Source organism: Photorhabdus temperata (assembly GCF_025384845.1).
In the GTDB taxonomy this organism is placed as follows: Bacteria; Pseudomonadota; Gammaproteobacteria; order Enterobacterales; family Enterobacteriaceae; genus Photorhabdus; species Photorhabdus temperata.
Genome location: NZ_JAJAFX010000024.1, coordinates 1 through 57,671, shown reverse-complemented (window position 1 = coordinate 57,671; position 57,671 = coordinate 1). Strand labels below are relative to the sequence as shown.

General features: G+C 42.4%; 48 protein-coding genes and 4 tRNA genes (1 of these 52 running past the window's edge). 34 read left to right on the top strand and 18 right to left on the bottom strand.

What is annotated here, in order from left to right; translation table 11 throughout:
* Positions 1-375, bottom strand: the start of a protein-coding gene (locus LGZ99_RS11205) for a LuxE/PaaK family acyltransferase (RefSeq protein WP_262979113.1). 804 nt of this gene lie to the left of the window's left edge; 375 of the gene's 1,179 nt are visible here — the first part of the coding sequence; it begins with the start codon at positions 373-375; its stop codon lies beyond the left edge, outside the window.
* Positions 376-768: 393 nt separating this feature from the next.
* Between LGZ99_RS11205 and LGZ99_RS11200 the strand changes: the two genes are divergently transcribed.
* Complete coding sequence (locus LGZ99_RS11200) at positions 769-1,854, top strand: flavin-containing monooxygenase (protein ID WP_262979112.1); 1,086 nt, start codon at positions 769-771, stop codon at positions 1,852-1,854.
* Positions 1,855-2,103: 249 nt separating this feature from the next.
* Here LGZ99_RS11200 and LGZ99_RS11195 read toward each other — a convergent pair whose 3' ends face one another.
* Both LGZ99_RS11195 and ilvY read right to left on the bottom strand, forming a co-directional pair.
* Positions 2,104-2,943 (bottom strand): AraC family transcriptional regulator, encoded by an 840-nt coding sequence (locus LGZ99_RS11195; RefSeq protein WP_023043613.1) that lies wholly within the window; start codon positions 2,941-2,943, stop codon positions 2,104-2,106.
* Positions 2,944-3,532: 589 nt separating this feature from the next.
* Positions 3,533-4,414: an HTH-type transcriptional activator IlvY gene (ilvY, locus tag LGZ99_RS11190; protein WP_036839323.1), complete on the bottom strand. Its 882-nt coding sequence runs from the start codon at positions 4,412-4,414 to the stop codon at positions 3,533-3,535.
* 190 nt (positions 4,415-4,604) lie between these two features.
* Here ilvY and ilvC point away from each other — a divergent pair, with 190 nt between their 5' ends.
* Positions 4,605-6,083 carry a ketol-acid reductoisomerase gene (ilvC, locus tag LGZ99_RS11185; RefSeq protein WP_262979111.1) on the top strand — a complete coding sequence of 493 codons (1,479 nt, stop codon included), beginning with the start codon at positions 4,605-4,607 and terminating at the stop codon, positions 6,081-6,083.
* Positions 6,084-6,303: 220 nt separating this feature from the next.
* Positions 6,304-8,331 carry a DNA helicase Rep gene (rep, locus tag LGZ99_RS11180; RefSeq protein ID WP_036839321.1) on the top strand — a complete coding sequence of 676 codons (2,028 nt, stop codon included), beginning with the start codon at positions 6,304-6,306 and terminating at the stop codon, positions 8,329-8,331.
* Positions 8,332-8,388: 57 nt separating this feature from the next.
* Here the strand turns inward: rep and gppA are convergent, their stop codons facing one another.
* Complete coding sequence (gene gppA / locus LGZ99_RS11175; protein ID WP_036839346.1) at positions 8,389-9,885, bottom strand: guanosine-5'-triphosphate,3'-diphosphate diphosphatase; 1,497 nt, start codon at positions 9,883-9,885, stop codon at positions 8,389-8,391.
* Positions 9,886-9,893: 8 nt separating this feature from the next.
* A complete protein-coding gene (gene rhlB / locus LGZ99_RS11170; RefSeq protein WP_036839320.1) occupies positions 9,894-11,180 on the bottom strand; it encodes an ATP-dependent RNA helicase RhlB in 1,287 nt (428 codons plus the stop codon).
* A gap of 118 nt (positions 11,181-11,298) precedes the next feature.
* Here rhlB and trxA point away from each other — a divergent pair, with 118 nt between their 5' ends.
* The 20 genes from trxA (at position 11,299) to LGZ99_RS11070 (ending at position 29,820) form a co-directional block, all read left to right on the top strand.
* Positions 11,299-11,625, top strand: coding sequence for a thioredoxin TrxA (gene trxA / locus LGZ99_RS11165; protein WP_011148734.1), 327 nt, complete (start codon positions 11,299-11,301; stop codon positions 11,623-11,625).
* Positions 11,626-12,097: 472 nt separating this feature from the next.
* Complete coding sequence (gene rho, locus LGZ99_RS11160) at positions 12,098-13,357, top strand: transcription termination factor Rho (RefSeq protein ID WP_023043607.1); 1,260 nt, start codon at positions 12,098-12,100, stop codon at positions 13,355-13,357.
* 284 nt (positions 13,358-13,641) lie between these two features.
* On the top strand, positions 13,642-14,712 hold the full coding sequence (gene wecA / locus LGZ99_RS11155; protein ID WP_390894010.1) for a UDP-N-acetylglucosamine--undecaprenyl-phosphate N-acetylglucosaminephosphotransferase: 1,071 nt from the start codon (positions 13,642-13,644) through the stop codon (positions 14,710-14,712).
* A 27-nt stretch (positions 14,713-14,739) separates the two neighbouring features.
* Positions 14,740-15,795 carry an ECA polysaccharide chain length modulation protein gene (gene wzzE / locus LGZ99_RS11150; RefSeq protein ID WP_036839316.1) on the top strand — a complete coding sequence of 352 codons (1,056 nt, stop codon included), beginning with the start codon at positions 14,740-14,742 and terminating at the stop codon, positions 15,793-15,795.
* 127 nt (positions 15,796-15,922) lie between these two features.
* Positions 15,923-17,044, top strand: coding sequence for a non-hydrolyzing UDP-N-acetylglucosamine 2-epimerase (wecB, locus tag LGZ99_RS11145; RefSeq protein WP_023043604.1), 1,122 nt, complete (start codon positions 15,923-15,925; stop codon positions 17,042-17,044).
* A 4-nt stretch (positions 17,045-17,048) separates the two neighbouring features.
* The gene (gene wecC / locus LGZ99_RS11140; protein ID WP_036839310.1) at positions 17,049-18,311 is read left to right on the top strand and encodes a UDP-N-acetyl-D-mannosamine dehydrogenase; all 1,263 of its coding nucleotides are present in this window, start codon (positions 17,049-17,051) and stop codon (positions 18,309-18,311) included.
* Positions 18,308-19,378, top strand: coding sequence for a dTDP-glucose 4,6-dehydratase (rffG, locus tag LGZ99_RS11135; protein ID WP_036839308.1), 1,071 nt, complete (start codon positions 18,308-18,310; stop codon positions 19,376-19,378). The genes wecC and rffG overlap by 4 nt, the downstream gene beginning before the upstream one ends.
* Before the next feature lie 17 nt (positions 19,379-19,395).
* Complete coding sequence (rfbA, locus tag LGZ99_RS11130) at positions 19,396-20,277, top strand: glucose-1-phosphate thymidylyltransferase RfbA (RefSeq protein ID WP_023043602.1); 882 nt, start codon at positions 19,396-19,398, stop codon at positions 20,275-20,277.
* The gene (rffC, locus tag LGZ99_RS11125; RefSeq protein WP_036839305.1) at positions 20,255-20,995 is read left to right on the top strand and encodes a dTDP-4-amino-4,6-dideoxy-D-galactose acyltransferase; all 741 of its coding nucleotides are present in this window, start codon (positions 20,255-20,257) and stop codon (positions 20,993-20,995) included. Before rfbA ends, rffC begins: the two co-directional genes overlap by 23 nt.
* Complete coding sequence (gene rffA / locus LGZ99_RS11120) at positions 20,982-22,112, top strand: dTDP-4-amino-4,6-dideoxygalactose transaminase (protein WP_262979110.1); 1,131 nt, start codon at positions 20,982-20,984, stop codon at positions 22,110-22,112. The genes rffC and rffA overlap by 14 nt, the downstream gene beginning before the upstream one ends.
* 1 nt (position 22,113) lies before the next feature.
* Complete coding sequence (gene wzxE / locus LGZ99_RS11115) at positions 22,114-23,364, top strand: lipid III flippase WzxE (protein WP_262979121.1); 1,251 nt, start codon at positions 22,114-22,116, stop codon at positions 23,362-23,364.
* Positions 23,361-24,446: a TDP-N-acetylfucosamine:lipid II N-acetylfucosaminyltransferase gene (locus LGZ99_RS11110; RefSeq protein ID WP_262979109.1), complete on the top strand. Its 1,086-nt coding sequence runs from the start codon at positions 23,361-23,363 to the stop codon at positions 24,444-24,446. The genes wzxE and LGZ99_RS11110 overlap by 4 nt, the downstream gene beginning before the upstream one ends.
* The gene (wzyE, locus tag LGZ99_RS11105; protein ID WP_262979108.1) at positions 24,443-25,822 is read left to right on the top strand and encodes an ECA oligosaccharide polymerase; all 1,380 of its coding nucleotides are present in this window, start codon (positions 24,443-24,445) and stop codon (positions 25,820-25,822) included. Before LGZ99_RS11110 ends, wzyE begins: the two co-directional genes overlap by 4 nt.
* A complete protein-coding gene (gene wecG / locus LGZ99_RS11100; protein WP_023043599.1) occupies positions 25,813-26,550 on the top strand; it encodes a lipopolysaccharide N-acetylmannosaminouronosyltransferase in 738 nt (245 codons plus the stop codon). Before wzyE ends, wecG begins: the two co-directional genes overlap by 10 nt.
* 241 nt (positions 26,551-26,791) lie before the next feature.
* Complete coding sequence (gene thrP, locus LGZ99_RS11095; RefSeq protein WP_036839288.1) at positions 26,792-28,168, top strand: bifunctional threonine/serine APC transporter ThrP; 1,377 nt, start codon at positions 26,792-26,794, stop codon at positions 28,166-28,168.
* Between the two features lie 155 nt (positions 28,169-28,323).
* Positions 28,324-28,400: transfer RNA gene (locus LGZ99_RS11090), tRNA-Arg, on the top strand.
* Positions 28,401-28,475: 75 nt separating this feature from the next.
* Positions 28,476-28,551 (top strand) — tRNA-His (locus LGZ99_RS11085).
* A 15-nt stretch (positions 28,552-28,566) separates the two neighbouring features.
* Positions 28,567-28,653: transfer RNA gene (locus LGZ99_RS11080), tRNA-Leu, on the top strand.
* A 17-nt stretch (positions 28,654-28,670) separates the two neighbouring features.
* Positions 28,671-28,747 (top strand) — tRNA-Pro (locus LGZ99_RS11075).
* A 770-nt stretch (positions 28,748-29,517) separates the two neighbouring features.
* Positions 29,518-29,820: a TM2 domain-containing protein gene (locus LGZ99_RS11070; RefSeq protein WP_021322807.1), complete on the top strand. Its 303-nt coding sequence runs from the start codon at positions 29,518-29,520 to the stop codon at positions 29,818-29,820.
* Positions 29,821-29,916: 96 nt separating this feature from the next.
* Here LGZ99_RS11070 and hemY read toward each other — a convergent pair whose 3' ends face one another.
* The 4 genes from hemY to hemC are packed head-to-tail and all read right to left on the bottom strand — an operon-like array spanning position 29,917 to position 33,964.
* On the bottom strand, positions 29,917-31,128 hold the full coding sequence (gene hemY, locus LGZ99_RS11065) for a protoheme IX biogenesis protein HemY (protein ID WP_021322806.1): 1,212 nt from the start codon (positions 31,126-31,128) through the stop codon (positions 29,917-29,919).
* Between the two features lie 3 nt (positions 31,129-31,131).
* On the bottom strand, positions 31,132-32,265 hold the full coding sequence (gene hemX / locus LGZ99_RS11060; protein ID WP_021322805.1) for a uroporphyrinogen-III C-methyltransferase: 1,134 nt from the start codon (positions 32,263-32,265) through the stop codon (positions 31,132-31,134).
* A 20-nt stretch (positions 32,266-32,285) separates the two neighbouring features.
* Positions 32,286-33,026 (bottom strand): uroporphyrinogen-III synthase, encoded by a 741-nt coding sequence (gene hemD / locus LGZ99_RS11055; protein ID WP_021322804.1) that lies wholly within the window; start codon positions 33,024-33,026, stop codon positions 32,286-32,288.
* Positions 33,023-33,964, bottom strand: coding sequence for a hydroxymethylbilane synthase (hemC, locus tag LGZ99_RS11050; protein ID WP_036839284.1), 942 nt, complete (start codon positions 33,962-33,964; stop codon positions 33,023-33,025). The genes hemD and hemC overlap by 4 nt, the downstream gene beginning before the upstream one ends.
* A gap of 592 nt (positions 33,965-34,556) precedes the next feature.
* Between hemC and LGZ99_RS11045 the strand changes: the two genes are divergently transcribed.
* Positions 34,557-37,133 (top strand): class I adenylate cyclase, encoded by a 2,577-nt coding sequence (locus tag LGZ99_RS11045; protein ID WP_031280614.1) that lies wholly within the window; start codon positions 34,557-34,559, stop codon positions 37,131-37,133.
* A 30-nt stretch (positions 37,134-37,163) separates the two neighbouring features.
* Here LGZ99_RS11045 and cyaY read toward each other — a convergent pair whose 3' ends face one another.
* Positions 37,164-37,481 carry an iron donor protein CyaY gene (cyaY, locus tag LGZ99_RS11040; protein ID WP_036839282.1) on the bottom strand — a complete coding sequence of 106 codons (318 nt, stop codon included), beginning with the start codon at positions 37,479-37,481 and terminating at the stop codon, positions 37,164-37,166.
* Between the two features lie 78 nt (positions 37,482-37,559).
* Here cyaY and lptM point away from each other — a divergent pair, with 78 nt between their 5' ends.
* The 7 genes from lptM (at position 37,560) to corA (ending at position 44,254) form a co-directional block, all read left to right on the top strand.
* Positions 37,560-37,745 (top strand): LPS translocon maturation chaperone LptM, encoded by a 186-nt coding sequence (gene lptM / locus LGZ99_RS11035; RefSeq protein WP_036839280.1) that lies wholly within the window; start codon positions 37,560-37,562, stop codon positions 37,743-37,745.
* Positions 37,746-37,792: 47 nt separating this feature from the next.
* Positions 37,793-38,617, top strand: coding sequence for a diaminopimelate epimerase (gene dapF / locus LGZ99_RS11030; protein WP_023043996.1), 825 nt, complete (start codon positions 37,793-37,795; stop codon positions 38,615-38,617).
* A 33-nt stretch (positions 38,618-38,650) separates the two neighbouring features.
* Positions 38,651-39,355 (top strand): DUF484 domain-containing protein, encoded by a 705-nt coding sequence (locus tag LGZ99_RS11025; protein ID WP_036839278.1) that lies wholly within the window; start codon positions 38,651-38,653, stop codon positions 39,353-39,355.
* Positions 39,352-40,263 (top strand): tyrosine recombinase XerC, encoded by a 912-nt coding sequence (gene xerC / locus LGZ99_RS11020; RefSeq protein WP_036839275.1) that lies wholly within the window; start codon positions 39,352-39,354, stop codon positions 40,261-40,263. The genes LGZ99_RS11025 and xerC overlap by 4 nt, the downstream gene beginning before the upstream one ends.
* Positions 40,263-40,979 carry a 5-amino-6-(5-phospho-D-ribitylamino)uracil phosphatase YigB gene (yigB, locus tag LGZ99_RS11015; protein WP_036839273.1) on the top strand — a complete coding sequence of 239 codons (717 nt, stop codon included), beginning with the start codon at positions 40,263-40,265 and terminating at the stop codon, positions 40,977-40,979. The genes xerC and yigB overlap by 1 nt, the downstream gene beginning before the upstream one ends.
* A gap of 66 nt (positions 40,980-41,045) precedes the next feature.
* Positions 41,046-43,208, top strand: a complete 2,163-nt coding sequence (gene uvrD, locus LGZ99_RS11010) for a DNA helicase II (RefSeq protein WP_449301368.1) — start codon at positions 41,046-41,048, stop codon at positions 43,206-43,208.
* A 95-nt stretch (positions 43,209-43,303) separates the two neighbouring features.
* Positions 43,304-44,254, top strand: coding sequence for a magnesium/cobalt transporter CorA (corA, locus tag LGZ99_RS11005; RefSeq protein ID WP_036839270.1), 951 nt, complete (start codon positions 43,304-43,306; stop codon positions 44,252-44,254).
* A gap of 428 nt (positions 44,255-44,682) precedes the next feature.
* Here corA and dinB read toward each other — a convergent pair whose 3' ends face one another.
* The 8 genes from dinB to LGZ99_RS10965 all read right to left on the bottom strand — a co-directional run bounded on the left by dinB (position 44,683) and on the right by LGZ99_RS10965 (position 53,458).
* A complete protein-coding gene (dinB, locus tag LGZ99_RS11000) occupies positions 44,683-45,738 on the bottom strand; it encodes a DNA polymerase IV (RefSeq protein ID WP_036839267.1) in 1,056 nt (351 codons plus the stop codon).
* 120 nt (positions 45,739-45,858) lie between these two features.
* On the bottom strand, positions 45,859-48,033 hold the full coding sequence (speC, locus tag LGZ99_RS10995) for an ornithine decarboxylase (protein ID WP_036839263.1): 2,175 nt from the start codon (positions 48,031-48,033) through the stop codon (positions 45,859-45,861).
* On the bottom strand, positions 48,017-49,234 hold the full coding sequence (locus LGZ99_RS10990) for an MFS transporter (RefSeq protein ID WP_051769480.1): 1,218 nt from the start codon (positions 49,232-49,234) through the stop codon (positions 48,017-48,019). Before LGZ99_RS10990 ends, speC begins: the two co-directional genes overlap by 17 nt.
* Positions 49,235-49,242: 8 nt before the next feature.
* On the bottom strand, positions 49,243-50,658 hold the full coding sequence (locus LGZ99_RS10985; protein WP_036839261.1) for a coproporphyrinogen-III oxidase family protein: 1,416 nt from the start codon (positions 50,656-50,658) through the stop codon (positions 49,243-49,245).
* 7 nt (positions 50,659-50,665) lie between these two features.
* Entirely contained in the window at positions 50,666-51,043 is a 378-nt protein-coding gene (speD, locus tag LGZ99_RS10980; RefSeq protein ID WP_036839259.1) for an adenosylmethionine decarboxylase, read from the bottom strand.
* 465 nt (positions 51,044-51,508) lie between these two features.
* Positions 51,509-51,961, bottom strand: coding sequence for a GNAT family N-acetyltransferase (locus tag LGZ99_RS10975; protein ID WP_036839253.1), 453 nt, complete (start codon positions 51,959-51,961; stop codon positions 51,509-51,511).
* A gap of 17 nt (positions 51,962-51,978) precedes the next feature.
* A complete protein-coding gene (rarD, locus tag LGZ99_RS10970; RefSeq protein WP_036839252.1) occupies positions 51,979-52,869 on the bottom strand; it encodes an EamA family transporter RarD in 891 nt (296 codons plus the stop codon).
* Between the two features lie 118 nt (positions 52,870-52,987).
* Entirely contained in the window at positions 52,988-53,458 is a 471-nt protein-coding gene (locus LGZ99_RS10965) for a thioesterase family protein (protein ID WP_036839251.1), read from the bottom strand.
* Positions 53,459-53,879: 421 nt separating this feature from the next.
* On the opposite strand from LGZ99_RS10965, the gene recQ reads away from it, so the two are divergent.
* Genes recQ through yigL form a run of 3 tightly spaced genes read left to right on the top strand, consistent with a single transcriptional unit; the run spans position 53,880 to position 57,542 of the window.
* The gene (gene recQ, locus LGZ99_RS10960; protein WP_036839249.1) at positions 53,880-55,706 is read left to right on the top strand and encodes an ATP-dependent DNA helicase RecQ; all 1,827 of its coding nucleotides are present in this window, start codon (positions 53,880-53,882) and stop codon (positions 55,704-55,706) included.
* A gap of 14 nt (positions 55,707-55,720) precedes the next feature.
* The gene (gene pldB, locus LGZ99_RS10955) at positions 55,721-56,719 is read left to right on the top strand and encodes a lysophospholipase L2 (protein ID WP_023044003.1); all 999 of its coding nucleotides are present in this window, start codon (positions 55,721-55,723) and stop codon (positions 56,717-56,719) included.
* 22 nt (positions 56,720-56,741) lie between these two features.
* Positions 56,742-57,542 carry a sugar/pyridoxal phosphate phosphatase YigL gene (yigL, locus tag LGZ99_RS10950; protein WP_021325482.1) on the top strand — a complete coding sequence of 267 codons (801 nt, stop codon included), beginning with the start codon at positions 56,742-56,744 and terminating at the stop codon, positions 57,540-57,542.
* Positions 57,543-57,671 lie beyond the last annotated feature (129 nt).

Sequence of the window (57,671 nt, the reverse complement as noted above, 5' to 3'; positions counted from 1 at the left end):
GCAACGACGATAAACGCTGGGAATTCCGCTCGTACCGGTTGAACGCATTTCATGTTCGATTTCAGAGAGTGGTTTGCTTAATAAGCGATGACTTTCGGCTGATTTATAAGTTGCAACAGGTATCAGTGGGATGAGAACTAAATCATTATAACCCTGGATATCTTCTGGCTTAATACCTTGTTTTTCACAAATATCTCTATAGTAAGGGTTATTGTGATAATGAAAATGAAACGCATCTTTAAGTAGACAGGTTTTTAACTCTTGCTGCTCTTCTTTGGACAGCTTATAGAGAAAGTCGACATCTGCCATTAACCATTTCAGCGGATTGCCTCCACGGGATTTTATACCATCATATATACTTTTGATATTTTGCATTTTTTCATCTCCGGTAGGGTAAAGAGTCGATAAACTCATCTTTCGTTTATTATAAGTTATAGCAATAAAGCATAAGTTACGTAGGAAAAAAGGATAGTGATTAATAATTCCATTTTATTGAATAAATTGGCTATATTATTGTTCTGATTATTATATGGATCTGTCAATATTGTTAAAATTATGATAAAAACAGCTGATTTATTCAAAATGCTCACTTCAATACGAATATGACCAGTTAATTCAAGAGGTTTTTTTTATTGTGTTTTATATTTTTGTGAAGTCCGTTGTTTTTTGATCTATTGAATGTTTTTTTATAAATTTTTTCATTGTCCTAAGATTGAGATAGTGATAAAAATAAAATATAGATAAATTCCGAATTAAAAACGAGTACGCATGATGAAAATGGATTGCTTAATTGTGGGTGCCGGTCAAGCCGGATTAAGTTTAGCTGCTATTCTCGTGGCTAAGAATATTAATGTCTGCATATTAGAGCGAGAGGCGCGTATTGGTGATGTGTGGCGCAGACGCCCTGATAATATGTTGTTATTCACTTCACGTGGTATGACTCAGCTTCATGGCCTGCCGTTTCCTGGAATTGAAGATGGCTATCCGGATAAGCATGAAGTTGCTGATTACCTTGAGCGTTATGCTTCACACCATAACCTGACGATACATACTCAAACTGAAGTGGTTGAAGTGAAGCATGATAAAAGTGGCTATAGCGTTAAAACAAAAGACGGGAAAGTATTTGATGCACCTTGTCTGGTTAATGCAACAGGTGCTAATCAATTAGCTGATATTCCGGTACTTTCTGAGCAACTGTCTATTGATATACAACAAATTGGGGCGGATCAATATCAGGAACCTAAACAAATTAAAGCAGGCAGCAGAGTCGCTATTGTTGGTGATGGCGCCAGTGGTCGCCAGATTGCCAAAGATTTAGCGGCGACGGCGAAGGTGACGTTATTTTGTGGTTCTTCCCGTCCCCTCCTACCTAATAGAATAATGGGCAAAGATATCTTTTGGTGGTTAAGTAAAAGTGGTCTGTTGTTTGCCAATTATTACAGTCTGGTAGGGAAAATCATGCGGCGGCGTAATCCCATTCCTTGTGGAGAGCTGAAAAACCACCGGTTAGCCGCTTTTGGTATAAAAATAGCGAATAGATTAGTTGATATAAAAGATAATAAGTTATGTGATTTGTCTGGCAATCAATATGAGGTCGATACTGTTATCTGGTGTTTGGGGTATAAAGATAATACGGTGTGGTTAACTCTTCCCGGTGCTGCGGATACTAACGGATTTATTTGTAAAAATGGGCATGAAGAAGGTGGGAAAACACCTTACCCTGGGTTATTTATCGTCGGACGGAAATGGTTGAGTAGTCGTGGTTCTGAACTTATGTTAGGTGCTTATAAAGATACAAGCCGAGTAGCTAAATGGGTAGAAAATTATCTAAGAGAGCATGTATCATTAAAATGAATAATTAATACAGGATAGTGATATTTCACTCTGTATGTTTTATTTGTTGTGAATTCGTGAATTCGTGAATTCGTGAATTATTGGATGGTATTATTATGGTGTTGTTCTGAATTCTGTATCATTACTAAAATTGCATAATATTACGAATAGAATGATACAGAATCGCTACATACTGGCTTTGATAATGACAAATATAAATAGAATTTATTTATTTTAGATAATTTATCAAAAATACTATTTATTCGTGGTTCAGATATTCTGTTTTGAGAAATTTACGCCTGCTAACGCTAATGATAAATTGGATTGTTTTTTTTGTGCTTGTTGCGTTCTATTCATACTGGCATTTTTTAATTCAGAGGGCCTTAACCCATATAGCATCATACAGGTACGACTGAAATGTGCACTGTCGGAAAATCCGCTATTACAAGCTAATAACGTCAGTGAGTCCGATAAATGTATCTCATTAATAGCATGATGTAGGCGTTTCCATAATAGATAACTGCGGAAATTAGTCCCCATTTTTTCCCTAAATAGATGTAAGAACCGACTTTCAGATAAATAAAGCTGATCTGATATTTCACGGGAGGATATACATTTAACGGGTAATTCAGTGATAAGGGAGGCAGCTTTCATGATCCGTTTATCCTGATAACAGTGACAGTCTTCTATTTCGCCTAATAGGTTGTTTAGGATAAAGATATCTGGAGTGGTTTCTGATTGTAAACAATTAATAAAATAATTTGCTATCAAATCGGATGATTCTTGACTTAAATATATTATATCTGAACCCATCATCTGATGTGATAATAGATGGCATAGGGGATTGGCTGGATCTATCAGTAAATTAAAACAGAGTTGTCCTTCTGAGTGTAATTTATGTTTAATATTAGAAGAAATAATGAATCCATGCGCTTGTTTCGATTCATTTTCAGTATCAATTCTCATCAGTGAATTATGTGGAGATACACTTAATTGTATACAAGGATGGTGATGCCACTCTGTTTTCATATTATAAGAGAAAACGAGATCTTGTAGATGGAATTTATAGAATTTAATAAAATATGGCGCTTTGTCTATTTTATGTAACATAATATTGTCCTTTATTAAATCATTGTTGTGTGTTTGAATTAATTGTTTTATATAATTATGATAAATTAATGATATTATTTTTCAATTAAATTAAATCTTAAGTGATTATTATTGGTAACTATATCATAGAAATATTATTAAATGTTTGCTATGAAATTCAAGACACCTCCTGTAATATCCAGTAAGAAATTATTTCATTATCGTAAGATATTGTTATGACATGGAAAAAGAATCACTTCCCTCTGTGTTTTCAGACGGTGGAATATTCAATGTTGTTGTTTTTACTAGCCGATTTCAATAACGCCTGAATTTCTCAGAGTTAAATGGCTATTATTCAATTGATATAATTAAAAGTATTTTCTTTAGTAACATAATTAATGACCAAAAATTTAATCAGGGACTAATCTTTTCATATAATTATTATTGATTACTTATAACTTATATTAAACATATTATCATGAAAACAATATGGTTATTTTTTTATGTTCTTTGTGAATTATGTCACATGAATCATAAGTATATTGGCATAATGACAAAAATGGGTGATGTCAGACTTGTAATGAACAAAAACACCTGCTAACGCAGTTCCTTATAACAACCCCCAAAACGCTTTAATCAAGGGTTCATTCAGTCGTTTTCTCTGTACACATATACCCAATTCGAACGGCTCCACCAGAGAAATATTGCCCAGTAACGATATGCGATTGCGTACTGGTTCAGGACTATTCTCTACCACTACGTTGGGAATTAATGCAACACCACAACCTAATGCAACCATAGAAACAATGGCCTCGTGACCGGACACTGTAGCGTAAATCAATGGGTTGTTAATTTTATGGTGGCGAAACCAGTACTCAATGCGTTTACGTGAAGGGCCGTGCTCCGGCAAAATAAAGGGAATGTTATTCCAGTCGGGGCACTTTTGTGTGGCGAGCGCCCGTACAGTACAGGGAAGGGAAGGCGAGATCAGTACCAACGGTACTTCACCGATTTTGGTGAAACTGACATTATCTGGCAATTTTTCCGGCTTACCAGCGATGCCTAAATCGGCATCATTAGACTGTATCTTATTGACCGCATCTGCGGCATCACCGGTAGTGAGTTTGATTTCAACCAGAGGATGCTCTGCGCGGAAACGATCAAGGATCTGTGGTAAATGACTGTAAGCCGCAGTCACTGAGCAAAACAGGCGTAATTCGCCACTTAGGGAAGGACTTTGCTGATTCAATGAGTGCTGTAACTGCTGATATTGCAATAGTGTCTGTTGGGAGAACTGTTTAAATTGCTTGCCGGCAAATGTCAGCTTTACGGTGCGATTATCCCGCAAGAATAATGGATGCCCCAATATATCTTCAATACGCTGGATTTGGCGGGATAGTGTGGATGGACTGACGTGCATTGCTTTTGCTGTGCGGCCAAAATGGCAGCTTTCAGCCAGATGCAGAAACAGTTTGAGATCACGTATATCCATAGTCCATTCTCCTTTTCCTGCCCCATAATCAGTATTGCATAAAATGCAATGCAGTATTGTTAATATATCAATTTAAGCAATGCCTTTCATGTCATATATTGAAAATATACAAACACCTCACGGGGTGGGGAAATTTAAAAAATAGTCGCAGCACTTGATTGCTGAACACAACATGATAACGGAGTCACGAATGGCTAATTATTTTAATACACTGAATTTGCGTCAGCAGTTGGCACAGTTAGGTAAATGTCGTTTTATGGCGCGGGAAGAGTTTGTTGATGAGGCAGGATATTTAAAAGGTAAAAAAGTGGTCATCGTTGGTTGCGGTGCGCAGGGGCTGAATCAGGGCCTGAACATGCGTGACTCCGGTTTGGATATCGCTTATGCCTTGCGTAAAGAGGCTATTGAAGAAAAACGGGCTTCATGGCGTAAAGCAACCGAAAATGGTTTTCAGGTTGGTACTTATGAAGAACTGATTCCGCAGGCTGATTTGGTTGTCAACTTGACGCCAGATAAACAACACTCTTCTGTTGTTCGCGCAGTTCAGCCGCTGATGAAAGAAGGTGCTGCGCTGGGTTACTCCCACGGTTTCAATATTGTTGAAGTTGGTGAGCAGATCCGTAAAGACATCACCGTTGTAATGGCGGCGCCTAAGTGCCCTGGTACTGAAGTTCGTGAAGAATACAAACGTGGTTTTGGTGTTCCTACCTTGATCGCGGTTCACCCGGAAAACGATCCGAAAGGTGAAGGGATGGCGATCGCTAAAGCATGGGCAGCGGCAACAGGTGGTCATCGTGCTGGTGTTCTGGAATCGTCTTTCGTTGCTGAAGTGAAATCTGATTTGATGGGTGAACAAACCATTCTGTGCGGTATGCTACAGGCTGGCTCATTGCTGTGTTATGACCAACTGGTGGCGGAAGGTGCGGAACCGGGCTATGCAGGAAAACTGATCCAGTTTGGTTGGGAAACCATCACGGAAGCACTGAAGCAAGGTGGTATTACCCTGATGATGGATCGTTTGTCTAATCCGGTAAAACTGCGTGCATATGCTCTGTCTGAGCAGTTGAAAGAGATCATGACGCCACTGTTCCAGAAACATATGGATGATATCATTTCTGGTGAATTTTCTTCCGGTATGATGGCTGACTGGGCTAATGATGATAAAAACCTGTTAAATTGGCGTGAGGAAACAGGTAACACTTCGTTTGAGAATTCACCTGAATATGATGGCAAAATCAGTGAACAGGAATACTTTGATCATGGCGTTTTGATGGTTGCTATGGTGAAAGCCGGGGTTGAACTGGCATTCGAAATTATGGTTGATACCGGTATTATTGCTGAATCTGCCTATTATGAATCTCTGCATGAATTGCCGTTGATTGCGAATACAATCTCTCGTAAGCGTCTGTATGAAATGAACGTGGTTATTTCTGATACCGCTGAATATGGTAACTATTTGTTCTCTCATGTTGCTGTTCCGTTGCTGAAAGAGAAGTTTATAGGTTCACTACAGGCAGGTGATTTAGGTAAGTCCGTTGCAGATAGTGGTATTTATAACGCCCAGTTACGTGATGTTAACGAAGCTATTCGTAACCACCCAATTGAAGTCGTTGGCCGTGTATTACGTGGCTATATGACAGATATGAAGCGTATTTCTGTTGGAGGTTAATATCAGATTGAGTTAAAGATAAAGGGGGAGAAATTTCCCCCTTTAAATTTAATGAGAAATAGTTGCTGAGATGAAAGATGTACCAAGTGCTGAGTAGTAAGTGATTATTATCAACTTGTAGGGCTTCTTCTCCTTAATTAAAGAAAACGGCGTTTCCTCTCCCTCTTTCTGCTACAATTCCAGCCCCGAAGCACTGTCCTGATATAGCTCATTAAACATCATGCGATTAAATCCCAGCCAACAACAAGCAGTTGAATTTGTTACCGGTCCTTGTCTGGTCTTGGCGGGGGCGGGTTCTGGCAAAACCAGAGTGATCACGAATAAGATTGCCCATCTTATTCGTATTTGTGGTTATCAGCCTCGTCATATCGCTGCTGTTACTTTTACTAATAAAGCTGCTCGGGAAATGAAAGAACGTGTAGCACAAACTTTGGGACGCAAAGAGGCTAAGGGGTTAATGATCTCTACTTTCCATACGCTGGGATTGGAAATCATTAAGCGCGAGTACAAGGCATTGGGAATGAAAAGCAATTTCTCATTGTTTGATGATCAGGACCAGATGGCTCTGCTGAAAGATTTGACAGCCGATTTACTGGAAGAAGATAAAGATTTACTACAAAAATTGATCTCTTCCATTTCAAACTGGAAAAATGATCTGCTTTCTCCTCAACAAGCTACGGCATTAGCTCGTTCTGCTCAAGAGCATCAGTTTGCTGAATGTTATCGCCGTTATGATTTGCACCTGGCGAGCTGTAATGTATTGGATTTTGACGATCTGATTACCAAACCGACATTGCTGATGCAGCGTGATGAAGAGGTAAGGGAACGTTGGCAAAACCGTATTCGTTATTTGTTGGTAGATGAATATCAGGACACCAATACCAGTCAATATCAACTGGTTAAATTGCTGGTGGGACAAAGGGCCCGTTTTACGGTGGTGGGTGATGATGACCAGTCGATCTATTCATGGCGCGGCGCAAGACCACAAAATCTGGTGTTACTGAAAGAGGATTTCCCGAAGCTTAATGTGATCAAATTAGAGCAAAACTACCGTTCTTCCGGTTGTATTCTGAAAGCGGCTAATATTTTGATTGCAAATAATCCTCATGTGTTTGAAAAGCGCCTTTTTTCTGAACTGGGTTATGGTGATCCGCTGAAAGTCATTATGGCTAATAATGAAGAGCATGAAGCGGAAAAAGTTGCCGGGGAACTGATTGCACATCACTTTATCAATAAAACCCAATATAAAGACTACGCTATTCTCTATCGGGGAAACCATCAATCCCGGGTGTTTGAAAAAATGCTGATGCAAAACCGCATTCCTTACCGGATTTCTGGCGGTACTTCTTTCTTTGCCCGTCCTGAAATTAAGGATCTGCTGGCTTATCTGCGGGTACTGACTAATCCTGAGGATGACAGCGCATTCCTGCGGATTGTTAATACGCCAAGACGTGAAATTGGTGCGGCTACAATTCAAAAACTGGGTGAATGGGCGAATCAGCGTAATAAAAGCCTCTATCAGGCCAGTTTTGATCTTGGTTTAGAACAAAGCCTGACTGGCCGTGGGTTGGCGGCACTACAGCGTTTTACTCATTGGATGGATGAGATAGCCCGTCAGGTTGAGCAGAAACCTTTGCTGGCGGTGCGTGATTTGCTGCATGGTATGGATTATGAAAGCTGGCTGTACGAAACATCACCGAGCCCGAAAGCCGCTGAAATGCGGATGAAAAATATTAATCAGCTATTTACTTGGATGAGTGAAATGCTGGAGGGTGATGAATTGAACGAACCAATGACTTTATCTCAGGTAGTTACGCGTTTCACATTGCGGGATATGCTGGAGCGGGGAGAAGATGGTGAAGAGTTTGATCAGGTGCAATTGATGACTCTGCATGCCTCTAAAGGATTAGAGTTTCCCTATGTGTTTTTGGTCGGTATGGAAGAAGGGCTGTTACCTCATCAGAGTAGTATTGATGAAGAAAATATTGATGAGGAGCGGCGATTGGCTTATGTGGGAATCACTCGCGCTCAACGGGAGTTATTTTTTACTTTATGTAAAGAGCGTCGCCAATATGGTGAATTAATCCGTCCTGAACCAAGCCGTTTTTTACATGAGTTGCCACAGGATGATTTACATTGGCCGCAAGGTAAAAAAATAGTTACTGCTGAAGAGAGAATGCAAAAAGGGCAGTCGCACATTGCGGATATTAAGTCGCGTTTAGGTCTTGGGCAAAAAAATAAGCAGTAAATAGATTAAAGATTCCCTGTATCAGAGAGATACAGGGAAAATGATTGAGTTTCGGTTTTAGCTAATCTGTTCTTCCAAAACAAGTGGCCATTGAACATGACTTTGCCACTGAATTTCCTGCTGTAAAGATTCCTCCCGCAGAGGGTGTTGCATTAGCCAGCTATGAGGCAGCGTTACCATCAGCGTTTCACCACTCACTTTTAAACCCAGAGCTGGGAGTGTGTTATCTCGGCGACGGCTAGTGAATATGATAGCCAACCGCAGCAGGCGGCATAAACGTTGAACTTGTCTCAGAGGCAAAGCGTTTTGTTGACTGAAGGAAATCAAATCAATCGTGCCACTTTGGTTCTTCAGTAGTGTGGCTAATAGTTTTTTCTGTGCAGGAGTATAGCCAGGGAGATCGAGGTAATTGATAAGATAGGCTGCGTGTGAGGGGGCTTGATGGAAATCAACACTCAACCCAATTTCATGTATCAGGCAAGCACTTTGTAATAATTCATGACATCGGCTATCCAGCTCCCAAGGTTTAGCAATTTGTTGTAAGAAGTGCTCAGCCAATTGTTTGACCCGTTGAGACTGTTCAGCATCCAACTGAAAACGACGTTGTATATTACGTAGGGTTCTGGTGCGAATATCTTGTTCTATCGGCAAATCCAACATGCCGTAGACAAGACCTTCTCGTAAAGCGCCGCCCGCAAGGATCATACTTTCAATATTTAATGCCTGAAAAATAGCTATCAAGATAGCAAGACCACTCGGGAAAACTAGAGCCCGCTCCAGCGTCAATCCCTCTATTTCCAGCTCTTCCAGCTTACCGCATTCAATTGCTTTATGTTTGAGTTTCTGGAGTTTTGGCAAAGTGATCAGCTCATCCATACCCTGAGCAATCATGATTTCTTGCAGAGCCTGAACGGTGCCGGAAGCTCCTACACAGATTTGCCAGCCTTGTTCGATAAGCTTTGGAGCAATAGCTTTCAGAGTTTCATGTGCGGCCGCTTCGGCTTTGGCGAAATTTTCTTCCGTTAGGCTGCGGTCATGAAAGTAGCATTCAAGCCAGGTAACACAGCCCATACTCAGGCTGGATAACTGGGTAACTTTTGCCCTATTCCCAGTGACCAGTTCTGTACTTGCCCCGCCAATATCTACGACTAAACGTTTTTCAGGGCCACCGGTTGTGTGGGCAACACCTTGATAAATAAGCCGAGCTTCATCTTCGCCGCTGATTACTGTAACCGGGCAACCAAGGATTTCTGATGCTTTTTTCACAAATTCACCTGAATTTTCGGCGATACGCACAGTTGCTGTAGCAACAACGCGGATTTGTGATGGTGGTATATCCTGTAAGCGTTCAGAAAAAACCCTGAGACATTGCCAACCTCTCTCCATTGCTTGTTGAGATAGGTGGTTATTTTTATCCAGTCCCGTGGCCAGTCTTACTTTACGTTTGATTCGTGCCAGTATCTGAATACTGCCGGATATTTCACGTACAACCAGCATATGGAAACTGTTTGAACCCAAGTCGATAGCCGCATAGAGCGAAGAAGAACTCAGCATCATTTAATTCAGCCTGAACGTTTACGGTTATTACGCGGTGTATTATTGCGATGCGATAAAGTATTACGGCGCTGATGGTTCCCTGAACGCGAACGGTGGCGGCGTTTAGGAACTGGTAAATCTTTCAGCAATGCATGACTGTTATATTTGCTGACAGGGATATGGTGCTGAATATAATCTTCAATCGCTGGCAGGTTCAGAGCATATTCTTCACAGGCCAGGCTGATTGAGTGACCACTTTCACCTGCACGACCAGTACGACCAATGCGGTGAACATAATCCTCGCAGTCATCTGGTAAGTCATAGTTAAAAACATGGGTTACGGAAGGAATATGCAATCCGCGGGCTGCTACATCCGTTGCAACTAAAATATCAATGTTGCCGTTGCTGAATTCTTCCAGAATGCGTAATCTTTTTTTCTGTGCCACATCACCGGTTAGCAGACCAACTCGATGCCCGTCAGCAGCCAGATGAGCCCAGATATCTTCACAACGATGTTTTGTGTTGGCGAAAATAATGCAGCGATCAGGCCACTCTTCTTCCAATAACGTTTGAAGCAGACGCATCTTTTCTTCATTAGAGGGATAAAACAGCTCTTCGCGGATGCGGTGCCCTGTTTTCTGTAATGGTTCCACCTCTACATATTCTGCATGGTTCATTTGCTCAAATGCCAGTTCCCGGACCCGGTAAGAGAGCGTGGCAGAAAACAGCAGGTTCATGCGCTCATTTGCAGGAGGCATCCGGCGGAATAGCCAGCGAATATCTTTGATAAAACCCAGATCGTACATACGATCAGCTTCATCAAGAACGACAACTTGAATTGCATTCAGGTTGATATGCTCTTGTTTGGCATAGTCAATCAAACGTCCGGTCGTGCCGATAAGAATGTCAACACCGGATTCCAGCACTTTCAGCTGCTTGTCGTAACCATCACCGCCATAGGCAAGGCCCATCTTTAATCCCGTTGCCTGTGCCAGATCTTCTGCATCAGAGTAAATCTGTACAGCCAGTTCGCGGGTAGGAGCCATAATCAGCGCTCTTGGCTGATTGGTCTGACGCTCCTTCGCTGCGGGATGAGTCAGTAAATAATGAAAAGCAGACGCCAAAAATGCTAACGTCTTCCCAGTACCGGTTTGCGCTTGCCCCGCGACATCACGACCTTCGACAGTGAAAGGCAATGTCAGTGCTTGTATCGGCGTACAATTAGAAAAACCCTTGTTATCAAGAGCTTCTATGACCTTGGGGTGCAAGGCGAAGTCGGAAAACTTCTTTTCTGTCAAGTGTGTTTTACTCATAGTGTGGTAGAATATCAGTTAACCATTGTTTTACGAAAGTGTATCCACTGAAATAAAGGCAAGCTTATGTCAGTAATGTTACACTAGCATGGTAAAAAATTATTCTTTGGAGTAAAAAATGAGCGATAAAATTATTCATTTGAGTGATGCTAGCTTTGATACTGATGTGCTTAACGCCGCTGGTCCGGTTCTTGTCGATTTTTGGGCAGCATGGTGTGGACCATGTAAAATGATTGCACCTATCTTAGATGAAATCGCCCCAGAATATTCAGGTAAACTGACGATTACTAAACTGAACATTGATGACAATCCGGCAACTGCTCCTAAGTATGGTATCCGTGGTATTCCTACACTGTTACTGTTTAAAGACGGTCAGGTTGCCGCTACCAAAGTGGGAGCACTGTCAAAAACTCAATTGAAAGAATTTTTGGATGCTAATCTCTGATTGAAGTAAGATCACATTAATACCGGACGTTTAGCTTATGCTATTATTTATTTCATTGACCGCTAGACGTCCGTAAAGAAGCATGATAAGTTAGCGCCACTGCTTGTATCACATACATCTGTTAGAAGTATGTTGCATACTGAACAATCTGTAGTGTCTGATAAGTCTGTTATCTCTGGATAGTCTAAAGTATCCGATGGGTTATACGGGAATAATCTGGCGTATAGCTCGTTACGTTGAGATAGTTTTTATAGAAATCAGTAATGTTTCAGCATTATCTCAACAGCGTTTTTGACAGCCTGTCAGTCTTATTTGAGCTCAATCTTAGTACTTCAAATTACTACCTTTTTATATGAATAATGTATTAAAGGTCTTATTTGTTTTTTGTACAAAATAAACAGGCACCGATGACGCTGCCATACTATTCACGTTCATAGTTCGAGATATACCCCGAGTTTAAGAACCCACCATTATGAATCTTACCGAATTAAAGAATACGCCGGTATCTGAACTGATTACACTCGGCGAAAAGATGGGGCTGGAAAGTCTGGCCCGTATGCGTAAACAAGATATTATCTTCTCTATCCTTAAGCAGCATGCGAAAAGTGGAGAAGATATCTTCGGTGACGGTGTGCTGGAGATATTGCAGGATGGATTTGGATTTCTCCGTTCAGCAGACAGCTCCTACCTTGCCGGCCCCGATGATATCTACGTTTCTCCCAGCCAAATCCGCCGTTTTAACCTCCGTACCGGTGACACAATTTCAGGTAAAATCCGCCCACCTAAAGAAGGTGAACGCTATTTTGCACTGTTGAAAGTTAACGAAGTTAACTTTGATAAACCAGAAAATGCCCGTAGTAAAATTCTTTTTGAAAACTTAACTCCTCTGCATGCTAATAATCGCTTGCGTATGGAGCGTGGTAATGGTTCCACTGAGGATCTGACTGCCCGTGTTCTGGATCTGGCTGCACCGATTGGCCGTGGACAACGTGGTCTTATCGTAGCGCCACCAAAAGCGGGTAAGACCATGTTGCTGCAAAATATTGCTGCTAACATTGCTCACAATCATCCAGATTGTGTATTGATGGTACTTCTGATTGATGAACGTCCGGAAGAAGTAACCGAAATGCAACGTTTGGTGAAAGGTGAAGTTATTGCTTCTACTTTTGATGAACCCGCTTCTCGTCACGTTCAGGTGGCAGAAATGGTCATTGAGAAAGCAAAACGCCTGGTTGAACATAAAAAAGACGTTATTATCCTGCTTGATTCTATTACCCGCTTGGCTCGTGCTTATAACACGGTTGTCCCTGCATCCGGTAAGGTACTGACCGGTGGTGTAGATGCTAATGCGTTACATCGTCCAAAACGTTTCTTCGGCGCTGCACGTAATGTGGAAGAGGGTGGAAGTCTGACCATTATTGCGACTGCGTTGGTGGATACGGGCTCCAAGATGGATGAAGTGATTTACGAAGAGTTCAAAGGCACTGGTAACATGGAGCTGCTTCTCTCCCGTAAAATTGCTGAAAAACGTGTTTTCCCGGCTATTGATTACAACCGTTCTGGTACACGTAAAGAAAATCTACTCACCACGACTGAAGAGCTACAGAAAATGTGGATTCTTCGCAAAATTATTCACCCGATGGGAGAAATTGATGCGATGGAATTCCTTATCAATAAGTTGGCTATGAGCAAAACAAACGACGATTTCTTTGACATGATGAAACGTTCGTAGTTTCTCACTCACTTTACGATGATTTTAATAAGCGCCACGATTTCGTGGCGTTTTTTGCATCCACGATTATGGTGTTATGTAAATATGGTATGTATTTTGCAACATTTCACATACTGCCATCTATTTAAAATTAAATGTCACAAAAATGATATAAAGGCCATTAATTTTTCCATAATAAAGCAGTGTCTTCGCAAGCTGGAGTGCCTGTGGGATTGAGTTTTGGATGATAAATAACCAGGGTGTCTTTATTTTTACAGAGAGTTGTTATCGTGAATATTTTCAGCATGGATATCGAAGTTTTTTGCGTTTTTCTGTTTTCATTTGTGTTTTTGTTTATAGCGCGCAAAGTAGCAAAGAAAATCGGTCTCGTTGATAAACCCAATTATCGTAAGTGTCACCAGGGATTGGTGCCTCTGGTTGGAGGAATATCAGTATTTACCGGGGTTTGTTTTGCTTTTGTTATCACTAAAGAATTTATTCCTCACAAGTGGTTATATTTAGTTTGTGCTGGTGTGCTGGTATTTATCGGTGCATTGGATGATCGTTTTGATATCAGCGTTAAGATCCGGGCAACTATTCAAGCTCTGGTTGGTATTGCGATGATGTATTTTGCCAGCCTGAAATTAGACAGCCTTGGTTATGCTTTTGGCCCTTGGGACATGACGCTTGGGCCGTTCAGTTATGTTGTGACTTTATTTGCTGTCTGGGCGGCCATCAATGCATTCAATATGGTTGATGGAATAGATGGATTGTTGGGTGGATTATCCTGCGTCTCTTTCGGTGCCTTGGGGATCTTACTGTATCAAAGTGGTAACACCGCTCTGGCATTATGGTGTTTTGCATTTATTGCTGCCATTCTCCCTTATATTATTTTTAATCTTGGTTTATTAAGCCAGCGTTTCAAAGTGTTTATGGGGGACGCAGGCAGTACATTGATTGGTTTTACAATTATCTGGTTGCTTATTGAATCTACTCAGGGGAATGAGCATCCGGTTAATCCAGTGACTGCATTATGGATTATTGCCATTCCATTAATGGATATGGTTGCCATTATGTACCGTCGGTTACGTAAAGGGATGAGTCCATTTTCTCCTGACAGACAACATATTCATCATCTGATTATGCGGGCTGGGTTCTCATCACGTCAGGCATTTATCTTGATTACTGTTGCCGCAGCTTTATTCGCTGCTATTGGAATTATCGGGGAATGGTTGGAGTTTGTGCCTGAATGGGTAATGTTGGCACTTTTTTTGCTTGCATTTATGTTGTATGGCTATTGCATCAAGCACGCATGGCGGGTGGCTCGTTTCATCAAACGGCAAAAACGTCGTATGCGCCGTTCAGTTAACCATTAAACATCTATCTAACAGAGGTTTTGTGCAGTGATAAAATCAGAAACGAAATCTATTCAGGATGAACAAGCTCTGGAACATGAGCTGGATATCAGAGCCTTGTGCAGTGCTCTATGGCGCGGAAAGATATGGATTGTCGTACTGACAGTTATTTTCGCTGCTATAGCTCTTGGTGTGACATATCTGATGCAACAAAAATGGAGTGCAACGGCTACTACTGACCTGCCTACCACTAGTCATTTGGGGAGTTATTACTCTCAGCAGCAGTTTTTGCGCAATCTGGATACTCACATTAACATTTCACCGGAAACTCAGTTACCGTCTATTCTGGAAGAAGCTTATAAGGAATTCGTTACTCAGGTCGCGGCATATGATACTCGTCGTGAATTTTGGTTAAAATCTGATTATTACAAGCAGCATCGGAAAGGTGATGTCAGAGTTGATGCGGCCTTATTAGATGAGTTAGTCAACGATATTCAGTTCATTCCTCATGATGATAAAAAAGTGTTGAATGACAGTATTAAACTGACAGCAGAGTCCTCTGCACAAGCAAATCAACTCTTGCGCCAGTACATTGCTTTTGCTAACAGTCGCGCCAGCACTCATTTGAATGATGAAGTAAAGGATGCGTGGGCTACCCGCACCCAATCTATGCAAGCATTGGTTAAGCGCCAGGAAATGGTCGCTAAAGCGGTTTATAACCGAGAAATGAATGTGTTGCAGCAATCGCTGAAAGTTGCAGAAAAACAGGGGATTCGGCGTAATCAAACTGATACTCCGATGGATCAATTGCCTGATTCAAAAATGTTTATGTTAGGTGCGCCGTTGTTACAGGCTCAACTTGAAACTTTGGAAGCGACAGGCCCCAACTATGATTTGGACTATGACCAGAATATTGCAATGTTAGCGACGTTAAATGTTGTCCCGACATTACAAGAGCAATTCCAGACTTACCGCTATTTGAGAACACCAGAGGAACCTGTTACCAGAGACAGTCCTCGCAGAGTGTTTTTGATGGTCATGTGGGGCGCAGTTGGTACCTTGGTTGGTGCTGGCGTGGCATTGGTACGACGTTCACGTAAATAATCAAATAATTATATGAATAACTGCTTCTCAGAGATATTTTTTGCAACTCCAGGTGCAGGATTAAATAGCATCAAAGAGTGTTTTTTGCAGGAAAGTCTGCAAGTTACTGACCAATAAGAGAGTCACTGTGAAAGTGTTGACTGTGTTTGGTACCCGGCCGGAAGCTATCAAGATGGCTCCGCTGGTACACGCATTGGCAAGGGATGAAGCCTTTGAAGCAAAAGTATGTGTCACCGCCCAACACCGGGAAATGTTGGATCAGGTGTTACATCTTTTTGAGATCACTCCCGATTTTGATCTCAATATTATGAAATCAGGGCAAGATTTAACGGATATTACATGTCGTATTCTGGAAGGATTGAAGCCCGTTTTGACAGAATTCAAACCTGATGTTGTATTAGTTCATGGAGATACCACAACAACTATGGCGACCAGTTTGGCAGCGTTCTACCAGCGTATCCCTGTTGGTCATATTGAAGCTGGGCTAAGAACCGGTGATCTCTATTCCCCTTGGCCGGAAGAGGCAAACCGTAAGATTGCCGGGCATCTGGCAATGTATCATTTTGCTCCGACGGAAAACTCCCGCAAGAATTTGCAGAAGGAATCAATTGTAGATAATCGGGTTTTTGTCACTGGCAATACGGTGATCGATGCGTTGTTGTGGGTACGCGATCGAATAATGAATGATGAAGCTATGCGGAATAAGTTGGCGAAACATTACCCGTTTATTGATATTAATAAAAAAATGATCTTGGTAACGGGTCATCGTCGTGAAAGTTTTGGTGGCGGATTTGTGCGAATTTGTGAAGCATTGGCACAGATAGCCCGCGCCCATCCAGAAGTACAGGTAGTCTATCCGGTCCATCTAAACCCTAATGTCAGTGAGCCGGTAAAGCGTATTTTGCATGATATTGATAACATCATTCTCATCCAACCACAGGACTATTTACCATTCGTCTATTTGATGAACCATGCCTATATGATCCTGACGGATTCCGGCGGAATTCAGGAAGAAGCACCTTCTTTAGGAAAACCGGTGCTGGTGATGCGTAATACTACTGAACGACCAGAAGCGGTGGATGCGGGAACGGTACGTCTGGTAGGGACAGAAACAAGAACTATTGTGGAGGAGGTGACCCGATTGTTGACAGACGATGCTGCCTATCAGCAAATGAGCCGCGCTCATAATCCTTACGGGGATGGCGATGCCTGTCAACGTATTCTCGACGCTTTGAAAAAAATCAGGTGACACTATGAGTTTTGAAACTATATCAGTTATCGGTCTTGGTTATATTGGTTTGCCAACTGCGGCAGCGTTTGCATCCCGCAATAAGAAAGTCATCGGGGTAGATGTTAACCAGCATGCGGTAGAAACGATTAACCGTGGTGCAATTCATATTGTAGAACCGGATCTGGACAAAGTGGTGAAAATTGCTGTGGAAGGTGGTTACCTGAAAGCAGTGGTTTCTCCGTTACCCGCAGATGCTTTTCTGATAGCTGTTCCAACCCCTTTTAAAGGTGATCATGAGCCGGATATGACATATGTCCGTTCTGCCGCTGAATCCGTGGCTCAGGTTCTGAAAAAAGGCGATCTGGTTATTCTGGAATCTACCTCACCGGTGGGTGCGACAGAGCAGATGGCAGGATGGTTAGCGGCAGCGCGCCCTGATCTGACTTTCCCACAACAAGTGGGAGAGGAATCTGATATTGATATCGCTTACTGTCCTGAACGTGTATTACCAGGACAGGTTATGGTTGAGCTGATTAAGAATGACCGTGTTATTGGCGGTGTGACGTCAAAATCTTCGGCCAGAGCCAGTGAACTGTATAAAATCTTCCTTGAAGGTGAATGTGTTATCACTAACTCAAGAACAGCGGAAATGTGTAAGCTGACAGAAAACAGTTTCCGGGATGTGAACATTGCATTCGCCAACGAACTTTCTCTGATTTGTGCTGAACAAGGCATCAATGTGTGGGAACTTATCAGTCTGGCAAACCGTCATCCCCGTGTAAATATTCTTCAGCCCGGCCCTGGAGTGGGGGGGCATTGTATTGCTGTTGACCCGTGGTTCATTGTTTCCCAAAACCCAGAACAATCACGTCTTATCCATACAGCACGTCTGGTTAATGATGGCAAGCCATTGTGGGTTGTGGATCAAGTAAAAGCAGCTGTTGCGGATTGTCTGGCTGAAAGTGGAAAGCGTGCAAGTGAAGTGAAAATCGCCTGCTTTGGCCTGGCGTTTAAACCAAATATTGATGATTTACGCGAGAGTCCCGCGGTGCATATCACTCGTATGATTGCTCAATGGCATGCAGGTGAGACATTGGCTGTAGAGCCTAATGTCCATGAATTACCCGCTTCCTTGAAAGGAATGACTCGATTGATTAACCTGGAAAAAGCGTTGGAAGAAGCTGATATCTTGTTGATGCTGGTGGATCATAATCAGTTTAAAGCTGTAAATGGTTGTGAAATTAAACAGAAATGGATTGTGGATACAAAAGGAGTCTGGCGTTGAGACGTATTCTAATCACAGGTGGAGCAGGTTTTATTGGCTCCGCTGTTGTGCGGCATATCATTGATAATACAGAAGACAGCGTGGTTGTAGTTGATAGCCTGACTTATGCTGGTAATCTGGAGTCTCTTGACTCTGTTGCGGATAGCACACGTTATGCGTTTGAACAGATTGATATCTGTCAGCGTGAAGCACTGGATCGGGTTTTTGAACAGTATCAGCCGGATTGTGTGATGCATCTTGCGGCAGAAAGCCATGTAGATCGCTCTATTGATGGTCCTGCGGCATTTGTCGAAACCAACATTGTTGGTACCTATACTTTATTGGAAGCTGCCCGGGCTTTTTGGCAGAAACTGAGTGAAGAGAAACAAACTGCCTTTCGTTTTCATCATATTTCAACGGATGAAGTGTATGGTGATTTGCATGGTGAGGACGGTTTCTTTACTGAAACAACACCTTATTCGCCAAGCAGTCCATATTCAGCGTCCAAGGCATCCAGTGACCATTTGGTAAGAGCATGGCACCGTACTTATGGTTTGCCGGCAATTATTACCAATTGTTCAAATAACTATGGTCCTTACCACTTCCCGGAAAAATTGATCCCATTAATGATTTTGAATGCATTAGCAGGCAAATCTTTGCCGGTATATGGCGAAGGGAAGCAAATCCGTGATTGGTTGTACGTGGAAGATCACGCCAGGGCGCTTTATTTGGTTGTAACAGAAGCTGAACCGGGTAAAACCTATAATATTGGTGGTCATAATGAACGCAAAAATATTGATGTGGTTTGTGCCATTTGTGAACTTTTGGAAGAGTTTTGCCCTGAGAAGCCAGCAGGTACTGCTTATTATCGTGACTTGATTACTCATGTCGCAGATCGTCCTGGCCATGATATGCGTTATGCCATTGACGCTGCGAAAATTGAGCGTGAGCTGGGTTGGAAACCACAGGAAACCTTCGAATCCGGGATTCGCAAAACAGTTCAATGGTATCTGGAAAATGAAAATTGGTGGCGTAGGGTTCAGGATGGATCTTATGCTGGTGAACGTCTTGGGTTGGGTGAAAACTAAGCTACTCTGGAGGTAACATGAAAGGCATTATTCTGGCAGGGGGCTCAGGTACCCGGTTGCATCCGATAACACGGGGTGTTTCTAAACAACTACTGCCAATTTATGATAAGCCGATGATTTACTATCCTTTGTCAGTACTGATGCTGGCAGGGATACGTGATGTTCTGATTATCTCCACTCCAGAAGATTTACCTTCTTTCCGCCGGCTGTTTGGTAATGGTGACGAATTTGGTATTCGTTTGAGTTATAAAGAACAGCCATCACCAGATGGTTTAGCTCAGGCTTTTTTGATTGGTGAAGAGTTTATTAACGGGGAACCCAGTTGTCTGGTATTGGGAGATAATATCTACTTCGGGCAAGCGTTTAGCCCAAAACTGAAGAAAGTAGTTTCCCGTGGAAAAGGGGCGACCATTTTTGGTTATCAGGTGATGGATCCTGAGCGATTTGGTGTGGTGGAGTTTGATGACGAGTTCCATGTTCTTTCCATTGAGGAAAAACCAGAAAAACCAAAATCAAACTGGGCGGTAACCGGTCTCTATTTCTATGATAATCAGGTTGTGGATTTTGCCAGGCAGGTAAAACCTTCTGCACGGGGTGAGTTGGAAATTACCAGTATTAACCAGATGTATTTGGAACGTGGTGAGTTGAATGTTGAACTGTTAGGGCGTGGTTTTGCCTGGCTGGATACGGGTACTCATGACAGCTTGATTGAAGCTAGCACTTTTGTGCAGACTGTTGAGAAACGTCAGGGTTTTAAAATCGCTTGTCTTGAAGAAATTGCTTGGCGTAATGGTTGGTTGGATGATGAGCAGTTAAGAAAGACAGCAAAATCCTTATCAAAAACTGGCTACGGTCAATATCTGCTGGATCTCCTTCATGTCCGTGCGCGCCAGTATTGAACTATTGGAGTGGGATAGCCACTACTTCGGGTTGTCTACTGCTCGTCTTGATTTTACACCTGATGCCAGGTTGTTAACTTTACCTCAGTTAGAACAGTATGCTTTGGTGCAGGCCAAAGTGCCCGCACAGCGATTAGATCTTATTGATGGGTTATCCGCGTTGGGTTTTTCGCTGGTGGAGGGGGAAGTTGATCTTTCCTTAAGGATTGGCATAGAAAATGCTTATATTACTTGCAGTAACAACTCTTCTGAGAATGTGCTGATCCCGGCGGAACAGCGGGATATCCCTATGCTGAAAGAGGTAGCTGCCAAAATATTTTCTTTAAGCCGTTTCCGTGCCCCGTGGTATCAGCCGCAGGATAGTGGCCGTTTCTATGCTACCTGGGTTGAGAAAGCAGTATTAGGGACATTTGATCATCGATGTTTACTGGTAAACGGAGATAACGGGCAACCCGCAGGGTTTGTTACTTTGCGGGATTTAGGGAATAGTGAGGCTCGTATGGGGTTGCTGGCAGTATTTCCAGGAAATACCGGCCATGGAATTGGTTTAAAATTAATGTCGGTGGCGCAACAGTGGTGTCAACACCATCAAATACAGCAATTAAGAATTGCGACACAAACCAGCAATATCGCTGCTTTGCGCCTTTATACACGCAGTGGTGCGTTTATTGAAAACACTGCTTATTGGTTATATAGGGGACGAAATGATTCCATTTAACAGACCACCAGTAGTCGGCACTGAATTAGATTACATGAAGCAGGCAATGGAGAGCGGTAAGCTTTGTGGGGACGGTGGTTTTACCAAACGTTGTGAAGAGTGGATGGAACAACATTTCGGCTGTCCGAAAGTGTTGCTGACGCCATCTTGCACAGCTTCTCTGGAAATGGCAGCTATTTTGCTGAATATTCAGCCCGGTGATGAAGTGATCATGCCGAGCTTCACTTTCGTTTCCAGTTCTAACGCGTTTGTACTGCGTGGGGCAACCGTTGTTTTTGTGGATATCCGTCCAGATACCATGAATATTGATGAAACCAAAATCGAAGCTGCTATTACAGCTAAAACACGAGTGATTGTTCCGGTTCATTACGCTGGTGTGGCTTGTGAAATGGATACCATCATGGCTTTGGCAGAGAAATATAATCTGTTTGTCGTGGAAGATGCAGCCCAGGGGGTAATGTCTACTTATAAGGGGCGTGCACTGGGAACTATCGGACACATTGGTTGCTACAGTTTCCATGAAACCAAAAACTACTCTTCTGGTGGTGAAGGCGGTGCCGCCCTTATCAATGATGAATCCTTGATCTCCCGTGCGGAAATCGTCCGTGAAAAAGGAACTAATCGTAGCCAGTTTTTCCGTGGTCAAGTTGATAAATACACTTGGCGCGATATTGGTTCCAGTTATCTGATGTCAGATCTTCAAGCTGCTTATTTGTGGGCACAACTCGAAGAAGCTAAGAAAATCAATGAACGTCGTCTCGCCTTGTGGAATACCTATTATCAGGCATTAAAACCGTTGGCTGATGCTGGTTACCTGACATTACCTGTAGTACCGGAAGGATTGGAACATAATGCTCATATGTTCTATATCAAACTGAAAGATGTTGAAGAACGTTCTGCATTCAATAGCTATATGAAAGATGCTGGCGTACTGACGGTATTTCATTATGTTTCTCTGCATACTAGCCCGGGCGGTGAAAAATTTGGCCGTTTCCACGGAGAAGATCGCTTCACTACCAGTGAAAGTGACCGTTTGGTACGTTTGCCAATGTTTTACAACATAACAGATGCTGAACAGCAGAGTGTTATCGAACATATCAGGGAATACTTCGCCTGATATGTCATTGGCTAAAGCATCAATATGGACTGCAAGCTCTACATTGATAAAAATCGGTGTGGGGTTTTTAATCGTTAAATTATTGGCTGTTGCTTTCGGCCCCAGCGGGGTTGGGCAGGCGGGTAATTTCCGTCAGCTCATTACTGTCCTTGGGGTGTTGGCTGGCGCCGGTATTTTTAATGGTGTGACTAAATATGTTGCTGAGTATCAGCAGCAACCAGAAAGGTTGCGTGCGGTACTGGGCACGTCTTCTGCCATTATTCTCGGATTTTCCACTCTGTTGGCCGTGATTTTTCTGTTGTTTAGCGGGCCGATCAGTATTGGGTTATTTGGTCATAGGGATTATGAACCCGTTGTGCAAGCGATCGCATTTATTCAAATGGGAATTGCCTGTGCCAACTATTTTCTGGCTATTTTGAAAGGATACCGGGATGCTCAGGGGAATGCGCTGGCGATTATTCTTGGTAGTTTGATAGGAGTGATTGCCTATTATCTCTGTTTCACCCTTGGTGGGTATGAAGGTGCTTTGACTGGTCTGGCCTTAGTGCCGGCACTGATAATATTTCCAGCGGGATTGATGCTTTTGCGTCGCAAAGAGATTTCATTCTCATATCTTAAGCCCATGTGGGATAAGGTATTGGCTAGCGAGCTCGGCAAATTTACCCTTATGGCTCTGTTGACTTCCATTACCTTACCGGTTGCTTACATTATGATGCGAAACCTGCTGGCAGCGCATTATAGCTGGGATGATGTGGGTATTTGGCAAGGTGTAAGCAGTATTTCCGATGCTTACCTGCAATTTATCACCGCTTCTTTCAGTGTTTATTTGTTGCCAACGCTTTCACGATTGCAGGGTAAGGGTGAAATATCAAATGAGATAGTTAAGGCGCTGAAATTTGTTTTGCCTGCTGTGGCATTTGCAAGTTTTACCGTATGGTTGTTGCGCGATTTTGCTATCTGGTTGCTATTTTCTGACAAATTTACGGCTATGCGCGATTTGTTTGCTTGGCAATTGATTGGTGATGTATTGAAAGTGGGCGCTTATGTTTTTGGTTATCTGGTGATTGCCAAAGCGGCGTTGCGTTTTTATGTGCTGACTGAAGTCAGCCAGTTTTTGCTGCTTACTGGTTTTGCCCACTGGCTGATTCCTGCCAATGGAGCGTTAGGTGCAGCGCAAGCTTATATGGCAACTTATGTTGTTTATTTCACCCTTTGTTGTGGTGCATTTCTTATTTATTGCAGGCGAGCATGACAACCCTAATTCACGTTCTGGGATCTGATATCCCTCATCATAATCGAACGGTATTGCGCTTTTTTAATGACGTTTTAGCGCAAGAAATGGGTTTTTCAGCCAAACCAAAGTTTATGGTAGTGGCTAGGGATCGAGTTTCATTGGATGATTGCCCGGCATTAGATATGGCATTTTTCGACAGTAAAAAATCTCTGTCTCAAGCTGTTATTGCTAAAGCGCAGTCAGACAGGGATTGCCGGTTTTTTTTTCATGGACAATTTAATGCGGGTTTGTGGTTAGCGTTGTTATCAGGAAAAATCAAACGCAATCAATTCTGGTGGCATGCTTGGGGCGCTGACCTTTATGAAGACTCTTGTCAGTTAAAATTTCGTCTGTTTTATTTTCTGCGTCGCCTGGCGCAGCGTCGGGTAGGGCATGTATTTGCGGTTCGTGGTGATCTCTATTTTTATTCTCAACATCATCCGAAAGTACCAACGTCATTGCTCTATTTCCCAACCAGAATGGACCCGGCCTTGACGATTGCAGAAAAAGCTCCTTCTGATGATGACAAAATGACAATTTTGTTGGGGAACTCCGGTGATCGATCAAATCGTCATATTGCTGCACTGAAAGCAATTCATAAGCAGTTTGGTGATAAGGTACAAATAGTCATCCCAATGGGTTATCCAGAAAATAATCAGGCTTATATTGAGCAGGTTGAGCAGGTTGCTTTATCGCTGTTCCGGCCGGAGAATTTAAGAATTCTTAAGAAAAATATGGCGTTTGATGATTATTTGGCATTGCTGCGTCGTTGTGATTTAGGGTATTTCATTTTTAACCGCCAGCAGGGGATTGGAACAATTTGTCTGTTGATACAATTTGGTGTGCCGCTTGTGCTTAGTCGTCAGAATCTTTTTTGGCAGGATTTAACAGAACAGCAGGTTCCGGTATTTTTTTTCGGTGATCCTTTAGATAATCAACTAATTACAGAAACACAACGGCAGATGCTTTCCTTAGATAGAAATGCGATAACTTTCTTCAGCCCAAATTTTGTTGGTGGCTGGCGGCAAGCGCTGGTAAAAGCGGCAGGAGAACAGCAATGACTTTAACGCAATTTGGCGGATTATTTGTTGTTTATCTGATATCACTGGTTTTTATCCTGACGCTGACTTATCAGGAATTCCGGCGTGTACGCTTTAATTTTAATGTGTTCTTCTCATTGCTTTATTTGCTGACATTTTATTTTGGTTTCCCTCTGACATGCTTGTTGGTTTTTCAATTCGATGTTGAGGTGGTACCTGTAGACTCCTTATTACATGCTCTGCTGGCTTCAACTTGTTTTTATGGAATTTATTATGTCAGTTATAAAACCCGGTTAAGAAAGCCGTCTATGCAGCTTAAAACACCCGTATTCACCATGAACCGAGTAGAAACTAACTTCACATGGTTATTGCTGGTATTGGTTGCGGTTGTGACCGTTGGGCTGTTCTTTATGCAAAACGGTTTTCTATTGTTTAAATTACAGTCGTACAGTCAGATTTTTTCCAGTCAGGTTTCCGGTGTTGCCCTGAAACGGTTCTTTTACTTCTTTATTCCTGCCATGTTAGTGGTCTATTTCCTGAAACCGACACAATTACGCTGGTTGTTTTTTCTGATGAGCACGGTTGCTTTTGGGATTCTGACTTATGTCATTGTTGGGGGAACAAGGGCTAATATTATTATTGCGTTTGCGTTATTCCTGTTTATCGGCATTGTTCGTGGTTGGATAACCTTGTGGATGCTGATGACTGCGGGAGTGATGGGAATTGTTGGCATGTTCTGGTTGGCGCTCAAACGTTATAGTTTGGATGTCAGTGGTGCAGAAGCGTTTTATACCTTCCTCTACCTCACTAGAGATACTTTCTCGCCGTGGGAAAATCTTGCGTTACTGCTGAATAACTATGACAAAATCGATTTTCAGGGGCTGGCGCCGATTATCCGTGATTTCTATGTTTTTATTCCAAGCTGGCTCTGGCCTGGGCGCCCTGATGCAGTGTTGAATTCTGCGAATTACTTCACCTGGGAGGTGCTGGATAACCACTCTGGTCTGGCAATCTCCCCGACTTTGATAGGTTCTCTGGTGGTTATGGGCGGGGTGCTGTTTGTTCCGGTTGGTGCGATTGTTGTTGGGTTGATAATTAAGTGGTTTGACTGGATTTATGAGTTAGGTAAACAGGAGACTAATCGTTATAAAGCCGCTATTTTGCAGGCATTCTGCTTTGGCGCGATCTTCAACATGATAGTACTGGCTCGTGAAGGATTGGATTCATTTGTTTCCCGTGTGGTATTTTTCTGTATTATTTTTGGTTTGTGTCTGGTGGTTGCTAAATTGTTGTATTGGCTACTTGAGAGTGCAGGGCTTATTAGAAAATACCTGACCAGCAACCTGGCCGTATCGCAAAAACGTCCGTTGCAATGTAAGGAAAGAAAATGGAGCTAAACAATATCCCCAAATATAGTATTCGTGGTTTGAATATTTGGGGCTTCCGCGATATGGCACACTTTCTTGACCATATTTTCCAACGCGGGCAGGTAAAAACCGGTACTCTGGTTGCGGTTAATGCGGAAAAAGTTCTGACGGCAGAGGAAGATAAAGCGTTGAGTACACTGCTGGGCGAAGCAGAGTATCTGTATGCCGATGGTATCAGCATTGTACGTGCTATCCGCCGTAAATACCCTGATGCTGAAGTTTCCCGCGTAGCCGGTGCTGATCTGTGGGAAGCCATCATGGAGCGTGCTGGCAAAGAAGGCACCCCCGTTTTTCTGGTTGGAGGTAAACCAGAGATATTAGAACAGACAGAAAACAAACTGCGGACTCAGTGGAACGTCAATATCATTGGCAGTCGGAATGGTTATTTCACGCCAGAAGAGCGTAATGTTGTTTTTGAGCGGATTCATGCCAGTGGGGCAGCAATTGTGACAGTTGCAATGGGGTCGCCTAAGCAAGAAATTTTCATGCGTGACTGCCGTAAAATTCATTGCGATGCTCTCTATATGGGAGTTGGTGGTACTTATGACGTATTCACCGGCCACGTAAAACGTGCGCCAAAAGTATGGCAGAACCTCGGGCTTGAGTGGTTTTATCGTTTGTTATCACAACCAAGCCGTATCCGTCGTCAGTTTAAGCTACTGAAGTTTCTGGGATATTACTACCGCAATCGTCTGTAGATAGTTGCCTGCCTGTCGTATAACAATTTGCGGCAGGCTATCAAAAAATTCGTTTCACAACATCTATATAACCGTTTGATCCTGCCGGGCTTTTATCATCTGTACTAATTATTAGGTAATTTTTTATTCCACTGAGCGGAAAAACGTGTTTTGATCCCTGCCATTTTTATGGCTGGTCAAAACCAGTCTTGTATATTTTGATTATTGCACATTAAAACACATAACAATGGACAGGGAATTTATGGCAGATCAACAACAGGGCCTGCAACGAGGTTTAGAAGCCCGTCATATCGAGCTAATCGCATTAGGCGGAACTATTGGTGTCGGTCTGTTTATGGGATCAGCCAGCACGTTGAAATGGGCTGGCCCTTCTGTTTTGCTGGCTTACATTATTGCCGGAATTTTTGTTTTCTTCATTATGCGATCCATGGGTGAAATGCTGTTTCTTGAGCCTGTCACGGGTTCTTTCGCTTCTTTTGGTCATAAATATCTCAGCCCATATTGGGGATGCCTGACCGCTTGGGGTTATTGGTTTATGTGGGTGGCAGTCGGGATATCAGAAATAACAGCTATCGGTGTTTATGCTGAGTTCTGGTTTCCTGAGCTTCCTCAATGGGTATCAGCATTGATTGCGGTGGCATTAGTCGCTTTAGCGAACCTCGCGGCAGTACGTCTTTATGGTGAATTGGAATTTTGGTTTGCCATGATTAAAGTAACCACAATTATCGTCATGATCCTGATTGGCCTGGGATTGATATTTTTTGGTATTGGTAATCAATGGCAACCTATTGGATTGGATAATCTGACTGCTCATGGCGGTTTCTTTGCTGGTGGTTGGCAAGGGTTTCTGTTTGCGCTTTGTATTGTTGTTGCATCTTATCAGGGGGTGGAACTGGTAGGCATCACTGCGGGTGAAGCCAAAAATCCACAGGTTACGTTGAAAAAAGCGATTAACAATATTCTCTGGCGTATCCTGATTTTCTACGTGGGTGCGATCTTTATTGTCGTTACCTTGTTTCCGTGGATAGAAGTTGGTTCACAGGGCAGCCCGTTTGTGATGACCTTTACCAAAGTGGGTATCACTTCAGCGGCAGCTGTGATTAACTTTGTTGTATTGACCGCTGCGCTTTCTGGTTGTAACAGTGGTATGTACAGCGGTGGGCGGATGCTCTATGCATTGGCGCAAAACCGTCAGTTACCTTCATCGCTGACAAAGTTGTCAAAGAATGGTGTGCCGGTAATCGGGATTGCCATTACAATTCTGTGCTTGCTGATAGGTTCCAGTTTGAATTACCTGATCCCAAATCCACAGGCAGTTTTTGTTTATGTTTACAGTGCCAGTGTACTGCCGGGAATGGTTCCGTGGTTTGTTATTCTGGTGAGCCAGTTGCGTTTTCGTCAGTACCACCAAGAGGCTCTGAAGCAACATAGTTTTAAATCTATCTTGTTCCCCTATGTGAATTATCTGACACTGGCATTTTTATGCTGCGTGTTGATAGGCATGGCAATTAACCCGGATACTCGTTTCTCATTGCTGGTAGGTGGTGGTTTTCTGCTGATAGTATCGCTGATTTATTGGTTAGTGAGGTTTTTTAGCAGTCAAAAACTAAAACCCTGAGACTGATTTGTTATCACCGCGGTAGTGGGTAGGGGAAATAAGGGCTGGCTTTATCAACGAAGTGAGCAAGGTGTAATCAAACGCATCATTTCTTAAAAAAAGCACTGGACAGTATATCATTAAATCCGTACTATCCCCATCCGCAACGGCGTTAAGCGCCCGTAGCTCAGCTGGATAGAGCGCTGCCCTCCGGAGGCAGAGGTCTCAGGTTCGAATCCTGTCGGGCGCGCCATTAATTTGCGTGCAAGAGCTGCGGTGATATTTCCGCTGTTTGTAAGTTGTATCTAGTAGTAAAATAGCTGTTATGGTGGCTATAGCTCAGTTGGTAGAGCCCTGGATTGTGATTCCAGTTGTCGTGGGTTCGAGTCCCATTAGCCACCCCATCTTTTTTATGACGCGCGAGGGTGGCGGAATTGGTAGACGCGCTAGCTTCAGGTGTTAGTGTCCTTACGGACGTGGGGGTTCAAGTCCCCCCCTTCGCACCATAAAAAAGAAAAAATTTCGGCGAGTAGCGCAGCTTGGTAGCGCAACTGGTTTGGGACCAGTGGGTCGGAGGTTCGAATCCTCTCTCGCCGACCAAATTCTGAAGAACCCTGCATTGCAGGGTTTTTTGCTTCTTCTCCTATTTTTTGTTTCCCCTTCCGTCCATTACTCTCAGTGTGTGTTTTATTGATTTAAGTTCAGTGAATTGTTTTCACGATATTAACTATTTGTTTTATATAATAATTTTTTATCTTGTTGTATTTTGACGACGATTGATATATTAGCTGTCTCAAATAAGAGACTTATAACATATTGAATTAAAACAAAAAATAATAAATATATTATACGTTGTCTCAAATAAGAGACAGTCAATGACGTAGATTTTGTGATGATTTGCTTTCTCGTTGTAATAAATTGTAATAAATAGAGAAATAACCGATGAGGCTAAGCGACTTATCATCTGGATAAAAGTTGGCATGTTAAATGCATTGCTACAAACGTAGATGCTCATCCTATTTCTTATGACAGCATATGCTTCATAAACCCAGGGATGATGCAGAGCCGATTATCGGTGCCTATTGTCCATGTCACAGATGAGTAAGATATAGCCATCTTTTCATCGCCGATCGGACTTAACGTTGAGTGAGGCACTATCCGTCTGTAGACCTGATTGTATTTGTACACCTATCTTTATTTCTAGGGTAGGTGTTTTTTTTGCCTATCGTTAGGGAATCTCTGATAGATTTATATACTGTTTAGCTATTAATATTTAATATAAGCAAAACGGGAAATATGACTATTGGTTTCTGCTATAAAACTGACTTAGTTATAGTACTTCGTCCTAACCTATTTAAAGGAAGTTATAGATGTCAAAAATGATCGGATGCCTTGGTTGTGGTCAAATGTTGCATGAATCTGCGCAATCATGCCCGCATTGTGGTGCGGTGATAAAGGCATATTCTTCTGGCAGTAAAAGCAGAATTGTTGCTGCGTTACTGGCATTTTTTCTTGGCGGTTTTGGTGCTCATAAATTTTATCTGGGTAAAACAGGTATGGGGATTTTATATCTGTTATTTTGTTGGACATTTATCCCTTCGTTTATCTCATTTATTGAATTTATTATTTATCTTTGCACTTCTGATGAAGATTTTGCCAGAAAATATGGCTAGAAAAATGCCCTCGTATGGGGGCATTTTTAATCAATGGCATGAATAACGTGTTAAAGGAATGTTGATCGATAGATCATAAAACTCTGGTGTTAAATGTTAGCTGACACTATTCGCTACATCACTCTCGCGCTTCAAAGTTAGCACTAATCCCTCACGGCGAACCTGTGCCGCTTCTTCCGGTTTGCGTAACTTATCCAATGCATCTGCTAACCAGGCATAATCGTGGGCATCTGGCCGCTGATCTAATGCGGCTTTAAAATCTTTTGTTGCTTTTTCCCATTCTCCATGACGCAAAGCAACCTGTCCAAGAGTACTGTTTAGCAGAGGGGTTGCGCCATGTTGCTTTAACTGATGGTCCAGCGCTTTTTGTACTGGCTTTGGATCTTCACTTTTTAACCGTGGAATCAACAACAATAAACGTTCATCGTATTGACGTTTTAAACTTTCCATGATGATTTTTTGTGCAGTTTCATGATCATCGCATTCAATCAAATGCTCAGATATTGCAACCTGCAAAACCACATCATGGCGAATTTTACGGTTTTGATCATGCCACCAGCATTTTAAACCTTCGCTGCCTTGTTCTGCCATATGCTGATTCATCAGACCGATATAGGCTTGTTGACGCAGCTTGTGAATTTGTGATTCATCATGCAGATGGATTTTCTCCATTGTTGGCAGTATATCAATCAGTGACTGGTAAGCTCCCGATCTTGTATAAGCCTGTTCAGCCAGGCGTAAAACTTCTGGATGGCGTGAAGCTTGATTCAGAAGTTTGTCTATACCGTGGCGAGCTGCATGAATTTCACCTTGTGCCAGTTGAATACGTACACGGGTAATATCCACAGGTAACTGATTATTATCTGCGACTTCTGCTGCACGCTCCAGATACTGATTGGTACGGAATTCATCTCCACGTTGTTGGGCTGCTTCGGCTGCCAGCAAGTAGTTGACTACAGGTTGTTCTGCATGATCAGCATTACGGGTCAGTAATTCCTCAACTTGTTTAAAATCACCTTCGGCCAGTTTGATTAGCGCTTCCTTTGTTTGAGCATGAGCGCGGTTGCGTTTACGTCCGAGGAACCAACCACGGGTACGGGAACTTGTACGCATAACTCTGCGGTAGCACCAACCAAGGAAGCAGAGCACCATTTGTAACAGAACAAATATAATGAACAGGCCAGTAACACTGGTTTCAATATTGTAGTTGTCAGTCTGAATCAGAACATATCCCTGATGACCCGCAACTATTGGGCCGAGCACAATACCAACAATCAGTACAACAAACAGTAATAAAACTTTCAGCATAACTTAGCCCTCCTGATGGGTTTCAGAGGACTGGGACAGCAAGTTACGAACCCGGGTTTGCATTAGTTTTTCCAGTAAAGGTTGACTTGAAAGCTTATCTGGTACCGTCATGGAAACAGGTTGCTGACTGAGTGAATCAATTTCTTCCAGGAATGCTTTGGTATTTGGATCGTTGATATCAAAGTAAGCTCTGACCCAAGTTGAAACCGTTTCCAGTGATTGTTTAAAAACTTCACCCTGATGACGCGGTATTGCTTGAGCGGCAATCAACAGACGGGCACGGATATTCTCCCGTAGATAGATATCCTGATTTGGCGCCAGTAATGGTTCTGCTGTGGTATCGCGGCGACGGATAGTAATAAAATTATCCATAAAACTGTTCCAGCTTTTATTCAGATTCTGACGCCATTCAGATAATGAGCCGGTTAATTCACCATTATCTTCATCCATAGGTAAACCATCAATTGTGTTGTCAGCCAGGCGCAGGTTATCTACTTGGTTAGAGAGTTGGTTAACCCGCAGGATGGCACCATCAAAATCAACCTGATTGATGGCCGATAATGCGCTGATGTCCTGTGTAATTGCTCGACGGATTTCAATCAGGCTTGGATCATTCATCTCAGCGAGACTGGCATCTGCATTTTTCAGGAGGGCTGCGGCGGTGACGACATCTTGATCATTCCATAATTTCCGTCCAGCCATTTTGACCAAAAAGTCAGCTTGTGCCAGTAGCCAGCTTTTTACGTCAGAACTGGATAACGAAGAGATTCTGGCTTGTAACTCTTGTAGGCGATTATCCAGTTGATCATTTCGTGCTGCTTGTGCGGCAAAATGGTTTAAAGCTTGCGATTGTTCTTTGAATAGAATTTCAATACGTTGTTTATCTTGTGATTGCTGTTGTTTTAATGATTCCAATTGTTGGCGTAGTTCATGGTTTTCCACGCGGAGTAAATGGCTTTGTTGTTGTCCGTAGTAATAAAGACCGCCACCGATTGCCAGAATAATTGCAATAGTAATGATACTTCTCAGTGTGCCAGAACGTTCTTGTTTTTGAGGCGCTGTTTCGGGCTGTTGCGAGTTTTCAACCGTATTTATTGTTTTTTCAACCGTCTCGGCGGACTGTTTTTGTTCCGTCATAGTGGGCATCCCATGTCAGTTTATTCTAGTGCCTGAATTAAGGCATCGTTGTCTGCACTTTTTGCAACTTTAACATCTTGCCAGCCCAAGCTCTGGGCGATGTGTGCAAGACGTTCGCTTACCACAACAAGGCGGCAATTTAATAACCACCCATTCCGATCACTTTCGGGTATTAAGTTATATAACAGTTGCAGTATTTCGCCACTGGTTACAATTAAAGTCTGTACTCCATATTTTTGCCAATGGGCACTGAATTCTGTTGCCGGATAGTCTACGGGTTGGCGAAGATAGCATTCACAATAACTCACTGAGGCCCCTCTTTCTGTCAACGTGCGGGCAATAACCTCACGTCCGCCATTTCCTCTGAGCAGCAAAGCCTGTTTATTTTCAACCTGATGTAATGATGGTAGTTCCAGCAGGATTTCGCTGGTTTCACCCTCTGATGACCAGATGATATTTATATCAGTCAGTTGATGAAAGGCCAGTGCGGTTGATCTGCCAATAGCATAATAAATCAGCTTGTCAGGCCATGACAGATTAATTTTATTTAACTGTGAATTTGCATAATGAACTGCATTTTTTGACAACAGAAATACCATATCACCGGCATTCAGTTGATTGACCTTCTCAGCTAACTGTGGTAGTTCTGAGCTTGGGTGAATATTGATTAAAGGTGCGCTGAAAGCAGTTTTTCCCGCTGCCTGTAACTTTCTGACTAATTCCTCTCCGGCAGGAGAAGGCCGTGTCACCAGAATGCTCATGTGGGGGGATTTCCTTGATAAACGTCGGTCAGAATTGCCCTCGCTCCCCGTTCCAGCAACTCTTCTGCTAGTTCAATCCCTGCCTGGCTGGCATCTTTTGGTAAGGCTGTTCTCTCACCACGAATAACAACGCTGCCATCCGGTGCCCCAACCAATGCCCGCAGCCAGATTTTCCCATCCTGCCAGATGGCATAGCTGCCTATTGGTACTTGGCAGCCTCCTTCCAGGCGGGTATTCATAGCCCGTTCGGCAAGAACACAGATTTCTGTATCATAATGATTTAATGGTGCTAGCAGAGCTTGTGTTTGCTGGTCATCAAGGCGGCATTCAATCCCCACAGCTCCTTGACCAACGGCAGGCAATGATTGTTCTACAGACAACGGCATACGGATACGTTCATGCAGTTTTAACCTTTTCAATCCTGCAACAGCGAGAATGATGGCATCGTAATGACCATTATCCAGCTTATTCAAGCGGGTGCCGACATTACCCCGAAGGTCACGGATAATCAGGTCGGGACGTAATTCACGGAGTTGACACTGACGGCGTAAACTAGATGTGCCAACAATGCTGCCTATTGGTAGTTCATCAAGAGAGTTATATTTGGTAGAAACAAAAGCATCGCGCGGATCATCACGTTCACAAATAGTGACTAAGCCAAGTCCTTCAGGAAAAGAGATCGGTACATCTTTCATTGAATGAACCGCGATATCGGCCCGGTCTTCAAGCAGAGCCAGCTCTAATTCTTTGACAAATAGCCCCTTGCCGCCCACTTTTGCCAGAGGGGTGTCCAGAATGATATCGCCTTGGGTTACCATCGGAACCAGTTGAACTTCCAAGTCTGGATGATGTTGCTGTAATTTTTGTTGAACATAAAGTGCCTGCCACATAGCCAGAGGGCTTTGACGGGTTGCGATACGGATGTTTTTTGTTGACATAGATGTTTGTATTTCTCAGGCTTTTCAGCCGTCATATAAATGAAAAACTAGCACTCGTTTTAACACTTCAGCAGCTTTTTTTCCAGTTAAGGGCTGAGAAGAAAATATGCAGATTAAGTTAAAGTATAAAATAAATTTTAATTTTTAAATTATTTTATATCAATATAAGTAGATTAATTTAAATATGAGTTAACTTTTCCAGTAAATTATTTCTGTAATTAAGAGAATCTTGAATGAAAAGAATGACTAATTAAAATATAGCTAATGGGTAATTTTTATGAGGCTACGGATAAAAAACATTAGATACATCACTTGAAAAATGGGCAGAGAGAATTTCCTTCATAAAAGAAAGTATAAAAAGTATGGTTTTTTTGATTATTCATATATATAACAATATGTTATTTGATTTTTCAACGGGTGTCACATCGCAATTCAATTGCTTTACTGACTTTACGGTTTATCTACAAGATGTTAAATTGATCACGTTTCCGGTAATAAATTGGTAAAAATCATTCTAAATAATTCCATTAAGTTATAACTGCCGGAAGCGGGGGATTTATCTGGGCACTGGAACTCAATTGGGCGAGACGTCTTGTACCTTTATATCGAAACACTGAAGCAGAGACTGGATGCGATAAACCAACTCAGGTTAGAACGCGCCTCCACCGCCATGAGTGCGGAATTTAGACAGGTATACAGTTTACTGCCAGTATTATTGCATTATCATCATCCGATGATGCCAGGTTACATTAATGGTAATGTTCCCTACGGCGTATGTTTTTTCGTGCATGATGAATCACAAAAATCTTATCTTGATGATTTAGAAAGTAAATTAGAACACGCCATAGAACAGCCTGCCAATGGTCAGCTTCCTATTACCGGTATTTACTCAATGGGGAGTACTTCGTCAATCGGGCAAAGCAGTTGTTCTGATTTGGATATTTGGGTATGTCATCAGTCATGGCTTGATAATGATGAGCGCCTCCTGCTGCAACGTAAGTGTACGCTTATTGAACAATGGGCGTCAGCGCTTGGCATTGAAGTTAATTTTTTTCTTATTGATGAAAACCGCTTCCGCCATAATGCCAGTGGTAGTCTTGGTGGTGAGGATTGCGGTTCTACTCAGCATATTCTGTTACTTGATGAATTTTACCGTACTGCTGTGCGTATGGCAGGTAAGCGTTTGTTATGGGAAATGGTGCCTGTAGAAGAAGAGCGTCATTATGACGAATATGTTTTGTCTCTTTATGCGCAAGGTGTTTTGACGCCAAATGAGTGGCTTGATCTCGGTGGATTAGGTGAACTATCTGCTGAAGAATACTTTGGCGCCAGCTTATGGCAACTTTACAAAAGTATCGACTCGCCTTATAAAGCCGTATTGAAAAGCTTGTTGCTGGAGGCCTATTCCTGGGAATATCCCAATGGTAAGTTACTGGCAATGGAGATGAAACAGCGTCTGCATGCGGGTGAAATAGTTTCATTTGGCCTTGATGCATACAGCATGATGCTTGAGCGTGTTACCCGTTATCTAATAGAAATTAATGATACGACTCGCTTAGATTTAATACGTCGATGCTTCTATTTAAAAATTTGTGAAAAGCTCTCTCTAAACCAGGATGATGAAGGTTGTACTGGTTGGCGACGTCAGGTTTTGACTCAGTTGGTATATGAGTGGAAGTGGGATACAGAGCGGTTGGGCATTCTGGATAACCGCAACTCATGGAAAATTGAACAGGTTCGTGATGCCCATAATGAACTGCTTGATACTATGATGCAGAGTTACCGTAACCTGATCCGTTTTGCCCGCCGTAATAATCTGAGTGTCAGTGCCAGTCCACAGGATATTGGCGTGCTGACCCGTAAACTCTATGCTGCATTTGAAGCGTTGCCGGGTAAGGTGACGCTGGTTAATCCACAGATCTCACCGGACCTGTCAGAGAAACATTTAGCATTTATTTATGTGCCTCAAGGACGTGCAAATCGCAGCGGCTGGTATCTCTACAATCAGGCACCAATAATTGAATCAATTATTGGTCATCAACCTCTGGAATATAATCGTTACCTCAATAAACTGGTATCGTGGACCTATTTTAACGGCTTATTGACAGAAAAATCCTGTATTCATATTCATAATGGCGAAGCCCAGTGTGATGAACTGAAGTTGCATGAATTGATTAACGATATTTCTGCTCATTTTCCTATCCGTTTACCAGCACCGACGCCAAAAGCGCTCTATAGTCCGTGTGAAATCCGCCACTTGGCGATTATTGTTAATCTGGAGAAAGATCCGACTGCTGCGTTCTCTAATCAGGTTGTGCATTTTGATTTCCGCAAGCTTGATGTATTCAGCTTTGGAGAATCGCAACAGTGCTTGGTGGGAAGCATCGACTTGCTTTACCGCAATTCATGGAATGAAGTGAGAACGTTACATTTTAGTGGCGAGCAATCTGTTCTGGAAGCATTGAAAACTATACTGGGCAAAATGCATCAAGATGCGGCACCGCCAGCGGCTGTTGAAGTATTCTGTTACAGTGAACATTTACGTGGGCTTATCCGAACCCGAATCCAGCAACTGGTATCTGAATGTATTGAGTTGCGCTTATCCAGCAATCGTCAGGATCCGGGCCGTTTTAAAGCACTGCGCATTGCGGGCCAGACTTGGGGGCTGTTCTTTGAACGTCTTAACGTCTCTGTACAGAAATTGGAGAATGCCGTGGAATTCTATGGGGCAATTTCTAATAACAAACTGCATGGGTTGCCGGTAAAAATTAATACCAAAGAGACACATTTGCCTGCTGTGGTTGATGGTTTTGCCAGCGAGGGCATTATTCAGTTTTTCTTCGAAAATACTCAAGATAATAAAAGCTTTAATATTTATATCCTGGATGAAACCAACCGGGTAGAAATCTATTCTCATTGTGAGGGAAGTAAGGAAGAATTGGTACGTGACGTCAGTCGGTTTTATTCTTCATCGCATGATCGATTTACTTACGGATCAAGTTTTATCAACTTTAACCTGCCACAGTTTTATCAGATTGTGCAAATGAAAGACCAGGTTCAGGTGATTCCATTCAATGGATCCTCTTTTTCACATTTGTGTGTGACTAATGCTGGGGAAACAGACGAAGAAGAACAAACAGAACTTTATCGTTCTGTGTCGCATTACTGATTTACCCCGCTGCACGGGGTAAATCAATCATTAGAAATTGAACAGTTCACCACTCTGTTCTGTGATGGATTGTGCTAACATGGTCAGGAAATTGCCACCGCTACGGTCACAAATCCACTGACCATCTTTATAGCCAAAATGATAACCACCGTTTTTGGTTGCCAGCCAGATTTGATGGAAAGGTTCCTGACGATTGATAATAATTTTGCTGTCATTATCAAAGCTCAGGGTCATGACACCGCCATTGGTTTCACAGTCGATATCAGCATTGCCATCATAATTATCCAGTTGCTCTTCGATATAAAGCATCAGTTGGTCAGCTAACTGATGAAATTCACTGTCGTTCATCTTCAATTCCTATTTGCTTTTCGGGGCCTAACTGCGATTATAGAGAATATTGACGTATGAATTACAGGCATTAATGCAATGAAGAAAAAATTACGCGGGTTTCTGGCTATCATAACTTTATTTGTACTTTCCGGCTGTGGACTAAAAGGCCCGCTCTATTTTCCTCCAGAACATCCATCGGCAGAGAAGACGACGACCGCAGTTCAGACTCCCGTGAAGACTGTGCAGCAAGGGCAGAAAGTGGATAGCGCCACTCAGAAATAAGTGAGATAAGCTGGTATTTAGTACTGCGGCTTACGGTGGAGCATTATATGCAGTTCTCCAAAATGCATGGTCTTGGTAATGACTTTATGGTCGTTGATGCTGTGACCCAAAATGTTTATTTTTCACCAGAACTGATCTGCCGTTTGGCCGACAGGCATACTGGTGTGGGTTTTGATCAGTTATTAGTTGTTGAAGCACCTTATGATCCGGATCTGGATTTTCACTATCGCATTTTTAATGCTGACGGCAGTGAAGTGGCACAATGTGGCAATGGAGCGCGTTGTTTTGCCCGTTTTGTCCGCCTTAAGGGGTTGATTAATAAGCGTGATATTAAAGTCAGTACGCAATCGGGACGTATGGTATTGAGTATCACCAATGATGATCAGGTTTGCGTTAATATGGGGGAACCTGAATTTGAGCCACATCATGTGCCATTTCGCGCATTAAAGGCAGAAAAAACCTATATTTTAAGAGTAGTAGAAAGAACGGTTCTTTGTGGTGTGGTTTCTATGGGGAATCCTCATTGTGTCATTCAGGTAGCAGATGTGGAAACTGCCGAAGTGGGAATTCTGGGGTCAGCTCTGGAAAGCCATGAAAGATTTCCTGAGCGGGCTAATATTGGTTTCATGCAAATTTTAAACCGTGGTCATATTCGCTTACGGGTTTATGAACGTGGTGTTGGGGAAACTCAAGCTTGTGGTAGTGGTGCTTGCGCAGCGGTAGCCGTCGGCATTCAGCAGCAACTGCTCGATAGCCATGTTCAGGTAGACTTGCCGGGAGGTACACTGTTTATCTGTTGGGAAGGGCCGGGAAAACCGCTCTATATGACTGGGCCGGCGACGCATGTTTATGATGGCACAATTCATCTGTAATCGATTTTGTTTTGAACTGCGGGGCATCGGAAGATGGAGAAAAAAAAAGAGCAGTTAAACATCGGTAGTACACTCGATGATCAAACTGTTGTGGATTATTTGTTGGAAAACCCCAATTTTTTTATCCGCAATGCATGTGTCGTTGAACAGATACGGGTTCCTCACCCGATAAGGGAGACGGTTTCTCTGGTTGAATGGTATATGCGTCGCCAGAGAACCCGTATTGCTTATCTGGAAGAAAATATAACCCTGCTAATGGAGCAGGCTAGAGTGAATGAGCAACTGTTCGAGCAGTTGCTTAAACTGCTTGTTGATTTAGCGGCGGCAGAGAGTTTGCAAGATATGCTTAGTCGGTTGAATTCATGGGCTAAGAATCTGGGGTTAAATAGCGCCAGTATTCGTCTTTTCAGTGATAAATGGCATATTGGCGCACCGCTTAATGCGCCTGATTTAGCGCTTTCCCGTAACTCTTTTGAACCAATCCGTATTCATCGTTTTGGTAATAGTAACCACTATCTTGGCATGTTGAACGGGCCGGAAATTTTATTGTTGTTACCACGGGTTCGTCATGTCGGTTCGGTTGCGGTATCTCTGCTGGGAACTCGGGGAGAACTGGGTATGGTGATATTTAACAGTCGAAATTATCAGCATTATCAAGACGGCATGGGAACTGACATGCTTGATCATCTGGCTAAATTACTGCCGGATATACTATCTCGTTGGATTAAACGGATATGATGCAGGGAATTGATCTGTTACTGGAGCCGGTTGAGGCATTTTTGCGGCATCTCAGGGTAGAGCGTCAGCTAAGTCCGGTGACTATCACTAATTACCGGCGCCAGCTTTCTGCATTGGCTGGGATGGCTTTAGAAATAGGTGTCAGGCAATGGAAAGATTTTGATCCTGCGAAAATCAGAATGTTGGTAACACGTAGTCGTCGTGCTGGCTTACAGTCGGCTAACCTGGCTTTGCGCTTATCTTCTCTGCGCAGTTTTTTTGATTGGCAGGTGACTCAGGGCGAGATTTCCGTTAATCCGGCAAAGACCGTCAGTACGCCGGGAACCAAGCGACATTTACCGAAAAATATTGATGTGGATGAAGTGAATCAACTGCTGAACATCAATTTCAATGATCCACTATCAGTGCGTGACCGGACGATGCTGGAAGTGATGTATGGTGCTGGGTTGCGTTTGTCAGAGCTGGTGGGGCTTGATTGTCCGCATCTGGATCTTGAGAGTGGAGAAGTATGGGTTTCAGGTAAAGGCAGTAAAGAGCGGAAGGTCCCTTTGGGACAGACTGCTGTTGAATGGCTTAATCGCTGGCTGGAGATGCGGGAACTGTTTGAACCGGAGGATAACGCGGTTTTTATTTCAAACAGCGGACGGCGGATATCAACCCGTAATGTACAGAAGCGGTTTGCGCAGTGGGGAATTCGTCAAGGGATGAGCAGCCATATTCATCCTCATAAATTACGTCACTCTTTTGCCACACACATTCTGGAGTCCAGTGGTGATTTACGCGCAGTTCAGGAACTGCTTGGTCACGCCAGCTTATCCAGCACACAAATTTATACCCATCTGGATTTCCAGCATTTGACAAAAGTGTATGATGTGGCCCATCCCAGAGCCAAACGGGGGAAATCATAATGCGTTTTTACCGGCCTCTTGCGCCAGTCTCAGCAATGACATTTGATCTGGATGATACCCTTTATGACAATCGTCCAGTGCTAGATAAGACGGAACAAGAGGTGCTGAATTTTATACGGCAATATGATCCTAAGTTCAGTCACCTTGAGCGGCAGGATCTGTATGCTTTCCGTGAAGTGATATTTGAGCAAGATCCTGAAATCTGCCATGACATGACCTTATGGCGTTGGCAGTCTGCAAAGCTGATGTTTTGCCATTACGGTTTTAGCCGTGAAGATGCCTGCCGGGGCGCGGATGATATCATGGCCCATTTCTCCCACTGGCGCAGCCGGATTGATGTGCCGGAATCAACACATAGAACCCTTGCTGCACTTGCTGAACAGATGCCATTGGTTGCCATTACTAACGGTAATGCAGAACCTGCGGCCTGTGGTCTTGCGCCTTATTTTAAATTTGTGCTGAAAGCAGGCCCTGATGGGCGCGCAAAACCTCATAGCGATATGTACCGTCTGGCAGCAGAACGCCTGGGTTTACCACTTGGGAAAATTTTGCATATTGGTGATGACCTGAATACTGATGTGGAAGGGGCGCTTCGTAGTGGTATGCAGGCTTGCTGGATTAATACAGAAAATAAAAAACTATTGCAGACGATTGAGAGCCGCCTGCTGCCGCACATTGAGATTTACGATTTGGCTTCTTTGACAGCATTGATATAATCAAGAAATTATTCTGTATAAAAACACAGCGTGCTTTGGTCGCTGTTTAATCAACTGATGGTAACTATGGACATCTCCTATCTGCTCGAAAGTCTGAATGACAAACAACGTGAAGCCGTAGCTGCTCCGCGGACCAACATGTTGGTACTGGCCGGAGCGGGGAGTGGTAAAACCCGGGTTCTGGTACACCGAATTGCCTGGTTGTTGTCCGTGGAGAATGCTTCGCCATTTTCCATTATGGCTGTGACCTTTACCAATAAGGCGGCTGCGGAAATGCGCCACCGGATTGAAAACTTGATCGGTACCAGCCAGGGAGGAATGTGGATTGGTACATTCCACGGATTGGCTCATCGTTTGTTACGGGCGCATCACTTGGATGCCAATTTGCCGCAGGATTTTCAGATTCTTGACAGCGAAGATCAGCATCGTCTGCTCAAACGCATTATCAAGGCGATGAATCTGGATGATAAACAATGGCCGGCTCGTCAGGGTATGTGGTACATCAACGGTAAAAAAGATGAAGGGTTACGGCCACAGCATATTGAAAGTTATGGCAATCCTGTTGAGGCGACGTGGCAGAAAATTTATCAGGCTTACCAGGAAGCGTGTGATCGCGCTGGATTGGTAGATTTTGCCGAGCTTTTGCTGCGAGCTCATGAACTGTGGCTGAATAAACCGCAGATCCTGCAACACTACCGTGGCCGCTTTACAAATATTCTGGTAGACGAGTTTCAGGACACCAACAGTATTCAATATGCCTGGATCCACTTGTTGGCGGGGGAAACGGGTAAAGTGATGATTGTCGGGGATGATGATCAATCTATTTATGGCTGGCGTGGGGCGCAGGTTGAGAATATTCAGCGTTTCCTGAAAGACTTCTCCGGCGCAGAAACTATCCGTTTGGAGCAGAATTACCGTTCCACCAGCAATATTCTGAAAGTTGCCAATACACTGATTGCCAATAACAGTGATCGTCTGGGCAAGAATTTGTGGACTGACGGTGTAGAAGGTGAACCGATTTCCCTGTATTGTGCATTTAATGAGCTTGATGAAGCCCGTTATGTGGTCAGCCGAATTAAAAGCTGGCTTGAAAATGGCGGTGCACTGAAAAGTTGCGCCATACTTTACCGCAGTAATGCCCAGTCCCGAGTACTGGAAGAAGCGTTGTTACAGGCATCAATGCCGTATCGTATTTATGGTGGTCAGCGGTTCTTTGAACGCCAGGAAATTAAAGATGCATTAGCTTACCTGCGCCTGATTGCTAACCGCAATGATGATGCGGCGTTTGAACGGGTGGTGAATACGCCTACCCGTGGCATTGGTGACAGAACGTTGGATATAGTGCGCCAGGCTGCCCGTGAACGGCAGGAAACGTTGTGGGAGTGCTGTCAAATATTGCTTCAGGAGAAAGTACTGGCTGGGCGGGCAGCGTCTTCCTTGCAGCGTTTTATTGAACTGATAGAGGCATTATCGACGGAAACTGAAGAGATGCCGTTACATGTGCAGACTGACAGAGTTATTCGCGATTCTGGCCTGCGTGCGATGTACCAGCAGGAAAAAGGTGAAAAAGCACAGGCGCGTATTGAGAACCTTGAAGAACTTGTCACGGCGACCCGCCAGTTCAGTTATCAGGATGAGGACGAAGATCTAATGCCATTACAGGCATTTCTTTCCCATGCTGCGCTGGAATCTGGAGAAGGTCAGGCCGATGCCTATCAGGATTCTGTGCAACTGATGACATTGCATTCAGCCAAAGGGTTGGAATTCCCACAGGTATTTATTGTTGGAATGGAAGAAGGCATGTTCCCAAGCCAGATGTCGATTGAAGAGGGCGGGCGTCTGGAAGAGGAACGTCGACTGGCTTACGTGGGCCTGACGCGTGCAATGGAAAAGCTGACAATCACTTATGCAGAAAGTCGCCGTTTATATGGTAAAGAAGTTTATCATCGTCCATCTCGCTTTATTAGGGAACTGCCGCCAGAATGTATTGAAGAAGTTCGGTTACGTGCGACAGTCTCTCGTCCAGTCAACCATAGTCGGTTAGGTACGCCAATCAGTGCCAATGATAGCGGTTATGCCCTTGGACAACGTGTTCGTCATCCTAAATTTGGTGAAGGAACCATTGTCAATATGGAGGGGAGTGGTGAACATAGCCGGTTGCAAATCGCGTTTCATGGGGAAGGGATTAAGTGGCTGGTTGCTGCTTATGCCAGACTTGAAACGGTCTGAAAATAATATCCAGGTTGAATGTTGACAGGCTTTTTCCTCTAAGCGTAACATTCGCGCCTTACGATCACGTAGGGAGTAAAGGAGACTTATGATACATGCTGAGCGCATTTAAGTTAGAGAATAATCGCCTGCTCCGTCTTGAGTTTGAAGAGGGAGAAAAGTTATCTGATTCCTTGTGGGTAGATTTGGTCGAACCGGAAGAGCAAGATCGGCTTCAAGTTCAAAATGAATTAGGCCAAATTCTGGCAACCCGGCCGGAACTGGATGACATTGAGGCGTCAGCGCGTTTTTTTGAAGATGAAGACGGGATACATGTCCACTCGTTCTTCTACTTTGAAGATGCGGAAGACCATGCTGGCAACGCAACCGTTGCATTTACTATTCGTGATGGTCGTCTCTATACATTGCGAGAGCGTGAACTCCCTGCATTCCGATTGTACCGTATGCGTGCCCGTAATCAGACATTGGTTGATGGTAATGCCTATGAAGTACTGATGGATCTGTTTGAAACCAAAATCGAACAGTTGGCTGATGTTATCGAAAATATTTACAGCGTTCTGGAATCCCTGAGCCGGGTCATTATGGAAGGGAAGCAGGGGGATGAGTTTGATATAGCCCTGTCCAGCCTTGCTGAACAGGAAGATATCGGCTGGAAAGTACGTTTGTGTCTTATGGATACTCAGCGTGCGCTCAACTTTCTGGTGCGGCGTGCCCGTCTGCCGGGTGATCAGCTTGAGCAGGCCCGTGAAATTCTGCGGGATATCGAATCCCTGTTGCCACACAACGAATCCTTGTTTCAGAAAGTTAACTTCCTGATGCAGGCAGCAATGGGCTTTATCAATATCGAACAGAGCCGGATCATCAAAATCTTCTCGGTGGTATCTGTGGTATTCCTGCCCCCAACGCTGGTGGCTTCGAGTTATGGTATGAACTTTGAGTTTATGCCGGAGCTGCATTGGCCATTCGGTTATCCGGGCGCGATCGGGCTGATGATCGCGGCGGGTCTTGCGCCGTATCTTTACTTTAAGCGGAAGAATTGGCTTTAGTGCATTACCGCCGCAATGGTTATATTGCGGCGGTAATAGCCGGTTATACGAATATACTAATTTGTCTGGATAATTTTTTGTAACCGTAAGCTATTGTTCACTAAATGCTGATACCAAAGGGGAATAAATTGTTGGCAAAAATCATCGGCAGAGCAGTAAAACTCTTCTAAATTAATTGAGGTGCTGAACGATTTTGCTTTCTTTGTCAAGAACTATGATTGTGTCTTGGGGACTTTAGTTCTTTTTTTAAACGAAGTTCAGGTTAGTTGGATATACCCAATAGATTTCAAGTTGCAGCGCGGCGACCAGTGAACGAATCCCTAGGAGCATAGATAACGATGTGACTGGGGTAAGTGAAAGCAGCCAACAAAGCAGCAACTTGAAAGATGAAGGGTATAACTGGATTTATATTTATAATCTGTGGGAAGTTACCACTCAAATACCAGTTGACGCTCGACTTGTGGATCTTGTAACGCTACATGTAATCCTACCAATCGAACTCCTCTTCCCTCGCGTCGCGACTCCCAGGTATTCTGAGCTATAGCCAATAAGTCCGCTAGATCTAACACAAGATAGATATGTTCGTGAGTTGTTAAATGGAAATCATCGAATTTAAATTTTACTCCCTGACGGGAAATTCTTAGATCAGGATTGCATTTTTCAAGTCTTCTCGTGAGTTCAGGATACAGATGTTCAATTATAGTTTTACACTCTTCCCATTCATGAATATCTTTTGGTAAAGTCATTTCCACACCGACTGATTTCCTTGGGGGTTCTGTGCAAACAGCACTATCATCAAGGCCGTGACAGCGTTGCCAGATCATTAATCCAAATTTTCCGAATTCTTTAATAAAAGCTGCAAAGTTGTATTGTCTTACATCAGCGCAGGATTTTAATCCCATTTCCAATAGGCGCTTTTCTGTCTTGGGGCCTATTCCAGGGATTTTTCTCAGTGGTAGTGATAAAACAAACTGATCAACTTGCTCAGGTGTGATTACAAATTGCCCATTAGGTTTATTTAAATCAGAGGCAATTTTTGAGAGAAACTTAACAGGAGCGACTCCTGCTGAAGCTGTCAGCTGTAACTCATTGAATATGGATTGGCGTATTTCTTGAGCGATCAGAGTTGCAGAACCATGGCAGTAATGGCAGTCTGTGACATCAAGATAGGCTTCATCTAAAGAAAGGGGTTCGACAAGATTGGTGTAGTGGGAAAATATCTGATTGATATATAGAGAAACTTCTTCATAGACTTCCATGCGTGCTGGAATGACTTTTAGTTGAGGGCACAGTTTGAGTGCCCTAGCTGTTGACATCGCACTATGAATACCAAATTGACGTGCAGGATAATTAGCAGTACAGATCACACCACGGTTTTCTATACTTCCCCCTATGGCAATTGGTATGCTACGCAGTGAAGGGTTATCCCGCATCTCTATAGCAGCAAAAAAACAATCCATATCGACATGAATGAATTTACGCATATGCACCTATTCAAATGGATATACAATCATTTCAATAAATAGTGATCCTAATGGTTTAGTTGTTTAATTTAAGCATAAAAAAATTATATTTTTTTCCAAAAAGAGCTTATATAATTAAAACTAGTTCCTTAATACATATCCATAGATGCGTTTTCTTCCATTACTATCATTATTTATATAAACACCTTGCATCTCAGGGGCAAAACTAGGCAATATATTTATGAGTTCCTCCAATGCTAAAAAATAGTCCAGAACAGCACCATCCCAAATCTCTCCAGGCGCAATACATAAAATACCTGGTGGGTATGGAAGTGCTCCTTCGGCAGCAATTTTCCCCTTTGATTTCGCTATAGGAATCAGATCTACATTACCACGAATTAACTGAATATTCGCATCTTGAGGGTTTAATACGACGTGAGGAAAATGACGCTCGCGAAACATGTTTCGCTGCAATTCTTTAATATCATAACTAGAGTAAAGATTGTGCATCTCTTGGCAAAGTTGGCGTATCGTATAATTACGATATCGTTTATAGTTATTATAATATATTGTGGGTAGAACTTCAGATAGCATGGAATCTTGTTCGATGTGTTTTTCAAATTGAATTATCTGTGTAACTAAATGTTGAACTTTTGCGTTACTTATCGCAGGGGTAAGTAAGAAAATAATTGAGTTAAGGTCACATTTTTCCGGTATGATGCCGTTTTCTCGCAAGTAACTTGCTAGAAAAATAGCAGGTATACCAAAGTCACTATATTTCCCATTTGCAGGATCTACACCTGGCGTTGTTAATAGTAATTTGCAAGGATCAATGCAGTATTGGGATTTCTCATAACCTTCAAAGGTATGCCATTTTTCATCGGGATCGAAGCTGAAAAAACGTAAATCGGTGGCAATTGTCTCAGTATCGTAAGACTGCCATGGTCTATTTTCAATAAAAGGCTGTACAAAGGGCTTTATTAGTTTACAGGAAGAAAACAGTATTTTACGTGCTTCAATTCCGATGCGAATGCAATCACTCCATAACTTCTGACCACTTCCCTTTGAATGTATTTTAGCGTTGACGTCCAATGCAGAAAATAGAGGGTAAAACGGACTAGTGGAAGCATGAAGCATAAAAGCATGATTGAATCGTTTATGGTTACAGTATCGGCTTTGTTCCTTAAGATGATTGTCTTTTTTGTGAATCTGTGAGGTTTGAGAGAAACCGGCTTGCTGTTTGTGTACTGACTGTGTAACTATAATTCCAGGAGAATTTTCATTTAATTCTAATAAAAGGGGGGAACAATCTTTCATTATTGGAATGAACTGTTCGTAACCTACCCATGCTGAATCAAATAAAATATAATCGCACAGGTGCCCTATTTTGTTTACCACATTGTGCGCATTGTAGATGGTTCCATCATAAGTACCTAACTGTATAATTGCCAGGCGGAAGGGACGTGGCGCGTTAGCTTTCTCTGGTGATACTTTACCTAGCAATTGCCGCAAATAATCTTCTTCAAAACAATGGGCGGGAATTCCTCCGATGAGGCCAAATGAGTTACGGGTAGTCTCTAAATAAACTGGTATAGCACCAGCCTGTATTAAGGCACCATGATAGCAAGATTTATGATTGTTTCGGTCAAATAATACAATGTCTCCAGGTGTAAGTAATGCGTTAGCTACAACTTTATTAGAGGCTGATGTGCCATTTAACACAAAGTAGGTTCTATCAGCATTAAATACTTTTGCTGCGTGTTTCTGTGCTTCACCAGGAGCTCCTTCATGGCTTAAAATATCTCCAAGCATAGGGTCGGCATGAGGAACATCTGCTAAGAAAATATTTTCTCCAAAAAAGTCAACAAACTTTTGACCTGAAGGATGTTTACAAAAAAAGTCTATTCCTTGATGGCCGGGACAAGCAAAGGTGATGTTTCTTTTTGAAAGATACTGAGTTAAGGTCTTGAAGAAAGGGGGTAACAAACCGCTTTCATACCCTTGGGCCGCAGCTTCCAATTGGTTGCTGTAAGAGTATGTATCCTTACCATCAAGACTAAATACTCCGGTTAAAGCTGAAAGCATAGCAGTATTTATTTTTTCATCTCTATTTATCACTGCAAATATAGGAATATTCAATCCATTTTCTATCAATTGAGTCATCATCTTTACAGAGACATCCTCATGGGATAGTACGATAGCTGCTATTTCATTAAGATTACATATTGTGTGGATATCGACAATTTCTCTGTTAGTTTCAAAGCAATTTCTGGCTTTCATACTGGAAGCAATTTTAAAATCATTTATCTTGTTCATGATTAATTCTCCTCAACTTATAAATGACTATTTTGGCAGACATGGCAATAAAAAGTGCCATTATAGAGAAGGATATTCCTCCACTCACTAACGAGAATATACCTGAAGCTACTCCAGAAACAGATTCACATGTATTAGCAATAGTAGAGTATAATCCGTAGTTTTTACCAATTTCATTCTCTGCCGATAGAGATTGGATATTAGTGATTATAGATATATCAACAATGGCACCTGAAAAACCGAGGAAAAATGCGAATATAATTGTACCAACAAGACTGAATTTTATTATTAATGAAATCACAAGAAAAAGAAGACCATATATCATCCAAGATTTCATTAATTGTACTGGTGTTGAGTTTGCAATTAGTCGTGTATAACAAATCCCACCCAAGACAGTTCCAAGAGCCACTATTGAAAAAACATAGCCTACGAGTTCTTCTTTTTTGTAGATATTGATAATGGATGCAGGTAATATATATCGCAATAGGGCAGCTGTAAATAGGACACATATAGAAGTTCCAATTATTACCATGAATAAATTTTGATTATTCCTGCGCATGCTGATAATACTGTTTTTAGTATCATAAAAAATTGTCATTAAAGAGAATTTTTCTCTGATTTTAGGCTCGTTTCTTCTTAAGAAGAATAAAAGAAACACTGATAGTAAATAGCTTACACAATCCATCAGTAAAACATATGCTTTGCTACTTAAAGCGATAATGAGAGAGCAGGCTAATGGGCCAATAATAGAGGCTAAATCCTCTATTATTTGGAATAAACTATTCCCTTTTGGTAAATATTTTTTTTCGAGCATTTCAGGAAGGTATGCTCGAAAACTGGGTTGGAATAAACTTCTCCCGACTGTCATAAGCATAGAGCAGAAAATAAGAATATATATGTTAAGCTCATCACTTATGTAAGTAATAAATAGAATGAATGTGATAGTGAAGCGTAGCGTATCACTAAATATCATATTGTTTTTTTTGGGGAATACATCGGCTAGCCATCCTCCTACAGGCCCAAAGAATAGATATGGAATAAATCTAAAGAAATATACTACTCCTATGTGAATAAAATTGGAAGATAGAAGCTCTATAGTGATAATTGCAAATACAACGTCATGAGCAAAATCGCCTGTTTTGGATATCAGGCTGGATAGAGATAGGGGTAATATTTTCTTATTAAAAATAACTTGTTGCATATTATACTCTATACATTAGATCTAGATATATATACGACTTCCTTTTTAGATAAAAATCTGCCAGGAGTTTTAAGTTCTTCATGTACTATTTTTTTAAGTAGTGTTTGTTCAAATTCTGGCATCAGATAGAACATAATATTACTATACCAGTACCACCCTAATTTCGTTAGTTGAAGTGAAGACTCATCATCTACTACTAAACCAGAGTCAATAAGTTCACTGAGCCTTTTTCTGAGTTTTTCAGGCATCAGGTCCATTTTGATCTGTGTTTTATCTGCGTAGCCATGATAGGGTAACCTTAAAATAATAGGTTTCATTTCGTCCAGTAATGTATCATGTTGACTAATTTTGCATAAATAGTCATTCCTGCCCATTGACTCGATATATTTTTCTCTCCCAGTAGTATTTGTTATAACATACCCTCTCAAAGATGATATGGCATTAATACCGAATCCAAGGAAATCGTGATCTCCATATCCATAGACGTGCTCATGATAAATAAAGCTATAATCACTAGTAACTACTTGTTCGCTGATATTCTTGGTTTTTATATACCCATGGCCGTTATGTGGCATGAATCCCTTATTCCTCATATGTAGATCAATTAGCACTTTCATTGAAAGTTTTCTTGTCGCAGAAGTGATGTTATCTGTATAATCGCGGACGGCTTTATGTAGCTTAGAGGATGTGACAACGTTGTTTATTGGGTAAATATCAATGTTGCTTAAACCCAGCGCTATGGCTTTATCTATGTCAGAAATAATAGCTTCCTCGTCCTCACCATTCATGCCGTATATAATATCACATAGAACATAGTCAAAATTTGAAACTAGCAAATGTGAAGATTTCTCAATGGTATCTATAGATGCACCGAGATTAAATAATTTTCTCCACGTAGGATCCATTGTTTGTAACCCAAACCGTGTATGTGTGACGCCTATTTCTTTTAATGCATCAATTCCTTCCTTGGTTACGCTATTTATGCTCATTTCGAAAGAAAATTCTTGGAGTGATGATAAATCAAAATTCTCTTTGATAGCTTCTCCAATGTCAATGATATTCTCAGGAGACAGTAGAGATGGTGTGCCGCCACCGAAAAATATTGCTCGTATCGGGACTGCCTTATAATCAATAAATCTGCTTTTATAATGTATTTCATTGATGAGGGATTTTACGTATCTATCTATAGTATCATGGTTTTTATACAACCCTTTAGTAAAAGGGCAAAAGGTACAGATTGATTCACAGAAAGGGATATGGAAATAAAGGGCTCTTGATTTTATACCAGAATTTGCACTACCTAATATTTGTGAAATGGAGTTTTTATCTCCCTCGAAAGAATTAAGGGTTTGATTTGGAAAGAAGAAGTTGTAAATAGGGAATTGATAGTCAAATTTAATAATTCCGTTATTAATTAATTTCATGCTTAAATCATCCTCTTATTAGTTGATAGGCACCTAGATTACTTCCCCTTTCCAGACCTCGAACAGTAAATTTTTTACTGTTTTTGAAGAAGCTTTCTATATCACGGTGTATGCATATTGCTTTCTTCCCACAAGTGTAGACATCGATACTTATATAATGTGTCTCTGGATATGTGTGAAATGATAAGTGCGATTCAGAAAGGAGAAATATCCCCGTGACCCCTTCCCCATCGCTGGTAAATTTGTGACAAAGATGACCTATTACTTTAAATCCTGATTTTTTTAATGCTTCATAGAAAAAAGTATTCAAGGCATCTTCGTCAGATAATAGCTCATTATCATATAAAACAATATCCCAGACATTATGAAATCCGTAATCGTCCAATCTAAGTACTCTCTGTTGATAATGGGGAATATAAGGGAAGCCGAGGCTTCCCTTATATTTATTTTTACCACATGCAAAGACCTTTCAGATCACATTCATCGATATTTACTTCAAAAATTTCCATTGCAGATTCCATAAGGTTTCTCCTCAGATGTAATTTAGTGACTATATTGTTTCATTAACAGCTCTTAATAATTAAGAGCTAATCACATGCTATGAAATATAATTTGTAGTGTCAAAATATAAACATGAAAATTAGTATGCATTATTTCGTTTTTTGACCTTGTTCACAGTATAATAGATGAGTTGCTCATGGCAATGATATGCTCTCTTTTCATTTTTTTATTGTCTTTAAGGCTCAGTTTTATGAACCTAAAAATATTTTCAATCAGTTGTTACATATATTACTAAATAGATCTCGTAATTTTGAAGATAATTTATTGGATATTTTTTACCTTAATTATTTCATTGTATGCCCTTAATCATAAGAATTATTGTTCCAAATTGAGTACGTTCTTCCCCAAGGTGTTCAAAGCCAAGAGCAATATAAAACCCTTCGGCTTGAGGATTAGCCAGCACCCGCAATGATGCACCTCCTTCTGTATGAACGTTATTCAGTGCTGTTTCCACTAACTGTCTGCCAACACCTTGATGCCAGACAGTGGGTTCAACAAATAATCCATCAAGTTCTGCATCTCCATCAGATTGTGGCAATACAACACTGAACCCCAAAATGACGCCGGCTTGTTCTGCAATATAAACATACCCCGCTTCAATATGTTCTATAGGGAGTTCTATCATGTGGGGGTTGGCTAATAATAATTCCCGATCTTCTTCCCACATGAGAGACGCACGTAACTGGAGTGCTTCAAGAGCGGCTTGTTCTGCGATTTTAGCCAGTCTGATGGTTATTTCCATGTCGTAAATTGATTCTGCTATGTTTTCAACCTGCGCTGTGTATAAAGCGCATCCAGTGTAAACAGCACTAATGCTGCCCAGATAAAACCAAAAGTAATCAGGCGATCTGTACCTATTTGCTCGCTATAGACCAGTATTGCCAGTAAGAACATCAACGTTGGGCCGACATACTGGAAGAAACCCAGCGTAGACAGACGCAAATGGGCAGCGGCTTCCGTGTATAGCAGTAATGGAACCGTGGTGATAATGCCTGCGGCAATCAGCAGTAAATTCAGTGTCGTTGGGTTAGCGCTTAAATCGCTGGTTGGGGTGTTGGCAAAGCCAAACAGGTAAATAGATGCAACGGGTAGTAACCATAGTGTTTCAATCGTTATACCTGTTTGAGCATCAACATTCATCTTCTTACGAAGCAGGGCATACAGAGCGAAAGTGACAGCCAGACTTAGTCCAATAACAGGCACAGAGCCAAATTGCCATAACTGGATTAACACGCCGGTGAAGGCCAGAGCAACGGCAACCCATTGCATCCGGCGAAAACGTTCACTCAGAAACAGCATACCAAACAAAACGTTAACCAGTGGGCTAATGAAGTAACCCAGGCTGGCTTCTAGCATATGACCGTGGTTCACTGCCCAGATATAAATCAGCCAGTTACAGGCAATAATGGTCGCCGTCACTGCCAGTAACAATACTTTTTTAGGTTGACGAAAAACGTTGGATACCTGTGACCAGTGACGCGTCACTGTTAGCAGCAGCAACATAAAGAAAAATGACCAGATAATACGATGCGTCAGGATTTCGTCGGCAGGTACTTGCTGAATGTACTTAAAATAAACTGGGGCGATTCCCCAAATAAAGCAGGCCCCGAAGGCGTACAGAACGCCTTTGGTAGTTTGTGGTTTATTCATGTTGTCCCAATGTTAATGAAAGGTGTGGAAAGTGTAATGGATTTCTGCCCGTTAACATGGAAATAATATGTCACCGGGCTGAATATTACGCAAGGGATTAATATCTCAAATGATATGACTAACCGACCAGATAAGTCGCCGTTGCGCTGGCGATATGTGCTCTGTGCTCGTTATGTAGTTCAGCTCTGGCGACAGAAACTTTATTCCCATTACGGATAATACTGCTGGTGGCGGTAAACACTTCACCACGACCGGGGCGTAGATAATCCACCCGCAAATCAATTGTTCCCATTGTTGATAATCGCTTTTCTAATTCTTCTCGTGGAATGGGGGTTATACGGGCTAAGGCATTACCGACACAGACCAACCCGGCACAGACATCCAGCACTGATGCAATCACACCGCCATGTAAAATCTTCTGTGCGGTATTCCCTACCAGCTTACTCTGATTATGGAACTGTATTTCTGCGTAATCCTGTTCAAACCGAAGCAGCTCAAGCCCTAATATCTGGTTAAAAGGCATATGGTAAATGAAAAAATTACCAATTAGCTGGCGGGCTTGCTCCAGGGTCATTTGCGTTGTAGACATTTAATTTATCCCCAAATAAAGGTACGTGTTATTAATACCACTTTATACCCTTCATCTTTCAAGTTGCTGCTTTGTTGGCTGCGTTCACTTACCCCAGTCACATAGTTATCTATGCTCCTGGGGATGCGTTCACTTGCCGCCGCGCTGCAACTTGAAATCTATTGGGTATATATAGTTAATAAATTGTTAATATTATGCTTTTATTGCCAACCTTGCCAGTTTGCGAGGCGTCTCGAGAAACAATCTGAGCAAAATTAAAGTTCGTGTGTAAAATAACCTGTGTTGCCTTTTTAACGCTTTATAAATGACAACTGTGTTTGTTATGTAGCGGGTTTGTTGTTGAAGTAATTATTGCGAGAGTAAGATAACATAATGCTCAGATGCTTAAGCGTCTGTGATTTTTTAATGGTTGAGGAAAAGCGTGTCTACCGCAGAAGTCATCAATACGATATCACTGGCAGAGCAAGTATTGCGGGAAACCTTTGGTTATCTGCAATTCCGGCCTGGTCAGCAACAAGTCATCAATACCATTCTTGAGGGGCGTGATTGTCTGGTCATTATGCCGACGGGTGGTGGCAAATCATTGTGTTACCAAATCCCGGCGCTGGTGCAGGGAGGATTAACCTTGGTTGTTTCTCCCTTGATCTCTTTAATGAAAGATCAGGTAGATCAACTGAGGGCGAATGGTGTCGCGGCTGATTGCCTGAATTCAACTCAGGCCCGTGAAGAGCAGCTTGATGTGATCCGGCGTTGCCGTCAGGGCGTGATCAAATTGCTGTATATTGCTCCTGAACGCTTAATGATGGATAACTTCCTTGAACAGCTTTTGGAATGGCAACCTGCAATGCTGGCTGTGGATGAAGCCCATTGTATTTCGCAATGGGGCCATGATTTCCGGCCTGAATACCGGGCGTTGGGACAGCTCAGGCAACACTTTCCAACATTACCTGTCATTGCGTTGACGGCGACCGCTGATGAAACTACCCGCAATGATATTGCCCGGCTACTGAATCTCGATAATCCGCTTATTCATATCAGCAGTTTTGATCGCCCCAATATCCGTTATACCTTGATAGAAAAATACAAGCCATTAGATCAATTATGGTTATTTATCCGTGGTCAGAAAGGTAAAAGCGGCATCATTTACTGCAACAGCCGCAATAAAGTTGAAGAGATATCTGAACGTTTGCAAAAACGTGGCTTGAGTGTTGCACCATACCATGCAGGGTTAGATAATAGCCAACGCGCCCGGGTACAGGATGCATTTCAACGTGATGATTTGCAGGTTGTGGTGGCGACCGTGGCATTTGGCATGGGTATTAATAAACCCAATGTTCGGTTCGTGGTTCACTTTAATATTCCACGTAATATCGAATCCTATTATCAGGAAACAGGGCGTGCCGGGCGTGATGGTTTACCTGCGGAAGCGGTGTTGTTCTATGATCCGGCTGATATGGTATGGCTTCGCCGTTGTCTGGAAGAGAAAGCTGCTGACACACAGCAAGATATTGAACGACATAAGCTTAATGCGATGGGAGCCTTTGCCGAAGCGCAAACTTGCCGCCGTCTGGTGTTATTGAACTATTTTGGTGAAAGCCAGCAAACCGCTTGCGGCAACTGTGACATCTGCCTTGATCCACCGAAAAATTACGATGGCTTGGTGGATGCACAAAAAGCGCTCTCTTGTGTTTACCGGGTTGGGCAGCGTTTTGGTATCGGTTATATTGTTGAAGTGCTCAGAGGCGCGAATAATCAGCGTATCCGCGATATAAGGCATGATTGTTTGCCGGTTTACGGCATCGGTAAAGATCAAAGCCAGGAGCACTGGGTTAGCGTGTTGAGGCAGCTTATTCACTTAGGTTTTATCAGTCAAAACATTGCCAATTATTCAGCATTACAATTAACAGAAGCTGCGCGGCCAGTATTACGTGGTGAAGTTCCGCTAAAACTGGCTGTTCCACGGATACAGAACCTGAAAGGGCGCAGCCAGCAAAGTAAATCATATAGTGGCGATTATGATCGCAAATTGTTTGCCAAGTTGCGTAAATTACGGAAATCTATTGCTGACGAAGATAATATCCCGCCTTTTGTTGTATTTAACGATGTCACGCTGATTGAAATGTCAGAGCAATGCCCGGTTACGGCTGAAGAAATGTTATTAATCAACGGGGTAGGACAACGAAAACTAGAACGTTTTGGTAGCGTTTTTATGGCTTTGATCTGTAAACATCTGGAGGAGTGTGAATAGTTTGGAGATGATTTATGAAGCCCGAAATATTGAAAGAGAGCTGGCTTAATCGTGAGAGACAGTTTTCTGCTTTTGCTAACGGGCCTCTGTTAGATTTCTGGCAAGCCAGGGAAGAGCATGAGTTTATCGGTGTCGATAATGTGCTGATACGCTATGTCCGCTTTTGTGCAACAACCCAGAATCATAGAGCAGTCGTTATCTTGCCGGGCCGTAGTGAAAGTTATGTCAAATACCCGGAGGTGGCATTTGATTTTTATCACCTTGGTTACGACGTTTTTATCATTGACCATCGTGGACAGGGGCGATCCGGCAGGATGCTTGAAGATCCACAGAAAGGGCATGTAGAAAGATTTGATGACTATATTGATGACGTTGAAACGTTCATAGAAAGAGAAATTCTCCCTCGTCATTATTCTCACTGCTATGCATTGGCTCATTCAATGGGTGCGGCAATATTAGGGGGATTCTTATTACGTCATAGTCAGATTTTTGATGCCGCGGCCCTTTGTGCTCCTATGTTTGGTATTAACTTACCAATGCCGCACTGGTTGGCTGCTTTGCTGGTGAACTGGGCAGAAAAGCGACCGGATAGACGAAATAACTACGCAATACTGACTGGAAAATGGCGTCCGTTGCCTTATTTGATAAATCTTCTGACACACAGTTATGGACGTTATAGCCGCTATCTCCGTTATTACGCGGATTATCCGGAATTACGCATAGGCGGCCCGACATATCAATGGATGCGGGAAAGTATGCGGATTGGCGATATATTGATAGAAAAAGCAGGAAAAATTGAGACGCCACTGATGGTCTTAAAAGCCAGTGAAGATAAAGTAGTTAATAATCAGCAATTACAGGCTTTTTGTGAATCACATCGGCAAGAGAGGACTTTCATTGAAGAGCAGTCGCCTTTGATTATTCAGGGGGCGCATCATGAGATCCTATTTGAAAAAGATAAATTACGTAGCCAGGCACTCAACGCTATATGTGACTTTTTTGACCAGAATTGATTCAATTATAGGAACTACAACTATGTATCACATTGTTGCTTCAGATTTAGACGGTACTTTGCTGTCTCCTGATCACAAATTAACGTCTTACACCAAGGAAACTCTTAATCTACTTACAAACAAAGGCATTCATTTTATTTTTGCTACCGGCCGTCATCATGTGGATGTTTCCCAAATCCGTGATGGGCTTGGTATTGATGCCTATATGATCACCTCCAATGGAGCCAGGGTACATAATACCGCGGGTGAACTGGTTTTCAGTCATAATGTTGATCCTGATATTGTGCATGACTTGTGTCTGATGGAGTTTGATAACCCTGATATTCTGACCAATTATTACCGTCATGATGATTGGTATATGAATCGTGAAAGCCCTGAGCAGGAAGAATTTTTCCAGGAGTCAATATTTCATTACCGGCTTTTTGAGCGTGATACTTTTAAGACTGATGGTGTGTGTAAAGTCTACTTTACCTGTGGAGATCATGATCTATTGCTCATATTGGAAGAGGCAATCAACGCACGTTGGGGCGACAGGGTGAATGTCAGTTTCTCGTTACGTAATTGTCTGGAGGTCATGGCTGGTGGCGTTTCCAAAGGTCATGCCCTTGAACAGGTAGCTAAATCTATGGGCTATAAACTCAGTGATTGCATAGCTTTTGGTGATGGAATGAACGATCTGGAAATGCTGACGATGGCGGGTAAGGGCTGTATTATGCGGGATGCTCACCAACGCCTGAGAGATATCTTGCCGGATATGGATGTGATTGGTTCAAATGCAGATGATGCTGTTTCTCGCTATTTATGCAAAATGTATCAGGTTTGATTGCTCAGTTATAATTGAGCGCTATTGGCGCTCAGATGACTGACGAAGTGCTGGTTATTTATCCGGCACTTTGTATTAATTAAGTTCCGTTCACCAAACGGAGCTTACCGCCATGTTAAGAATGCCCCT

Coding starts and splice junctions, on each gene's coding strand:
- LGZ99_RS11200 (WP_262979112.1), top strand. CDS start 769: ATGATGAAAATGGATTGCTTAATTGTGGGTGCCGGTCAAGCCGGATTA.
- LGZ99_RS11195 (WP_023043613.1), bottom strand. CDS start 2,943: ATGTTACATAAAATAGACAAAGCGCCATATTTTATTAAATTCTATAAA.
- ilvY (WP_036839323.1), bottom strand. CDS start 4,414: ATGGATATACGTGATCTCAAACTGTTTCTGCATCTGGCTGAAAGCTGC.
- ilvC (WP_262979111.1), top strand. CDS start 4,605: ATGGCTAATTATTTTAATACACTGAATTTGCGTCAGCAGTTGGCACAG.
- rep (WP_036839321.1), top strand. CDS start 6,304: ATGCGATTAAATCCCAGCCAACAACAAGCAGTTGAATTTGTTACCGGT.
- gppA (WP_036839346.1), bottom strand. CDS start 9,885: ATGCTGAGTTCTTCTTCGCTCTATGCGGCTATCGACTTGGGTTCAAAC.
- rhlB (WP_036839320.1), bottom strand. CDS start 11,180: ATGAGTAAAACACACTTGACAGAAAAGAAGTTTTCCGACTTCGCCTTG.
- trxA (WP_011148734.1), top strand. CDS start 11,299: ATGAGCGATAAAATTATTCATTTGAGTGATGCTAGCTTTGATACTGAT.
- rho (WP_023043607.1), top strand. CDS start 12,098: ATGAATCTTACCGAATTAAAGAATACGCCGGTATCTGAACTGATTACA.
- wecA (WP_390894010.1), top strand. CDS start 13,642: ATGGATATCGAAGTTTTTTGCGTTTTTCTGTTTTCATTTGTGTTTTTG.
- wecC (WP_036839310.1), top strand. CDS start 17,049: ATGAGTTTTGAAACTATATCAGTTATCGGTCTTGGTTATATTGGTTTG.
- rfbA (WP_023043602.1), top strand. CDS start 19,396: ATGAAAGGCATTATTCTGGCAGGGGGCTCAGGTACCCGGTTGCATCCG.
- rffC (WP_036839305.1), top strand. CDS start 20,255: ATGTCCGTGCGCGCCAGTATTGAACTATTGGAGTGGGATAGCCACTAC.
- rffA (WP_262979110.1), top strand. CDS start 20,982: ATGATTCCATTTAACAGACCACCAGTAGTCGGCACTGAATTAGATTAC.
- wzxE (WP_262979121.1), top strand. CDS start 22,114: ATGTCATTGGCTAAAGCATCAATATGGACTGCAAGCTCTACATTGATA.
- LGZ99_RS11110 (WP_262979109.1), top strand. CDS start 23,361: ATGACAACCCTAATTCACGTTCTGGGATCTGATATCCCTCATCATAAT.
- wzyE (WP_262979108.1), top strand. CDS start 24,443: ATGACTTTAACGCAATTTGGCGGATTATTTGTTGTTTATCTGATATCA.
- wecG (WP_023043599.1), top strand. CDS start 25,813: ATGGAGCTAAACAATATCCCCAAATATAGTATTCGTGGTTTGAATATT.
- thrP (WP_036839288.1), top strand. CDS start 26,792: ATGGCAGATCAACAACAGGGCCTGCAACGAGGTTTAGAAGCCCGTCAT.
- LGZ99_RS11070 (WP_021322807.1), top strand. CDS start 29,518: ATGTCAAAAATGATCGGATGCCTTGGTTGTGGTCAAATGTTGCATGAA.
- hemY (WP_021322806.1), bottom strand. CDS start 31,128: ATGCTGAAAGTTTTATTACTGTTTGTTGTACTGATTGTTGGTATTGTG.
- hemX (WP_021322805.1), bottom strand. CDS start 32,265: ATGACGGAACAAAAACAGTCCGCCGAGACGGTTGAAAAAACAATAAAT.
- hemD (WP_021322804.1), bottom strand. CDS start 33,026: ATGAGCATTCTGGTGACACGGCCTTCTCCTGCCGGAGAGGAATTAGTC.
- hemC (WP_036839284.1), bottom strand. CDS start 33,964: ATGTCAACAAAAAACATCCGTATCGCAACCCGTCAAAGCCCTCTGGCT.
- cyaY (WP_036839282.1), bottom strand. CDS start 37,481: ATGAACGACAGTGAATTTCATCAGTTAGCTGACCAACTGATGCTTTAT.
- lptM (WP_036839280.1), top strand. CDS start 37,560: ATGAAGAAAAAATTACGCGGGTTTCTGGCTATCATAACTTTATTTGTA.
- dapF (WP_023043996.1), top strand. CDS start 37,793: ATGCAGTTCTCCAAAATGCATGGTCTTGGTAATGACTTTATGGTCGTT.
- LGZ99_RS11025 (WP_036839278.1), top strand. CDS start 38,651: ATGGAGAAAAAAAAAGAGCAGTTAAACATCGGTAGTACACTCGATGAT.
- xerC (WP_036839275.1), top strand. CDS start 39,352: ATGATGCAGGGAATTGATCTGTTACTGGAGCCGGTTGAGGCATTTTTG.
- yigB (WP_036839273.1), top strand. CDS start 40,263: ATGCGTTTTTACCGGCCTCTTGCGCCAGTCTCAGCAATGACATTTGAT.
- uvrD (WP_449301368.1), top strand. CDS start 41,046: ATGGACATCTCCTATCTGCTCGAAAGTCTGAATGACAAACAACGTGAA.
- corA (WP_036839270.1), top strand. CDS start 43,304: ATGCTGAGCGCATTTAAGTTAGAGAATAATCGCCTGCTCCGTCTTGAG.
- dinB (WP_036839267.1), bottom strand. CDS start 45,738: ATGCGTAAATTCATTCATGTCGATATGGATTGTTTTTTTGCTGCTATA.
- speC (WP_036839263.1), bottom strand. CDS start 48,033: ATGAACAAGATAAATGATTTTAAAATTGCTTCCAGTATGAAAGCCAGA.
- LGZ99_RS10990 (WP_051769480.1), bottom strand. CDS start 49,234: ATGCAACAAGTTATTTTTAATAAGAAAATATTACCCCTATCTCTATCC.
- LGZ99_RS10985 (WP_036839261.1), bottom strand. CDS start 50,658: ATGAAATTAATTAATAACGGAATTATTAAATTTGACTATCAATTCCCT.
- LGZ99_RS10975 (WP_036839253.1), bottom strand. CDS start 51,961: ATGGAAATAACCATCAGACTGGCTAAAATCGCAGAACAAGCCGCTCTT.
- rarD (WP_036839252.1), bottom strand. CDS start 52,869: ATGAATAAACCACAAACTACCAAAGGCGTTCTGTACGCCTTCGGGGCC.
- LGZ99_RS10965 (WP_036839251.1), bottom strand. CDS start 53,458: ATGTCTACAACGCAAATGACCCTGGAGCAAGCCCGCCAGCTAATTGGT.
- pldB (WP_023044003.1), top strand. CDS start 55,721: ATGAAGCCCGAAATATTGAAAGAGAGCTGGCTTAATCGTGAGAGACAG.
- yigL (WP_021325482.1), top strand. CDS start 56,742: ATGTATCACATTGTTGCTTCAGATTTAGACGGTACTTTGCTGTCTCCT.